This window comes from Paenibacillus koleovorans NBRC 103111, from assembly GCF_004000845.1.
In the GTDB taxonomy this organism is placed as follows: domain Bacteria; phylum Bacillota; class Bacilli; order Paenibacillales; family NBRC-103111; genus Paenibacillus_AA; species Paenibacillus_AA koleovorans.
The window spans coordinates 1-54,929 of the sequence record NZ_BIMA01000044.1; the positions used below are offsets into that span (position 1 = coordinate 1).

General features: G+C 55.8%; 50 protein-coding genes and 1 pseudogene. 44 read left to right on the top strand and 7 right to left on the bottom strand.

Going from position 1 to position 54,929, the window contains the following annotated elements:
• Positions 1-331: 331 nt before the first annotated feature.
• From PKO02S_RS15975 to PKO02S_RS16005, 7 genes are all read left to right on the top strand, one after another.
• Complete coding sequence (locus PKO02S_RS15975) at positions 332-1,072, top strand: creatininase family protein (RefSeq protein WP_164821482.1); 741 nt, start codon at positions 332-334, stop codon at positions 1,070-1,072.
• A gap of 212 nt (positions 1,073-1,284) precedes the next feature.
• Positions 1,285-3,114 carry an oligoendopeptidase F gene (gene pepF / locus PKO02S_RS15980; protein WP_127584670.1) on the top strand — a complete coding sequence of 610 codons (1,830 nt, stop codon included), beginning with the start codon at positions 1,285-1,287 and terminating at the stop codon, positions 3,112-3,114.
• 6 nt (positions 3,115-3,120) lie between these two features.
• A complete protein-coding gene (locus tag PKO02S_RS15985) occupies positions 3,121-4,008 on the top strand; it encodes a sugar phosphate isomerase/epimerase family protein (RefSeq protein WP_127584585.1) in 888 nt (295 codons plus the stop codon).
• On the top strand, positions 4,005-5,099 hold the full coding sequence (locus tag PKO02S_RS15990; RefSeq protein ID WP_127584587.1) for a Gfo/Idh/MocA family protein: 1,095 nt from the start codon (positions 4,005-4,007) through the stop codon (positions 5,097-5,099). Before PKO02S_RS15985 ends, PKO02S_RS15990 begins: the two co-directional genes overlap by 4 nt.
• Before the next feature lie 193 nt (positions 5,100-5,292).
• Positions 5,293-6,255, top strand: a complete 963-nt coding sequence (locus tag PKO02S_RS15995; RefSeq protein ID WP_246067055.1) for an ABC transporter permease — start codon at positions 5,293-5,295, stop codon at positions 6,253-6,255.
• Positions 6,256-6,279: 24 nt separating this feature from the next.
• Positions 6,280-7,161 (top strand): carbohydrate ABC transporter permease, encoded by an 882-nt coding sequence (locus PKO02S_RS16000; protein ID WP_127584589.1) that lies wholly within the window; start codon positions 6,280-6,282, stop codon positions 7,159-7,161.
• Between the two features lie 74 nt (positions 7,162-7,235).
• Positions 7,236-8,912, top strand: coding sequence for an extracellular solute-binding protein (locus tag PKO02S_RS16005; RefSeq protein WP_127584591.1), 1,677 nt, complete (start codon positions 7,236-7,238; stop codon positions 8,910-8,912).
• A 56-nt stretch (positions 8,913-8,968) separates the two neighbouring features.
• Here PKO02S_RS16005 and PKO02S_RS16010 read toward each other — a convergent pair whose 3' ends face one another.
• Positions 8,969-10,207, bottom strand: a complete 1,239-nt coding sequence (locus PKO02S_RS16010) for a right-handed parallel beta-helix repeat-containing protein (RefSeq protein ID WP_164821483.1) — start codon at positions 10,205-10,207, stop codon at positions 8,969-8,971.
• Positions 10,208-10,466: 259 nt separating this feature from the next.
• Here PKO02S_RS16010 and PKO02S_RS16015 point away from each other — a divergent pair, with 259 nt between their 5' ends.
• The 5 genes and pseudogenes from PKO02S_RS16015 (at position 10,467) to PKO02S_RS33290 (ending at position 15,171) form a co-directional block, all read left to right on the top strand.
• The gene (locus tag PKO02S_RS16015; protein WP_127584595.1) at positions 10,467-12,257 is read left to right on the top strand and encodes a glycoside hydrolase domain-containing protein; all 1,791 of its coding nucleotides are present in this window, start codon (positions 10,467-10,469) and stop codon (positions 12,255-12,257) included.
• Positions 12,258-12,270: 13 nt separating this feature from the next.
• A complete protein-coding gene (locus tag PKO02S_RS16020) occupies positions 12,271-12,726 on the top strand; it encodes a hypothetical protein (protein WP_127584597.1) in 456 nt (151 codons plus the stop codon).
• A gap of 46 nt (positions 12,727-12,772) precedes the next feature.
• Positions 12,773-13,948 carry a M20 metallopeptidase family protein gene (locus PKO02S_RS16025; RefSeq protein WP_127584599.1) on the top strand — a complete coding sequence of 392 codons (1,176 nt, stop codon included), beginning with the start codon at positions 12,773-12,775 and terminating at the stop codon, positions 13,946-13,948.
• Positions 13,949-14,070: 122 nt separating this feature from the next.
• Positions 14,071-14,586, top strand: a pseudogene (locus tag PKO02S_RS33285) (thiamine pyrophosphate-binding protein); the annotation flags it as partial.
• A gap of 105 nt (positions 14,587-14,691) precedes the next feature.
• Positions 14,692-15,171, top strand: coding sequence for a thiamine pyrophosphate-dependent enzyme (locus PKO02S_RS33290; RefSeq protein WP_246067067.1), 480 nt, complete (start codon positions 14,692-14,694; stop codon positions 15,169-15,171).
• On the opposite strand, the gene PKO02S_RS16035 is transcribed toward PKO02S_RS33290, so the two are convergent.
• Entirely contained in the window at positions 15,172-16,071 is a 900-nt protein-coding gene (locus PKO02S_RS16035; RefSeq protein WP_127584603.1) for an alpha/beta hydrolase family protein, read from the bottom strand.
• A 114-nt stretch (positions 16,072-16,185) separates the two neighbouring features.
• Here PKO02S_RS16035 and PKO02S_RS16040 point away from each other — a divergent pair, with 114 nt between their 5' ends.
• The gene (locus PKO02S_RS16040) at positions 16,186-19,659 is read left to right on the top strand and encodes an S-layer homology domain-containing protein (protein WP_127584605.1); all 3,474 of its coding nucleotides are present in this window, start codon (positions 16,186-16,188) and stop codon (positions 19,657-19,659) included.
• Between the two features lie 198 nt (positions 19,660-19,857).
• Here the strand turns inward: PKO02S_RS16040 and PKO02S_RS16045 are convergent, their stop codons facing one another.
• From PKO02S_RS16045 to PKO02S_RS33670, 4 genes are all read right to left on the bottom strand, one after another.
• The gene (locus tag PKO02S_RS16045; RefSeq protein WP_127584607.1) at positions 19,858-20,217 is read right to left on the bottom strand and encodes a YciI family protein; all 360 of its coding nucleotides are present in this window, start codon (positions 20,215-20,217) and stop codon (positions 19,858-19,860) included.
• Between the two features lie 1,023 nt (positions 20,218-21,240).
• Positions 21,241-21,819 carry a DoxX family membrane protein gene (locus PKO02S_RS16050; protein ID WP_127584610.1) on the bottom strand — a complete coding sequence of 193 codons (579 nt, stop codon included), beginning with the start codon at positions 21,817-21,819 and terminating at the stop codon, positions 21,241-21,243.
• A 135-nt stretch (positions 21,820-21,954) separates the two neighbouring features.
• Positions 21,955-23,844 carry a PAS domain S-box protein gene (locus tag PKO02S_RS16055; RefSeq protein ID WP_127584612.1) on the bottom strand — a complete coding sequence of 630 codons (1,890 nt, stop codon included), beginning with the start codon at positions 23,842-23,844 and terminating at the stop codon, positions 21,955-21,957.
• Between the two features lie 130 nt (positions 23,845-23,974).
• The gene (locus tag PKO02S_RS33670; RefSeq protein ID WP_127584614.1) at positions 23,975-24,457 is read right to left on the bottom strand and encodes a CBO0543 family protein; all 483 of its coding nucleotides are present in this window, start codon (positions 24,455-24,457) and stop codon (positions 23,975-23,977) included.
• A gap of 235 nt (positions 24,458-24,692) precedes the next feature.
• Here PKO02S_RS33670 and PKO02S_RS32410 point away from each other — a divergent pair, with 235 nt between their 5' ends.
• The 11 genes from PKO02S_RS32410 (at position 24,693) to PKO02S_RS16110 (ending at position 36,504) form a co-directional block, all read left to right on the top strand.
• Positions 24,693-24,848 carry a hypothetical protein gene (locus PKO02S_RS32410; protein ID WP_164821484.1) on the top strand — a complete coding sequence of 52 codons (156 nt, stop codon included), beginning with the start codon at positions 24,693-24,695 and terminating at the stop codon, positions 24,846-24,848.
• A 459-nt stretch (positions 24,849-25,307) separates the two neighbouring features.
• A complete protein-coding gene (locus PKO02S_RS16065; RefSeq protein ID WP_127584616.1) occupies positions 25,308-26,180 on the top strand; it encodes a cation diffusion facilitator family transporter in 873 nt (290 codons plus the stop codon).
• A gap of 284 nt (positions 26,181-26,464) precedes the next feature.
• Positions 26,465-27,283, top strand: a complete 819-nt coding sequence (locus PKO02S_RS16070) for an HAD family hydrolase (protein WP_164821485.1) — start codon at positions 26,465-26,467, stop codon at positions 27,281-27,283.
• Positions 27,284-27,299: 16 nt separating this feature from the next.
• Positions 27,300-30,125 carry a winged helix-turn-helix domain-containing protein gene (locus PKO02S_RS16075; RefSeq protein WP_127584620.1) on the top strand — a complete coding sequence of 942 codons (2,826 nt, stop codon included), beginning with the start codon at positions 27,300-27,302 and terminating at the stop codon, positions 30,123-30,125.
• A gap of 965 nt (positions 30,126-31,090) precedes the next feature.
• Positions 31,091-31,375 carry a DUF8691 family protein gene (locus tag PKO02S_RS16080; protein ID WP_127584622.1) on the top strand — a complete coding sequence of 95 codons (285 nt, stop codon included), beginning with the start codon at positions 31,091-31,093 and terminating at the stop codon, positions 31,373-31,375.
• Positions 31,372-32,082: a hypothetical protein gene (locus PKO02S_RS16085; RefSeq protein WP_246067057.1), complete on the top strand. Its 711-nt coding sequence runs from the start codon at positions 31,372-31,374 to the stop codon at positions 32,080-32,082. Before PKO02S_RS16080 ends, PKO02S_RS16085 begins: the two co-directional genes overlap by 4 nt.
• Positions 32,034-32,768 (top strand): DUF2306 domain-containing protein, encoded by a 735-nt coding sequence (locus tag PKO02S_RS16090; RefSeq protein ID WP_218033936.1) that lies wholly within the window; start codon positions 32,034-32,036, stop codon positions 32,766-32,768. Before PKO02S_RS16085 ends, PKO02S_RS16090 begins: the two co-directional genes overlap by 49 nt.
• A complete protein-coding gene (locus tag PKO02S_RS16095; protein WP_127584624.1) occupies positions 32,749-33,774 on the top strand; it encodes an NAD(P)-dependent alcohol dehydrogenase in 1,026 nt (341 codons plus the stop codon). The genes PKO02S_RS16090 and PKO02S_RS16095 overlap by 20 nt, the downstream gene beginning before the upstream one ends.
• Before the next feature lie 108 nt (positions 33,775-33,882).
• Entirely contained in the window at positions 33,883-34,548 is a 666-nt protein-coding gene (locus PKO02S_RS16100; protein WP_127584626.1) for a GntR family transcriptional regulator, read from the top strand.
• Positions 34,549-34,605: 57 nt separating this feature from the next.
• Positions 34,606-35,367 (top strand): SDR family NAD(P)-dependent oxidoreductase, encoded by a 762-nt coding sequence (locus PKO02S_RS16105; protein ID WP_127584628.1) that lies wholly within the window; start codon positions 34,606-34,608, stop codon positions 35,365-35,367.
• A 39-nt stretch (positions 35,368-35,406) separates the two neighbouring features.
• The gene (locus PKO02S_RS16110; protein WP_127584630.1) at positions 35,407-36,504 is read left to right on the top strand and encodes a mandelate racemase/muconate lactonizing enzyme family protein; all 1,098 of its coding nucleotides are present in this window, start codon (positions 35,407-35,409) and stop codon (positions 36,502-36,504) included.
• Positions 36,505-36,544: 40 nt separating this feature from the next.
• Here PKO02S_RS16110 and PKO02S_RS16115 read toward each other — a convergent pair whose 3' ends face one another.
• The gene (locus PKO02S_RS16115; protein ID WP_127584632.1) at positions 36,545-37,159 is read right to left on the bottom strand and encodes a TetR/AcrR family transcriptional regulator; all 615 of its coding nucleotides are present in this window, start codon (positions 37,157-37,159) and stop codon (positions 36,545-36,547) included.
• A 145-nt stretch (positions 37,160-37,304) separates the two neighbouring features.
• Between PKO02S_RS16115 and PKO02S_RS16120 the strand changes: the two genes are divergently transcribed.
• The 20 genes from PKO02S_RS16120 (at position 37,305) to PKO02S_RS16210 (ending at position 54,603) form a co-directional block, all read left to right on the top strand.
• Positions 37,305-38,000, top strand: a complete 696-nt coding sequence (locus PKO02S_RS16120) for a DUF4386 domain-containing protein (protein ID WP_127584635.1) — start codon at positions 37,305-37,307, stop codon at positions 37,998-38,000.
• A gap of 4 nt (positions 38,001-38,004) precedes the next feature.
• Positions 38,005-38,949 carry an NAD(P)-dependent alcohol dehydrogenase gene (locus PKO02S_RS16125; protein ID WP_127584637.1) on the top strand — a complete coding sequence of 315 codons (945 nt, stop codon included), beginning with the start codon at positions 38,005-38,007 and terminating at the stop codon, positions 38,947-38,949.
• A 145-nt stretch (positions 38,950-39,094) separates the two neighbouring features.
• On the top strand, positions 39,095-39,742 hold the full coding sequence (locus PKO02S_RS16130) for a GntR family transcriptional regulator (RefSeq protein ID WP_164821486.1): 648 nt from the start codon (positions 39,095-39,097) through the stop codon (positions 39,740-39,742).
• A gap of 45 nt (positions 39,743-39,787) precedes the next feature.
• Positions 39,788-40,807, top strand: coding sequence for a Gfo/Idh/MocA family protein (locus tag PKO02S_RS16135; protein WP_127584641.1), 1,020 nt, complete (start codon positions 39,788-39,790; stop codon positions 40,805-40,807).
• A 39-nt stretch (positions 40,808-40,846) separates the two neighbouring features.
• Positions 40,847-41,884, top strand: a complete 1,038-nt coding sequence (locus tag PKO02S_RS16140) for a hypothetical protein (protein ID WP_127584643.1) — start codon at positions 40,847-40,849, stop codon at positions 41,882-41,884.
• A 13-nt stretch (positions 41,885-41,897) separates the two neighbouring features.
• Positions 41,898-42,812, top strand: a complete 915-nt coding sequence (locus PKO02S_RS16145) for an ABC transporter permease (protein ID WP_246067062.1) — start codon at positions 41,898-41,900, stop codon at positions 42,810-42,812.
• Between the two features lie 18 nt (positions 42,813-42,830).
• On the top strand, positions 42,831-43,709 hold the full coding sequence (locus PKO02S_RS16150) for a carbohydrate ABC transporter permease (RefSeq protein ID WP_127584645.1): 879 nt from the start codon (positions 42,831-42,833) through the stop codon (positions 43,707-43,709).
• A gap of 61 nt (positions 43,710-43,770) precedes the next feature.
• A complete protein-coding gene (locus PKO02S_RS16155; protein WP_164821487.1) occupies positions 43,771-45,312 on the top strand; it encodes an extracellular solute-binding protein in 1,542 nt (513 codons plus the stop codon).
• A 27-nt stretch (positions 45,313-45,339) separates the two neighbouring features.
• Entirely contained in the window at positions 45,340-45,966 is a 627-nt protein-coding gene (locus PKO02S_RS16160) for a histidine phosphatase family protein (RefSeq protein WP_127584649.1), read from the top strand.
• A gap of 422 nt (positions 45,967-46,388) precedes the next feature.
• On the top strand, positions 46,389-47,012 hold the full coding sequence (locus tag PKO02S_RS16165) for an amidohydrolase family protein (protein ID WP_281280438.1): 624 nt from the start codon (positions 46,389-46,391) through the stop codon (positions 47,010-47,012).
• A gap of 23 nt (positions 47,013-47,035) precedes the next feature.
• Complete coding sequence (locus PKO02S_RS16170) at positions 47,036-48,148, top strand: isocitrate/isopropylmalate dehydrogenase family protein (protein ID WP_127584653.1); 1,113 nt, start codon at positions 47,036-47,038, stop codon at positions 48,146-48,148.
• A complete protein-coding gene (locus PKO02S_RS16175; RefSeq protein WP_127584655.1) occupies positions 48,148-49,548 on the top strand; it encodes a four-carbon acid sugar kinase family protein in 1,401 nt (466 codons plus the stop codon). The genes PKO02S_RS16170 and PKO02S_RS16175 overlap by 1 nt, the downstream gene beginning before the upstream one ends.
• Positions 49,549-49,591: 43 nt before the next feature.
• Positions 49,592-50,344 carry a fumarylacetoacetate hydrolase family protein gene (locus PKO02S_RS16180; protein WP_127584657.1) on the top strand — a complete coding sequence of 251 codons (753 nt, stop codon included), beginning with the start codon at positions 49,592-49,594 and terminating at the stop codon, positions 50,342-50,344.
• A gap of 72 nt (positions 50,345-50,416) precedes the next feature.
• The gene (locus PKO02S_RS32415; protein ID WP_164821488.1) at positions 50,417-50,647 is read left to right on the top strand and encodes a hypothetical protein; all 231 of its coding nucleotides are present in this window, start codon (positions 50,417-50,419) and stop codon (positions 50,645-50,647) included.
• Positions 50,563-50,814, top strand: coding sequence for an ATP-binding protein (locus PKO02S_RS33895; protein ID WP_373865213.1), 252 nt, complete (start codon positions 50,563-50,565; stop codon positions 50,812-50,814). Before PKO02S_RS32415 ends, PKO02S_RS33895 begins: the two co-directional genes overlap by 85 nt.
• A gap of 103 nt (positions 50,815-50,917) precedes the next feature.
• A complete protein-coding gene (locus PKO02S_RS16190) occupies positions 50,918-51,286 on the top strand; it encodes a hypothetical protein (RefSeq protein ID WP_127584661.1) in 369 nt (122 codons plus the stop codon).
• Positions 51,287-51,506: 220 nt separating this feature from the next.
• Positions 51,507-52,004, top strand: coding sequence for a cation:proton antiporter regulatory subunit (locus tag PKO02S_RS16195; RefSeq protein WP_127584663.1), 498 nt, complete (start codon positions 51,507-51,509; stop codon positions 52,002-52,004).
• Between the two features lie 4 nt (positions 52,005-52,008).
• Complete coding sequence (locus tag PKO02S_RS16200) at positions 52,009-53,244, top strand: cation:proton antiporter (protein WP_127584664.1); 1,236 nt, start codon at positions 52,009-52,011, stop codon at positions 53,242-53,244.
• 23 nt (positions 53,245-53,267) lie between these two features.
• Positions 53,268-53,594: a hypothetical protein gene (locus PKO02S_RS16205; protein ID WP_127584666.1), complete on the top strand. Its 327-nt coding sequence runs from the start codon at positions 53,268-53,270 to the stop codon at positions 53,592-53,594.
• Between the two features lie 88 nt (positions 53,595-53,682).
• Entirely contained in the window at positions 53,683-54,603 is a 921-nt protein-coding gene (locus tag PKO02S_RS16210; protein ID WP_127584668.1) for an acetylxylan esterase, read from the top strand.
• The last annotated feature ends 326 nt before the right edge of the window (positions 54,604-54,929 follow it).

Sequence of the window (54,929 nt, forward strand, 5' to 3'; positions counted from 1 at the left end):
GGGGGGCAGGGGCAGGGGCGGGCAGAGCAGGGGGCAGGGCAGGGAGTGTGGGGGACTTGGCAGAAAAGCATGGTTACTGGCTGGGTACACCGTAACCGAATCCAACCGAGGCACAAGTTTTCAGCGATCTGAACCCAGCTGGCCGCCCTCCCCTCGCACAAACTGGGCTCAACGACCAAGGACCATCAGGGTGATCTTCCCTGATGGTTTTTCTTTCATGGCGCAGAACGCCAAGAATGGCCCGTCTAACATCTACACTGTCCCCTTACGAAGCCTTTTTCGAGCACGTACTATAAAAAAGAAAGTCTTCCATTGGAAAGGAGGAACATCCATGTTAACCATGAGCCATACTTGGCGGGACTTCGAGCAAACACGGCCGCAGATCGCCGTACTGCCCGTCGGCGCCGTCGAACAGCATGGGAGCCATCTGCCGGTAGGCACAGACTGCTTCATCGCGGCCGAATTCGCCGAACGGTTGGCCCTGCACCTGGACGCCTATTTGCTGCCGACTTTGGCTATCACCTGCTCGATTGAGCATCGCAAAGCATTGGGGACCGTCTACCTCAGGGCAGACACCTTGGCGCTGGTCATCCGCGATATTGCCGACTCGCTCTGCGAATCGGGTTTCAAGCAGCTGTTGATCGTCAACGGTCACGGAGGCAATTACATTCTCAAGCCGGCGATCCGTGAGTTCAACCGGGATTACGAGGATCGGCAGGCGGAGATGGAGGTTGTGCTGTTGGCGGGGGCGATTGTGGGGGCTAATGCCGGCGGGCCGAATCAGCATCCCGCCTCGAGCGATGTGCATGCCGGCGAGAAGGAAACGTCGCTGATGCTGCACCTGCATCCGGAGCTTGTCCGCGAATCGGTGCCGGGCGGCAGCGTGCTGCCCGAGGTGGACCAGAGCATGCTGGATTATTTGGACATGACCGAGACCTGCGCGGATGGCTACTGGGGGTATCCCGAATCCGCATCGCCGGAGAAAGGACGGCTATTCGCCGAGCATTTCGTTGCGTGCGCCTTGGACTATCTGGATAAGCTGAAGCGGCTGAAGGCGAAGCTTCGGAATTAAGGGGATCGGGACCTCGCTGCCTGCCCTTCCCCACGCACACTGTACACCTACGCTAGAGCCGTCGCCCGTCTCTGAACGCTCGTGGGGGAGCCTGTGTTTTGCCCAATCATCCATTGGCCAGGTGGGGACCGTTTGACGACGGCTTATGCGGCAATTGAGTATTGGTGCAAATAGCGAATGGGATTCGGGAACAAGGAGGGACGAAGGTGCGGATGACGAGGGAGTCGGCTCCAGAGGAGCTGACGTGGAACCTGCAGGACTTGTATGCGGATCAAACGGCTTGGGAAGCGGCACGGGTCGAAATCGAGGGATTGCTGCCCGCACTGGAAGCCTTTCGCGGGAAGTTAGCAATGGAGTCGCGTACGCTTGCCGAATGTCTCCAGGCCCAGGAAACGCTGCAAGTCAAGCTGGTTCGGGTATCCACGTACGCCAGGCTTCAGCTGGCGCAGGACGGGACCGATTCGGAATTCCAAGCGAATTCCGCGCGAATGGGGGATTTGATCTCCCGCGTTAATTCCGCGCTGGCTTTTATTCGCTCGGAGCTGCTGAGTTTGCCGGACGGCTTGCTGGAGCGCTTTCTGGAGGAGGAGCCGGAGCTCGGCGTGTTTCGTAGAAGCTTGCTGAACCTGCTTCGAACGAAGCCGCACGCGTTATCCCCGGATACCGAAGCGGCGCTGGCAGCGCTCGGCGACGTTCTCGGCTCGCCGTATACGGTCTACCAGAGGAGCAAGCTGTCGGATATGACTTTCGCCTCGGTTAAGGACGGCACCGGAGCGGATAAGCCCGTATCGTTCGCCTTATTCGAGGCGGACTATGAGCAGTCTCCGGACCCCGTGCTTCGCCGGGCATCCTTTGAATCGTTTACGAACACGCTAACGACTTACCGTCATACGATTGCGGCTGCTTACGCAACGGAAGTGAAGAAGCAGATCGTATTGTCCCGACTGCGGGGGTATCCCTCGGTCACTCGTATGCTGCTGGAGCCGCAGGAGGTCGAGCAGGAGATTTACGAGAACGTCATTCATACGATTCGAATCGAGCTTGCTCCGGCGATGCGGCGATTTGTCAAGCTGAAGGAACGCGTCCTCGGGCTGGACCGAATCCGGTTTTGCGATTTGAAGGCTCCGCTTGATCCCGACTTCAGTCCCTCCGTCACCATAGAGGAAGCCGGCCGCTTGCTGAAGGAAGCCTTGGCTGTAATGGGCACGGAATATTCGGCCATCATCCATGCGGCGCTTACGGAGCGGTGGGTCGATTATGCGGACAATATCGGCAAATCGACAGGGGCGTTCTGTTCTAGCCCTTACGGCGCGCATGCCTACATTATGCTGACTTGGGCGAACACGATGCGAAGCGCCTTCTTCCTTGCGCATGAGCTGGGGCACGCGGGGCATCTGATGCTGGCGGCTCGGACGCAGCGCTACGTCAATTTCTTGCCTTCGATGTTTTTCATCGAGGCCCCGTCGACCTTAAACGAGCTGCTGCTGGCGCGCCACATCGTCAGGCAATCCGAGGAGCCGCGTCTGAAGCGCTGGGTGCTGCTTGAGCTGATGAATACATACTCCCACAACTTCGTGACCCACCTGCTGGAGGCGGATATGCAGCGCCGGGCATACGAGGCGGCCGAGCTCGGCACGCCGCTGACGGCGGCCAAGCTGACCGCCTTGAAGGAAGCGGTGCTGCGGGAGTTCTGGGGCGACGCCGTGGAGCTGGACACAGGCGCGGGATTGACCTGGATGCGGCAGCCCCATTACTACATGGGGCTGTACCCGTATACGTACGCAGCAGGCCTGACGATGTCCACGCAGGTTGCGGCGATGATTGAAGCGGAAGGCCAGCCGGCCGTGGACCGCTGGCTGCGCGTCCTCCAGGCGGGCGGCACGCTCGCCCCGCTGCAGCTGGCGAAGCTGGCCGGCGTCGACATGAGCAGCCCTGCGCCGATCCGGGCCGCGGTCCAGTATGTAAGCTCCATTGTGGAGGAGCTGGAGCGGATGTTTACAATGGTGACAGAAGTGAGAGAAAACATGGAGACGGAGGAATAACACACAATGAACGTACCCCCGAATGTTGACATCAGCATTTGCTCGTTCAGCTTTCACCGCCTGCTCGCGGCAGGCAAACAGGATATATTCCAATATATCCACGATTGCAAGTCGCTCGGCTGCACGCAGCTGGACCCGTGGAACGCGCACCTCTCTCAGCTGGAGAGCGGAAGCGAGGTGCTCCATGCGGGCAAAAACCCGGGCGAGTCTCATCACCTGACGGCTGCGGACGACGTCTATCTCGAGCGCGTCAAAGCCGAGGCGGACAAAGTCGGCCTGCCTTTCGGCTGCATCGCGGTCGACGGCGCGCACATCTATGAGGAGCAGGAGGATGCCCGCCGCACGAACCGCGAGAAAGCGTACCGCTGGATCGGTGTGGCCGCGAAGCTCGGCGCCAAGCAGATCCGCATCGATGCGGGCGGCCCGGCGGTGCTGACGGATGAGGTGCTCGCCGTCATCGCCGATGGCTACCGCGATCTAGTTGCCCGTGCGGAGGCCGTAGGCGTAGAAGTGCTGATGGAGAACCACTGGGGCCCTAGCCGCAATCCCGATCAGGTTGTCCGGATTATGGAAGCGGTACCGAGGCTTGGACTTCTTTTCGACTCGTACAACTGGGAGCCGGGCAAACAGGCGGAAGGCTGGATGAAATGCGCCAAGTACGCGAGACTCAGCCACATCAAGACCTTCGTCTTCAACGACGAAGGCGAAGAGCTGACCCAGAACATCGCCTCCTTCTGCCGGTTGCTGTTGAAGATTAACTACACCGGCAGCTGGGGTGTGGAAAGCGTCCCGCGCGACGGTGACGAGTTTGCGGCGGCACGCCGGACGGTCGAGCTGATCACGCGCTCAATCCGCTCCGCTGCTCCAAGCCGTGTAGGGGGTGGAATCCAATGACCCGATTGAGAGTAGGCATCATCGGCTGCGGCGGCATTGCAACGATCAAGCACTTGCCAAGCCTGGCCAAGCAGCCCCAAGTGGATATCGTCGCTTTCTGCGATCAGTCCCAGCGGAGCGCAGAGACGGCAGCTGAGAAATTCGGCGCCGCCGGCCGCCAAGTGTATACCGATTATCGCGAGCTCCTGAAGGATGAGTCCATCGATGTCATCCATGTGTGTACGCCGAACGATTCGCATGCCGAAATTTCCATCGCCGCGCTGGAAGCCGGCAAGCATGTCATGTGCGAGAAGCCTATGGCCAAGACGGCCGCCGACGCGAGACGCATGCTGGAGACGTCCAAACGTACAGGCAAAAAGCTGACGATCGGCTACAACGTTCGTTTCCGCGCGGATAGCCAGCAGCTATATAAGCTGTGCCGCAACGGCGACCTCGGCGAGATCTATTACGCCAAGGCGCATGCGATCCGAAGACGGGCCGTACCGACATGGGGCGTCTTCCTAGATGAGGAGAAGCAGGGTGGCGGACCGCTCGTCGACATCGGTACCCATGCGCTCGATCTAACGCTGTGGGTGATGGACAACTACAAACCAAAGGTTGTGCTAGGTACCTCCTACCACAAGCTGTCGCAGCGCGAGAACGCCGCCAACGCCTTCGGTTCTTGGGATCCTAAGAAGTTTACGGTAGAGGATTCGGCGTTCGGCATGGTCGTCATGGAGAACGGAGCCACGATCATCCTGGAATCCAGTTGGGCGCTCAATACGCTCGACGTGATCGACGGACGATGCACGCTGCACGGCACGGAAGGCGGTGCCGACATGCGCGACGGACTCCGGGTGAACGGCGAACATCTGGGACGGCTATACGAGACGAAGATCGATTTGAACGCCGACTCCGTGCCGTTAGCGTTTGGAGATACGGCGGAAAAGGCGACCGATAAAGAAATGCGCCTCTGGGTAGATGCCATCTTGAATGAAAAAGATCCGGTTGTACGGCCGGAGCAAGCGCTAGTCGTTTCCGAAATTTTGGAGGCGATCTATGAATCTTCGCGTACGGGGAAAGCCGTATATTTCGATAACACCACCTCGTAAACAACCTATATAGCCGCTGCATTTCGACTTACTGAATGACACGACCCAAGACCATCAAGGGTTATTCCCTGGTGGTTTTTCTTTTATTCATAAAGCCGATTAATTCTATCCCAGCAAACATCAACTTTGCTAGATACAAGCCGATAGGAGCGGCCCTGTATACTGGAACAAAGACGAGTGGAGGAGATCAGACTTGAAAAAACAAACCGTCTTAGAGGCCGGAGCGGCCTTAAAATCGGCATCGACAGGCGCTCGCTTTTGGAAGCGCTTGAAACGTCAGCACATTCTATTATGGATGTCGGTACCGCTCATCCTGCACTTGATTTTGTTCCAATTCGTGCCGCTGTGGGGCTGGCTGATGGCCTTCAAGGACTATCGCGTCGGACAGAGCCTGCTCGCCGCCGATTGGGTCGGCTTCAAGCATTTCGAGACGTTGTTCAGCAACAGCGACTTTCGCAATGCGCTGCGCAACAATCTCGCGATGAACGTCATGTCGCTGACATTAGGCACCGTGTGCGCCGTCGGACTGGCCGTAGTGCTTAGCGAGCTGAGGAGCAAGGTATTCGTCCGCACAGTCCAGACACTAACGTATTTGCCTCATTTCGTCTCGATGGTCGTCATCGCCACCATCGCCGTGATGCTGCTGTCGCCGGACAAGGGGTTGATCAACGTGATGCTGGTGAAGCTGGGCATCATCGACAAGGAAATCTTTTTCTTCAGCAAAGGCAAATGGTTCTGGGTCATTCACACGCTGATCGTCACATGGAAAGGCTTCGGCTGGAGCGCGATCATCTATCTGGCCGCAATCGCCGGCATCGATCCGAGCTTGTACGATGCAGCCAAGGTCGACGGTGCCGGCCGGTGGGCGAGAATCAAGTACATCATCTTGCCTTCGATCGTACCCACCATTATTTTGCTGACGATTTTGGCTATCGGCAATTTGGTGACAGGCGGCTTTGAATCCCAGTTTTTGTTAGGCAACGCGCTCGTGCAGGAGTATTCGGAGGTCCTATCCATCCTGGCGCTGCGTCTGGGGATCAATCAGGGGAATTTCTCGTTCGGGACAGCCGTTGGCGTATTCAACTCGGTGGTAAGCGTATCCATGCTGCTCGTCGTGAATGCCATCGCCCGCCGCTACAAGAGCAACATTTTCTAAGTTCAAGAAGAGGGGGTGCACAACTTGGTTCATAGGAGAAGCATAGGCGAGACCATTACAGATGCCGGGTTGTATGTTGCTCTTGTAATCGTCTCGTTCACGACGGTCTATCCGTTTATTTACTTGCTCGTGCTGTCGCTCAATGAAACGAATGATGCCGTTCGAGGCGGGCTTTACTTTTTCCCGCGGGTGTTTACGCTTGAGAACTACGCTTATGTATTCGAGAATCCGTCCTTACTGCGCGCGTCCTACAACTCGGTGCTGAGAACCGTGCTGCAGACCGTGATCTCGGTCTTCCTGTCGGGGATGCTGGCTTATACGCTGAGCCGCAGAGACTTCATCTTCCGTCCCCATTTCAGCTTCCTGCTCGTGCTGACCATGTATGTGAGCGGCGGGCTGATCCCGACTTACCTGCTGATCAAAAGCTTAGGCTTGATCAATTCCTTCTGGGTGTACATCATTCCTTCCCTTGTCGGAGCGTTTAACGTATTCGTCATGCGGACGTTTTTCGAGCAACTGCCCGATGGTCTCGTGGAGTCCGCTTATATCGACGGCGCCAACGATTTCCGCATCTATACGCGCATTATCCTGCCCATCAGCTTGCCGGTGGTGGCGACCATCGCCTTGTTCATTTCCGTGAGCGAGTGGAACGCCTGGTTTGACAACTACTTGTACAACAGTCGAAATCCCGACCTGAACGTCCTTCAGTACGAGCTGCAGAAAATGATCCAAGTGGCGGAGCAGCAGGTCAACCAAGAGACTGGGGAGGAAACCCAGCGGATTATTTCGCCTGCGACCATCAAGGCTACGCTCACGATTATCGTTACCGTACCGATCCTGCTCGTCTACCCGTTCCTGCAGAGATACTTCGTGCAAGGCATGACGCTAGGCGCCATGAAGGATTGATTTCCCATCGCTTGGCGGCATTGTGGCGTCAGGCGATTTGAAATAATATAAAGCTAACAGGAGGTCACGAATCAATGATTAACAAAAAATTCAAGCTTAAAGCGGTAGGTGCTTTAGCCATGACCGGCATCTTCGCGCTGACGGCTTGCAGCAGCGGAGGCACATCCAGCTCGTCCAGCTCGCCTTCGCCATCCGGCTCGTCCAGCCCGACTGCATCCGCCACCCCCGTCAAAACGCCGATTACATTCACCATGAACACGACGGTCCCTACGATGAATTGGGATAACGACATTGCCAAAGAAATCACCAAGCGGACCGGCGGGACGATCAAGTGGGACGTGCTGACCGGCGACGAGAGACAGAAGATGAACGTATGGCTGGCGGCAGGCGATTATCCCGACGTCGTCACCATGTGGGACGATACGTACAAAGCCTACGCAGACGCCAAGGCGCTCGTGGATTTGACGGATCTCATTCCCAAACATGCGCCGAATATTATGAAAGCGTTCAACAACGATCTCAGCTCGCTTAAGCAGCCGGACGGAAAAATATGGGCGCTGCGCGGGCCGACGACGACTAAAGTCGAGAATCTTGCGGATAAGGGCTGGGTGCATATCCAGGCGGCCGTGCTTAAGGAATTCAACTATCCGCAAATCAAAACGCTTGAGGATGTGCACAAGCTCGTCAGCGATTATATCAAGAAATACCCGGAGATCGGCGGAGGCAAAACGATCGGCTTCTCCAACTATGGCGCTACGAATCAACTCTATAACATCTTCGACACTGCGGCACGTCTATATGCGGGTATGCCTGCGACGGCGCACGTGTATATCCCTGACAACGAAAAACCGGTTCTACGTGCCTTCGGTCCGGGCTATACGGATGTGTTCAAGTTCTTCAACCAGATGAACGTGGCCGGCTTGTTCGATCAGGAATCGCTTGTACAGACGCCAGAGCAGTTTACCGCCAAATGTGCGCAGGGACGGGTGCTCGTCGTATTTGCCGGCGGAGGGTGCACGACCAATTTGGTCAATGCGAAGATGGAGGACCGTTCGTATATTTCCTTCGACATCGTCGCGCCGGGCCGCACCAAAGTGGTCCCCACCCCTTCGGCTGCTACACTGCGCGGTGCCGATCAGTGGTTAGGCATTACGAAAAATGCCAAAGACCCCGTTCGAATCTTGCAATTCTACGACGAAATGTACAAACTGGAAAATCAAATTCTCGTCGGCTGGGGCATCGAAGGCAAATATTACACGATTGAAAACGGCAAGCGGGTTGTTACCGATTACGTCGTGACGGAAATACAGAAGGGCGGAGACGCATGGGACCGTCTGGGCTTCTCCTACCCGCGTCCGTTGATGCAGATGATGCAGTCAGGAGCCTATTTGTCGGACGGCGATTTCGCCAAATACAGCTTTTCGGTCAGCTGGAATCAGAAGACAATGAACGCTACGGTTCGCGACACGCTAGCGAAGTACAACGCCAAAACATTCGTGGATATGATGGTCAAACCGGTCCAGAAAGACCTGCCGTTCTCGACGACCTACTACAATGACGACATGAAGAAATTCACAACCGATGCCATCGCGGAATGGAGCAAAGTCGTACCGAAGATGATCCTGGAGAGCGAATCCAAGATGGAAGCGAACTGGGCCGCTTTGGAGAAGACGCTGAAGGACAAAGGGATGGATAAATTCAATGCCGATGCCGAGGCAGCCTACAAGAAGCAAAAAGCGGAAGTGAAATAAAGAAGAAAACGCCAGCGTCTGCCTAGGAATAGGCGACGCTGGCGTTTGTTTTGTTGTTATTCCTCGAGCAGCCAATGGGAGTGCGTCTCCCGCCTGCAGTTCTCGAAGGTGTTGCCGGATAAGCGAATGTCGCTTACATGTTCCTCCAGGCAAATGCCGATCGTCCCCCGGGAGCCTGCCGGGAAGGTGATGCGATTGCCGCTGATCTCGACATCCCGCGTGAAGCCGCGCAGCCGTATGCCGACGAATCCCATCGTCTCGCTGCCGTTGTCTTCGATGACATTGTCCTTCACGACCGTATGGTTGGCGGCCATTGGGTCCGGCTCGTTGCGGAAGAAGAGGCCGTAGAACCGGTTGCCGCTGAATTGGTTGTTCGAGATGACATTGCCTGTATCTTTATGGCCGATCGAGAAGCCGCTCATGCGGTTGCCAGAGGAGTCGCAGTGCTCGACGATGCCGTCGCGAGCCCGCCAGCAGAAGAAGATGCCGTCCATGCCATTGTTGCGGAACTGGCTGTGGGAGATGCGAGTGCGGGACGTTCCGCTCCCCGGGTGTATGCCCTTGCCGGCATTGCCGCTGCACTCGCAGTGCCTCACGACGATGTCGGAGCCGCCTTGATAGCTGATGCCGTCCCCGTTGAAGCGGCTCACATGGCAATGCTCCAGCAACGCGTCGTGGCACTGGAACAAGTAGATGCCTCCATGCCGGCAGCCATCGGCCAGGGAGTTCAGCTCCAGATTGCCGTCGATTCGGAGATGCCGCAGCGCGATGTCGCGGCAATGGTAAGCGCTGACGACCGGACTCATCGTCGTGACGATTCCGCCGTCCTTCATCAGAACGGTCGCGTACAGCTCGCGGTCGAGGTAGAGCACATTGCCGCGTTTGCCGATGACCGTCGCCGTCGTGTCGAGGAAGCCTTTGCTGACATCGGCACGTCTGACCGTGATCGACTGGCCGATCGGGAACAGCTCCGGCTCGCGTACCGTCACCTCGCGCTCGTGTTGATCGGCATCGGCGAGCAGAGGCGACACGCGTTCCGCGCCGCGGCGCAGGATCGTCTGCCCCTCGCCCTTGCCATCACCGCCATCACCGGCGCCGCACAGCTCGACGCCGGACGCCAAATGGACCGCGCAGTCGAGCTCATAGACGCCGGCATCCAGCCGGACGACGCCTCCGCCGAGCCGGGCGACATAGTCGATGGCCGCTTGGATGGCGATGTGAGTGCTTCCGGTCAGGTCGCCGGACTCGGGGCCGACGGTGACGATGATTTTCTCCATATTCGGTTCCGCATTCATTCGTGGATAGGCCTCCATTCGCTAGGGATTAAGCCCAAGTCTACAGAGCGCGCTTGCGCCCGGCGACGGGGGAGAATCAATTTATACTGAGAGATTCTTGTTCATTGATTTTAACACACAGGAGTGTTGCGGTAGACTGCATTCGCGACAATAATGTCGGAATAAACGTTATAATTATCTTATAGGGCTTCTCGATACCGGATGGTACGATAAAGGCGGGTTTGGACATTTCCAACAGGAACAGGATGGGGGAGCGTCAATGAGTCATAGCTGGTTGGTCACGGACATGATCCGCGTCTGTCCGCAGAACGGACAAACACTGGAAACAGAAGGAGACTTGCAGGACAGGCCGATTCTCACGGACCGGCATTTGCAAGCGGTATCGCCGCGCAACGCCTACTTGTCTTTTCAAATCGTCTTGCGTACGAGTGGAGATTTCGACTTAGACGATTTGGACATCTCGCCGGAATCGTTGCAAGGAGTGGGCGGAGCAGAAATACCGGCAGAGGAATACGAGCTTTATGTAGAGTGGTACCATCGAATTGGCGACCGTTACATCCCTGATGCGCTCATTCCGTGTAAGCAGGCCTCTGTGTCAGGGAACTCCATAGCGAGCATATCCCGACAAAACGCGATCCCGGGCCAGCAGTACGCAGCCGTATGGGTTGACTTGTTCGTACCGGCCGATGCGACTCCTGGCGAATATACGGGTACGATCGCAATCCGTCGCGGATCGAACGTCGAGCGGCAGGAGTGGCAGTTGACCGTACTGGAAACCCGTATCCCGAACGAATCGACGATTACCGCCAGTCTTAACAACTATGCGGATTCGATCTCCAACAAGTTCGCGCATTTGGAGGGACGCACTGAACGATACACGGACGGTACGTATTTCGAGGTGGAGAAACAATTTTACCGGATGTCGCACGAGCACAGAACGGTCTTTCACAATTTGCCTTATTCGCATGACGGACGTATTCCTAAGAGCTTTGCCCCGGAGCTGGAGGGTGCGGGCAAGTCGATGCGCGTCAAGGATTGGTCTTTGTTTGACGAGCATTTCTCCGGTTACCTGGACGGCTCGGTCTTCCGCGGGACGAAAAGGGGAGAGATTCCGATTCCTCATTTTTATTTGCCGCAAAATTTCCACTGGCCGGCCGATTACACGAAGTTCGGGCTGAAGGGGTATGCGACCGAATTTGCGTCCGTCTTTCGCGAGTTCTACGAGCATTTCACCGAACGCGGCTGGTTGTCCACCAAGTTCGAGCTGTTCTTCAATCATAAGAAGCGGTACAAATTGTTCCCGTATGACGGCGATGAAACCCGATTCGTCTGGGATGAGAAAATCAACGACATCTATTACGGCATCGTCTCGGATGTGCTGGAGCGCAAGGATGGGGCGAACTTCATCTTCCGCACGGACTCCAGCTGGAACTATGGCTTGCATTACAAGAAATACGCGGACATTATCAAGCATTGGGTAGTGAACCGGAACATTATGAAGTGGTATCCGGAGGGAGCCTCGTATCTTCAGAGTCGCGGCTGCGTCTTCTGGTTCTATCTCGGCGCGCAGCCGATCGATCACAACCTGCTCGGCTCCATGATTGCGCCGCTTGCCAGCGTCGCCCAAAGGATGAACGGATTCGTGCTGTGGAATACGGTCGATTGGGGAAGCGACTGGCACTTGACGCCGGCAAGCAACGGCAAGACAGCCGTGTTCTATCCCGGCGATCGGCTGTTCGGCATTCGAGGGCCAATTCCGTCCATTCGGCTCAAATCGCTGCGCAGCTCGATGCAGATCGCGGAGTGCATGGAGGAGTGGATTCGCCAGAACGGGGAGCACCGAAGAGGCGAGATGACCCGGCTCATCGGCTCCATCCTGAATGGCGACAGCACGTTTGATCCACCTCCGCCGCCGAGCCTCCTGGATCAGCCGCCGTACGAATGGACGAACCAGCTGCTGAGCGATGCGTCGCCGGTGGACCTGCATATCGGACGGTCGCCGCTCCAGTTCGAGGCGCTGAAGGATCAATTGTGGCGGAAGATGGGCTAAGGGAGGGAATGGCATGAAACATACTTATGAATTGATGGAAATCGCCAGAATCGGCACCTTGTTCCTATGCGGAGATTGGGTGGAGCAGGCGATGACGCCGGAAAGGCGCGCTTATACAAGCGGAGACGATATCGATTTCGAGGAGCATAGTTATAATGCGCTAAAGCGGATTCTGCTGCTCACGGAACGGATCGATCGGAGCCGCAAGGAAGTGTCATGCTGTGTCTGGGTACTGCGGCCGGATAAGCCGAATTACGGTGAACCGTTGTTGGCTGGTCGGACCTTGCCGGCTGAAGGGCACTCCATTATTCCGCTCGGACCGGAGCTGGCACGCGCGTTTGCGGGTACTCCTACAACACGATTCCGTCCGGCGGGCGAAGAGACCGTATACTACCCCCTGCGCAATTCCGACGAGGACATTGTCGCCGTGCTGGAAGTGTCGGAGTATCGCGATCCGTACTTTATTTGACGGACCCGGGCCGCGAGGAAAGGAAAGGGAAGGGAGGATACCTAGCATGATTGAGCCATTGTCACAGGATCCTATGTTTGCCGAGGAGCTCGTCCGCTGGAGGCGAGAGCTGCACCGCCATCCGGAGCTCGGCTTGGAAGAGTGGCGCACCTCAGCCTTCCTGGAGGAGCGGCTGAGGGAAATCGGCGTGGACGAAATCGCCACGCTGGCGGGAACGGGCAAGGTCGCGCTGCTGCGAGGAGCTGCGGAAGGGCCGACGGTCATGCTGCGGGCGGATATGGACGGGCTGCCGATCGGAGACGGCAAATCGGTCGAATACGCCTCGTCGATCCCGAACCGGGGGCATCTCTGCGGCCACGACGCCCACATGACGATGCTGCTCGGAGCCGCCAGGCTGCTCAAGCGGCGGGGCATCCCGCGAGGCAACGTCAAGCTGGTGTTCCAACCGGCGGAGGAAATTCTGAAAGGCGCCAAGGCGATGATCGAGGACGGGGTGCTGGAGCGGCCGAAGGTGGATGCCGCCTATGGCCTGCATGTCGTTCCGGCTCGGCCGATCGGTCAGATCGCCGTATGTCCAGGACAGGCGTATGCATACACCGACGGGATGATCATCACGATCGACGGAAAAGCAGCCCACGCCGCGTATCCTAATCTGGGGATCGATACGATCGCCATCGCCGCGCAGGTCATCACGGGACTGCAGCAGGTGGTCAGCCGCATGACGAGCCCGCTCGTCTCGGCCGTCGTGACGATCGGCAAAATCAACGGGGGGGTTGCGCGCAACGTGATTGCGCCGCAGGTCGTGCTGGAGGGGACCGTCCGCACGCTCGACGCGACCGTTCGCGAGCAGGTTCACGCCGCAATCGAGCAGATCGTCGCAGGCATCTGCGAGGCGTATGGGGCTCGCTCACAGGTGGAGATCATCGGCGGCAGTCCCCCGGTGCACAATGACGAAGCGCTGCTTCCCTATTTGCGGGCTGCCGTAGACTCCGCTCCGAGCAAGCCGGCGCTGAATCTTGTCGGGCCGACTATGGGAGGCGAAGACTTTGCGTTTTATTCGCAACAAGTGCCTTCCTTATTTTTCTGGCTAGGTGTCGGGAATGAGCGGAAGGGGATCGTGCACGGCCTTCATCATCCCTTGTTCGATCTGGATGAAGACGCTTTGCCTCTCGGGGCCGGGCTGCTGGCGGATACGGCTTTGAATTACTTGCAAGGATGCTAGAATGGGGGCTGCCGGCGATGGCAGCCCTTTCTGTTAGGCGACAGAAGGAGATGATTACCATGCCTATCCACTCAACCACATTAGCGGATTTGAAGGCGCAATTCCTGCAAGAGGAGAAGGAGATGACCTGCTCGGAAGCGTTGCTGCGCTCCTTGGTGCTGGAGGACGTGGAATGCGTCTTCGGCTACCCCGGCGGCGCGGTTCTCTATATCTACGATGCGCTGCACGGGTTCGAGGGCTTCTCCCATATCCTGGCTCGGCATGAGCAAGGCGCCATTCATGCGGCCGACGGCTATGCCAGAGCATCGGGAAAACCCGGAGTCGTCTTCGCGACCTCCGGGCCTGGCGCAACCAATTTGATAACCGGGATCGCGACCAGTTATGCCGATCAGGTGCCGCTCGTTATTTTTACCGGCAATGTAGCGCTCCCTATGAAGGGGACCGATGCTTTTCAGGAAGCGGACATTATCGGCATGACCTACTCCATAACGAAGCATAGCTACTACATAGAACGTCCGGAGGAGCTTCCATCCGCTATCCGCCGAGCTTTCGACATCGCCCAGACGGAGCCGAGAGGGCCGGTGCTGATCGATATCCCCAAGGATGTGTCGGCTCAATTCCTGCACTATAAGCCACTGGAGCGAAGGGCAACGTACTCCCAAGCGCCATTCCAGGTTAACAAGGAAAGCGTCATTCAAGCGTGTGCGGAGCTGGACCTGCAAGACCCCACTTGGTTCGAGTGTATGCTTCCTGGTGAAGTGCTGCAATTTTTGAGCGAGAGATCGCCCCGGGACGCCTTATTCACGGTCGATGGGGGATTGTCCGCCTTGCATGCGCAGACGAACCTCTCCCTACATCCGCAGCGCCGCCTGCTTACCACCATACGCTGGATTACTCCGGGCTATGCCTTGCCGGCCGCCATCGGCGCCGCCATGGCAGGGCCGGACCGTTCGATCCTTTGTCTGACCTCCGGTCGCAGCCTGCTGATGAATGCTCAAGAGCTCGCGGTGTGCGCGCTTCGGCAGCTGCCGATCGTCCTATTCGTGGCCGGACATCCGGAGGATCGGAGCCGACCGGATTTTCCCCGGCTTGCCGAAGCGTATGGGCTGCAAGGAGCTTCCTGCAGCAACTTGGAGGAACTGAATGTCGCTTGGGGGCAAGCGGAAGCAGCCCGCACTACATTCTTGATCGAATGTAAGGCGGGCTGGGGGGCGCAGAGCTAGCTAGATCCACTTTTGCAGGAAATCATAGCTTTCATCAAGGGCTTCCATCGGCGGGTGATGCCCGCTAGCATGATTGAGGAAAAAATAGTGCGAAGGATCGGAATAGCCGGCTCGCTGAATGTACTCCAGTGCCTCGTCGCTGTCGTAAAGTCCTGCGAGCAGCACGAAGGGCTTGCATCCGCCGCTGCGAAGGAGCTCCGCATGATCCATATGGGCGGCTTTCAGCTGATGGAGCTTCTCCCCCCAATACCACGGATCCGACCAATTCGAGCGCTCCCAGTCCATCCCGAAATCGCTGCATAGGATGGCTTTGATCCGGGGGTCCAGACAGCCCGTGTATAACGCCATTTTCCCTCCAAGCGAATGTCCGGCTATCCCAATCCGACTGGCATCGACGCGAGGATCGGCGCACAGCAGGTCCACCAGCAACTGGGTATCGGCAACTAGCTTGCCCATGCCGGTCCACGTTGGATGGTCCCGTAGCAGAGCTTCGGCGGATAATACCCATTTTGAAAAATCTGCGTGTTCCTGCTCGAGGTTTAGGTAGGTCAGGTAGAAGGCGTCCGCTATAACCGCCGCATACCCGCGGCGCACCAGATGCAAAGCCATCGCCAAGTTAGGTTCATGGGTCGGCTCGAGCGTGTCGAGGTTGTATCCAGCCATCCGGACGGGAGTGTAAAACGGGACGACTACAGCCGGCATGCTGGGGGTGCTCGTTTTGGGTAGCATCAGCAGCGTCCTTTGCACGGTCCCGGGCCCGTTCGCTTGCTCGTACACCTCTCCATAGAAATCAGCCGTCTCGAATTGGCGAATAAGCCGGAGTTGAGGCTCGTATTCGTAGTTATCCGGTTGGCCTAGTAGTTGAAGCCATTGTTGAATCTTGTCATTTTGTAGGTTCATTTTGCTTCCCCCTCATAGTCCTATAAGCCTATTATATGGTAAGATTCATAGTAATGAATATCTATTATCGCCATCAAGGCAAATAGAATTATTGCGAGGGGATTACTAGTGAAAATGAATGGGCGGAACTTCAAACACGTGATTGGAAAATGGATGATACTGAGCTTGACCTTGCTTGCCGTCATGGCTGGTATCCAGGTGGATCCGGCGCGAGCAGAGACTGTCGAGCATTGGAGCCAGTATGGCAGGATGGGGATCGTTCAGGGAACGGAAGTAGGAGCGTTTAATGGAGCGTATGGCGTTGCGGTCGATCATGACGGGAATGTGTATGTCGCGGATCGGCAGAATCATCGCGTCCAGAAGTGGACGGCCGCTACGAATACATGGAGCATACTGGGGTCAAGTGGAGGTGGCGGTCCGGGAGAGCTTTCTTTTCCGACAGGGGTCGCCGTTGATAACGACGGAAATGTCTATGTGGCGGATGGCGGCAACCAGCGTATTCAGAAGCTGTCGGTAGATACCGGTACATGGACCGTCTGGTCGAGGAATGGCGGGGGGAGCGGGACCGGCTTAGGGGAGTTTAGCGCACCGGCAGGAGTAGCGGTTGACAGTGCCGGGAACATTTATGTAGCGGATTCGAACAACAACCGGATTCAGAAATGGACGATTGCGACCCAAACATGGAGTGAATGGAAAAAGAGCGGCGGGGGTAGCGGCAGCGGGCTTGGGGAATTCAATAATCCTACGAGTGTAGTTGGGGATGCTGCAGGGAACATGTACGTCGCGGATTCAAATAATAATCGTGTGCAAAAGTGGACGGCCGACACTTCAACTTGGAGTGAAATAGGAAGCGTCACCTCCCCCAGAGGGGTTTTTTTAGATGAAGATGGAAACTTATATATTGCGGGCAACGATCTCATTGCCAAGTTGACAGCTAGTACGAATACTTGGAGCGAATGGAAGAAAGCTGGCGGTGGAGCCGGAAGCGGGTTAGGTGAGTTCAATGGTGTATATAATGTGGCCATAGACACCCATGGCAACGTATACGCTGCAGATGCAAGCAATAATCGCATTCAGAAATGGACGGCGGCAACGGATCAATGGAGCGAAATGGGGCTGAAGGGATTTATTTCCGGCAGTGGGTGGGGAGAGTTCAGCAGTCCGTCAGGCGTAGCAATAGATCACAACGCGAATGTTTACATAGCCGATACGCAGAACCATCGGATTCAGAAGCTTGCGTCTGCAACAAATGCTTGGAGCGAATGGAAGAAAAGCGGCGGCGGGAGCGGCAGCGGTCTGGGCGAGTTTAATGCTCCGACAGGGGTTGCCGTCGATTCTGTGGGGAACCTGTATGTAGCCGATCGAGGCAACCAGCGGGTCCAGAAGTGGACGGCCGCAACGGATACTTGGAGCGAATGGAAGAAAAGCGGTGGAGGTAGCGGCACCGGCCTAGGGGAATTTAATTTACCGGTCGCCATCGCCGTAGATAGCCTTGGCAATCTCTATGTGGTGGACACGCTGAATCATCGCGTCCAGAAATGGACGGCCGCTACAGAAACTTGGAGCGAGTGGAAGAAAAACGGAGGAGGCAGCGGCAGCGGTCTTGGCGAATTTACTAATCCGTCTGGAGTAACGGTTGATAGCTTAGGTAACGTGTATGTAACGGACCGGTGGCACCGCATCCAGAAGTGGACAGCCGCTACGGAACAATGGACCGAATGGAAAAAGAGCGGCGGCGGAAGCGGCAGCGAACTCGGGGAGTTCAATAGTGCGACCGGTGTATTCGTTGACCGTGCCGGGAACTTATACGTTGCCGATCGAAGCAACCATCGCATTCAGAAGTGGACGGCGACTACGGATACATGGAGCGAATGGAAGAGAAGCGGTGGCGGAATCGGCAGCGGGTTGGGCGAGTTTAATCTCCCCAATAGTGTAGCTGCAGACGGTGCCGGGAATTTGTATGTGTTGGATACGAATCGCCTGCAGAAGCTCACGGTCGTGCCTTCAGAAGCGGCCAGCCTTACTGCTACGGCAGGGGATCGTCAAGTTACCTTGAACTGGAACACCGTTACGAATGCCACTTATTATGAGATTTACAGAGGAACGAGTTCACAGTCTTACGACGTCGGGCCTGTTGCTACCGTTACAGGAATCACTTACCAGGTAACCGGACTGACGAACGGGACGACCTATTACTTTGCGCTCAAGGCAGGCAATCTGGCAGGGACTGGACTGACTTACTCGAATGAAGCCATTGCAACGCCGCAGGACCCTTTGCCTCCAGTGCAGCCGGCGGATCCGGCGGATCCGCCAATCCAGCAGCCGGTTGCCGAGGATAAGAGCGTGCAGGTGCTGATCAATGGCAAGGTTGAAAATGCAGGCACCGCGGCGACTACAACCGTGAACAACCAAACCGTAACGACCATTACCGTCGATCCGAAGAAACTGGCGGACAAGCTGGCCGCGGAAGGGGACGGCGTCGTCATCACGATTCCGGTAAATACGGGATCGGATGTTGTCGTAGGTGAGCTGAACGGCCAAATGGTGAACAGCATGGAGCAGAAAAAAGCGGTCGTCGAGATCAAAACCGCTAACGCCTCCTATACGCTGCCTGCCGGACAGATTAATATTGGCGCCATCTCGCAACAGGTTGGGGCGGGTGTAGCGCTTCAAGATATTAAGGTGCGAATTGAAATTGCCGAGCCGACAGCCGACTCGATCCGACTCGTTGAAAGTACGGCGAGGGCTGGGAACTTCGAGATTGTGGCCCCTCCGCTTGAGTTCAAGGTGAGTGCCGTTCACGGAGATCGAACGATCGAAGTCTCGAAGTTCAATGCTTATGTAGAGCGAATGATCTCCATCCCGACCGGCATGGATCCGAGCAAAATCACGACAGGCGTCGTCGTCGAAGCGGACGGAACCGTTCGCCACGTACCGACTCAGATCGTTCAGATCGAGGGCAAGTACTATGCTAAAATCAACAGCCTGACCAATAGTATCTACTCGGTTGTATGGCATCCGCTCGCATTCGGCGATATGACGGGCCACTGGGCGGAAGCGCCCGTTAATGATATGGGCTCGCGGATGGTCATCAACGGTATGAGCAACGGGGTGTTCGCTCCCGATCAGACGATCACCCGCGCGGAGTTTGCCGCGATAATCGTTCGGGGCCTGGGGCTGAAGCTGGAAAAAGCCGGGGGATCCTTTGCGGATGTGCGCCCGACTGACTGGCACAGCAACGCGATTCAAACCGCGTATGCCTACAAGCTGATCGACGGATTCGAAGACGGCACCTTCCGCCCGATGGATCAGATTACGCGCGAGCAGGCTATGACGATCATGGCCCATGCAATGCAAGTGACCGGGCTCGAAGCGAAGCTTTCCGTGGCTGAAGCAGCCGCTTTGCTGGGTTCGTTTCGCGATGCGGGCAGCGCGTCGGCGTGGGCGTTGGACGGGATTGCCGCTTGCTTGCAAGCTGGGCTCGTGTCCGGCCGCGGGGAGGATCAGCTTGCTCCGCAAGCACCCATCTCGCGAGCGGAAGCGGCAGTGATCGTTCAGCGGTTGCTGCAGAAGTCCGATCTGATCTAGGCTGAGGTTTAGCCCGTCCCGCTCCCGTCTGCGTCCGGTATTTGGGGCGAGATACGCGTCGTTGTCGAAGGTCCAAGTGTTACACCTAATATTAAATTATTTTAATACCAGCAGCGGCAGCCGGCATTCAGCCAACTGCCGTTGCTGGTTTGTTTGGCTAGGGAGAAAGAGAGAAGGGCGCTTCTACGATCCAGATTCCTAAGGGCTCTCGAACACTTGCCGCAATTCAATCTGGCCTTCCCCATACCCTTGCGGATCCGGCATCCGCATGGCCCACTCGATCGCTTCTTCCCGCGACTTCACATCAATCAGAATGAACCCAGCAATCAATTCTTTCGTTTCCGTAAAGGGGCCATCCGTGACCACAGGTTTTCCACCTGGTTCCGGGAACGAAAGGCGGATCCCATTTGAGCTGGGATGCAGTCCTTTCGCCATAACCCGCACGCCTGCTTTAATGAGTTCCTCATTGTACTTGGACATGGCTTCCCTGAGCTCTGGATTCGGGAGATTGGTGCCTTCCGAATTGTTCGAAGCTTTGACAATCAGCATGAACAACATGACTTTTCCTCCTACGATTGGAGTAAAAACCTTATTAGAAGACCACCCCTACTCAGCCTCTGTATGAATACGACGAACAAGTGCAACCAAAATTGACAAGATGAAGAAAATGTATGGGCAGGAGAGTCCTTTTCGATACATAATAGTTTAACGGCATCCTAGTTTCATTTTCAACGGTTGTATGTAAGTCCCGCCCAGGTGTATAAGATTTATACAACTAAGTACCAAAATCGGCTTTTTCCCGGGTCAGAAGTACAAGATTTGTACATCTGACCTTGATTTTTGCCGTCCAGATGTCCATTTTTATACTTTGACTGCGAAAATAGCCTGCTGTTGCGTGTAGATGTACAAATCGTCTACATCTGCAGCCGATATTGGGGTATTTTGAGCTTCAGATGTAGAAACGCTGTACATCTGATCCGGGACGGGGAGCGTACACCCACCAGACCTGGCATTCAAGGAGCGAGGTTTGGTTCTTGAGGTTCGGGGCAGAGCCGGTATCGCTTGGCGATCATGTTTTGGAAAAATAAGTTTGTCGAGGATTGGTCGCTTCTTTCTACATTAGATCACATTAAATTCATAGGCTACTTTCATAATCAGAGAATAACTCGAATGTGGGATATGAGCCAGAACAACGCATTAGAAGGGCTTTATATTAGCGATTTTTAGAGGCACTCACCATGACCCCAACCATCGCAGCTGTCGCAGCCCGCGCTCCATTTCTGATCGAATACAAGGCGGGCTGGCGGACATAGGGTTGGTGAACTAGAGACACTTTTGCAAAAAATCATACCCTTCATCAAGAGACTGGCATGATTGAGAAAGAGATAGTGCGAAGGATTGGAATAGCCGGCTCGCTGTATGTACTCCAATGCCTCGTAGCTGTCGTAAAGTCCTGCTAGCAGCACGAAGGGCTTGCATCCGCCGCTGCGAAGGAGCTCCGCATGGTCCATATGGGCGGCTTTCAGTTGATGGAGCCTCTCTCCCCATTTGTTGCGTTCATTTGATTCATGCTGGTTCTCCTTAGGCCGATCGATCGTTTGTTTTGCTGCGGGAGATAGTCCAAGGCGTTCCTAAATAGGCGAGGGCCCAGCGGTCAAGACCGTACCACCCAGCGACTTTCCAGCCTAGCACGATCCAGGTGGCCAGGATGAATAGCAGAGGATTCGTGCTCAAAGTGCCGGCAAACAGGAAGCTGGCATTCATGAAAGCCCCGAAGAAGGCCGCAATCCCGGTCAATAATCCAAGAATAAGGCCAAGACCAACGAGCAGCTCGCCGAATGAAACGAAGTAGGAAAAAAGTTTGACGTGGGGAAGAACCATGTTCTCTAAAAAGTTTGCGTACCAGCCGGTTACGTCTTTGCCGCTTTCCGCCTTGGCCAAGGCATTTTTGACGAAGCCTGTCAAGGCCGCTCCTGCATCGGTTCCTACCCATTTCTCGCTATTGACTTTGCCCCATCCGGATTTTAACCAGGCGTAGCCTAGATACAATCGGATCAGGAGCCAGATCAGTCCGGATCTCGTGTTGTTGAACAAGAAATTCGAAACCGGGTTTTCAGGAATGTTAATGTTTTTTCCGCGCAATTCTTCTTTAATAGTCAACGTAATCCTCTCCTTATAAGGAAGTGTTTTTATTATTTTACACCTCCGAAGGCAAGGTCTGCTGTGACTTTTCTAACACTTGTTCAGATTTTTGTCGGCCGCTCGGGTAATTGCTTCAGCACCGCAGTAGACCGATCAGCTCACGAACTGCTGCAAAATCTTCTGGATGATCTCACGCTGCACCGGCTTGCTGACATACTCGTCCATCCCGGCAGCGATGCACGTCTCCCGATCCCCCTTCAGGGCATTGGCGGTGACGGCGACGATGCGCGGACAATGCTCCTTCAACTCGGCCTTGATCGTCTTCGCTGCATCCAAGCCGTTCACGATCGGCATGTGCAGATCCATGAAGATGAGGTCAAACGACCCTTTGCGCGCGGCTTCAACCACATCGATGCCGTTGTTGACGTTGGTGACCCGGTGACCCATTTTTTCAAGCATCTTGGTCATGACCAGCTGGTTAATGACATTGTCTTCCGCGATCAGAATGTTTGCCTTGCGTGACGATTGCTGCACAGACGGACGAGCCTCTTCCCGCTGGGGGAGCGAGGACTGCTTGAGCGGAATCGTGAAGGTAAACTTCGAGCCGCATCTCCCATCGCTTTCCGCGTAGATCTCTCCGCCCATCATGTCGACGAGCTTGCGGCTGATGGCAAGACCAAGGCCGGTACCTTCATGACTGCGCGACAAAGAGCTGTCCAACTGGGCGAACGGTTCAAAAATATCGGTGAGCCGCTCCGGATCCATCCCGATGCCGGTGTCCGTTATGATAAAGGCCAAATGGGAGGGGGTTTCCTTCATTTTCATCACCTTCACCGAGATGCTGCCCTTGAGCGTAAATTTGACGGCATTGCCGAGCAAGTTGAGCAGCACCTGCTTCAAACGTTCGGCGTCGCAATAGACTAGATCCGGAATATCGTGATTGATCGTGTAGGAGAGCTCCAGCTGCTTTTCGTCGGCTTGGGTGGAAACGATGTCCAAGCTCTCGTTGATAATATCGCGCAGATCAACGCTATCCTCTTGCAGCTCGCTTCGACCCGCCTCAATTTTGGAAAGGTCGAGAATGTCGTTGATAATGTTGAGCAGGCTATCCCCGCATTTCCGAATGATCTCCAAGTAGCTTCGTTGCTCTTCGGTGAGATCAGTGGAGTCCAGCAACAGATCGGTCATGCCCACCACCCCGTTCATGGGGGTCCGAATTTCGTGGCTCATCATCGCCAGAAACTCGCTTTTGGCTTTGTTCGTGGACTCGGCCGTCTCCTTGGCCAGCATCAATTGCTTCATCTCAGAGATGTCCTTGCAGATGAGGTAAAACCCGATATTCTCCTCATTCACGAAAATCGGAGCCAAACTCGTAAGCACATCGACGGTTTCATCATCTTTGGTGACGATCGTGTTGATCTGCTGTTCAATCGTCTCGTCGTTCAGCGCCTTTTCCAGGATGAGGTTCACGTTCGCCTGTCCGATCAAATTCGAAAGCTTCATCCCGATGAGTTCCTTGTGCACTTGGTACCCGGTCAGCTTCTCCGCCATCGTGTTGGCGTTTATGATGATGCCATTGAGGCCGAAGGAGATCACGGCGTCATGGTTGTATTTTTTGAGAGAGGTATAGCGCTCGACGGATTCCTGCAGCCGCCGCTCGGATTCTTTCTGCTTGGTAATGTCGATTAGTTGGGCAATGTAATATAAAGGCTCGTTCGCCGCGTCGCCGAACAATTGGAAGGTAAGCAGTCCCCACAGCACATAGCCGTTCTTTTTCATAAACTGTGTTTCGAGCTGGACCTCCGTAGTGTCGTCCTTCATCCGCGCTCTAAGATCTTGAATGCTTCTGATCTCCTCGTCGGGGTGCAGGAGGTCGTTAAACCGCTTGCCATCAAACTCCTCCTGGGTATGGCCGAACATGTGCTCAAAGGCAGGGTTGACTGTCAAAATTAGACCGTCCGGCGCAACAAGAGCGATCCCGAAGGAAGCGTGCTCAAACACTTGTTGATTGAAAGATTCCTGATTCAGGTTTACGCGTTGCATGACTGACCCCCGATAATCAAAAAAGAATAGGTTACAAAGTGGGTTACCCTTCTATTAGTTTACTGAAACAGGCCGCGCGCGGCTACCCTGTCAATAGACCCGGATGGGCGATGCCGAGCCTTGCTACAGCCTATTGGTGTTGACTTTGTAAGGTCCATTTTCTCATAAACCACTTGTAATAGGCATGGGTCACCAGGAAGCCTAACAGAAGCGAGGACCAAGTGTAAAACCAGTTCCAATTCAGAAACTTGATCAAATTCGTATGTCGCTCAATCAAGACTTCTACCACGGTCATCCATGTAGGCCAGAAGAGATACCAACCAATTACCTTAGAGATGCTCTTATGACGTGGAAGCCGAAGCACGAAAATGACGCAAGTGGCCGGGAGAATAAAATATTCGAACGAGAAGCTGGTCTGAGTGGCAATGGTGAACTCACGGACAGGATACTCCAGAAGCTGAAATTCCACAGCAAGTAGACCGAGGACCCAGGTGATAAATTGTACAAATAGAAATACGATCTGAGCTTCATGGATTTTGTTCCGAGGGGTGAAGAGGAGTAGTAGAAGCGCCGCTGTTACCAAGCTCAAAGCCAGAACCAACCGGTCTATCATTTGTTCACCTACGCTGTTTTTAATACTTTCTAGTGTGGCCCCGTATACACAGCGGCAAACGTGTTCTCATAGGAGGTGCCCGCGGAGGAACGGATTTCTATGCAAAAAAAAGACCGGAGCAAAACTGTGAAAACGACAGTGAAAATGATTCTTGCGTGAGAGAAGAAGGAATTGAAGCCGATGTCGAGAAGATCCTGTAGAGGGTGACCTGAAGGAAACGGGAGGGTGGCGGAGAGTGGCCAAAAAGCGCCGGAAGAGCTTCGTGATGGATTACGTCCGTTCAGGCAAAGTGCTGATTCCCTTGTGCTTGATGTCGCATGAAGATTTTATGTCGTTTATGGAGGCTTACGCGGAGGGGAAAATCGAGCTGATTACAAGGTTTTTCACTTAGTGGCTCTGGAAGGTTGAATACGGAAAATTTCGGAACCAGCTGCGGCTGGTTTTCTTTTTGACAGATAAGGGGGACGCCTGCTAGTCGCGATGGCTGGAACGGTGATTTTCCGGTCAAGGTTTCCGGTGGAGCGCATGAAGCGGGTCTAAACGCTCTAGTCCGATTTTTTCGGACTGTGTGGCAGGCGCGAAGCGTTCTCTAGTCCGACTTATTCGGACTAGGGAGCAAGGGTACGGGCGCCACGCCGCTCGAGAATGCATTTCGCCTCGACTTCTGGCTCGCACCGGCGAGTGATCCAACAAGATTTGGAATAGAACCACGGAAACCTTGTTGGGCGTTGGAAACATTATTTGCCGTGACTTATTTTTTCACCCTAGTGAAAAAACGTTTCTCTAGACCCACATTCCCTTCGGTTGATATGATAAACGGGCATATCGAAAGCCGGAGGGAGTAAGGACATTGGAGCAGCAGCAGCGATACGATAATTTAAAACTGGGCGAACGGGGAGCCTACATCAGCATCGTGGCCTATATGTGCCTCTCCGCCCTGAAATTGATCGTCGGCTTCTACTCGGGCTCGGAGGCGTTGAAAGCCGACGGTCTCAACAATGCAACCGATATCGCCGCTTCCGTCGCGGTGTTGGTTGGGCTCAAGCTGGCCCAGAAACCAGCCGACGATAATCATCCGTATGGACATTGGAAATCCGAGACGATCGCTTCCTTGGTCGCTTCGTTTATCATGATGGCCGTGGGGCTTGAGGTGCTGATCGCCGCCGTGCTCTCGATCTTCCGGGGAAACGGGGAAGCCCCGGATCTCATTTCGGTATGGACGGGCCTGTTCTGCGCCATCGTCATGTTCCTAGTGTATCGCTATAATAGAGCGCTAGCTCAGCAAATCAACAGCCAAGCCGTTATGGCAGCGGCGAAGGACAACTTTTCCGATACGCTTGTAAGCTTGGGTACCGTGGTCGGGATCTTGGGTCCGCAGCTTCATCTGCCTTGGCTGGATCCGGTCACGGCGGTTGTTGTAGGAATGATTATCTGCAAGACGGCATGGGACATTTTCCGCGAGGCTTCCCACCACTTGTCGGACGGATTCGACGAAACCACGATTCAGGTCTACAGAGACACCGTGCTTAGGGTCGACGGGGTCGAGGAAGTGAAGGAAATCCGTGCAAGAAATTATGGCAGCAATGCGGTAGTCGACGTGGTGCTGTCCATTAGTGCCGACTTGGAATTTCAAGAGGCTCATGCGATTGCTACGCGTGTGGAGAATGAACTGAAGAAGACGTCGGAAGTGATCGAAGTCCATGTCCACTATGAGCCTGCTTGATGGGGGAGGGGGAGTTTCACAAAGTTAGGGGAGGGCCAAAAGAAGCTTTCCAGAATCCTTACCATTTCCGCCGATATTCCGGCTTGCTCCTCTTGGGACATCCTCCCGATACTGGCATTTCCCTCATCGACTGAGCAGTCTCCCCATCATACCTCCCAAACCGAGTATAGAGTACTACGCAGCGTTAGAGTCAGCCCTCAGAGTGAAACTACCATCAGAAAGAGTCTACCATCTCAACTAGTCTTAGGTTATTATAGGAGGAATACTCATTTGGGGGGATACGGGTGTCTACCATACAGGCCATTGTATTGGACTTGGACGGAACCTTGCTCGGCAGCGACAAAACCATTTCTCCACGGAACTATCAGGCGGTGAAAACCTGTTATGATTCGGGGATCCCGATTATCGTAGCAACGGCGCGGCCTCCCAGAGCGGCCAATCGATTCGCCGAGCGGTTTCCTTTTGCAGATTATATGGTGTACTACAATGGGGCTCTGGTCACGTGCGAATCCAAGAAAATGAAGCGACACATTAGCATTCCTGCGGAGATTAGCCGGCAAATGAATGCATTTATCGAGCTCCAAGCGCCTCAATCGAGCCTTTCCTACGAGGTCGATGACTCCTGGTATACGTGCAGACCCGTACCGGACGAGCAATGCGCCAGCCTGGGTATACGCCCGAACGATCCGAAGCCACAAGTGGTGGACCCGGATTTCTTTAGCTCACTTTCCCCGACCAAAATATTGCTTCTAGGTTGTAGGACATGGAAGGCTATTGTGGAGCAGTTCGGCGACCACGTGAACGTAATGGCAACCGACGGCGGAGTATTGGTACAAATCATGCCCAAAACCGCCTCCAAGGAAGAAGCTGTGCGATGGGTGCTGGATGAGATCGGGGTGAAGCCTGAGCAGGTGATGGTATTCGGGGATGATTATAATGACTTGGGACTATTCCGAATGTGCGGATTTCCGGTCGCCATGGGGAACGCGATTATGGAGTTGAAGGATTGTGCGGCGCATGTGACGGATACGAATGATCGCGATGGGGTTGCGGCGGCGATTGAGCGGTTTATGAAATCAGAAGAACAGAACGTAATCCAATAGGGCGGGCCATCCATCCATGAATCCTTCCATTCTAGCAACCAAGCTATATATCCCCGCGTCGCGGACTCAGGTTGTCCCCAGGCAGCGCCTGATCGACCGGCTGAACGAAAATCCGAACCGCAAGCTGACATTGATTTCGGCCTCTGCCGGGTTTGGCAAAACTACTCTGGTGAGCGAATGGGCCGCTAGCTGCGGTATGCCTGTCGCATGGCTGTCGCTTGACGAAGGGGATCAGGACTCGTCGCGTTTCCTGGCTCACCTTGTCGCTGCTCTGCAGACGGTTGCCCCGCCGATAGGAGCAGGTGCGATCCAGGCAATCCAATCTCCACAACCTCCAACAACCGAGTCGATGCTAACGTCCTTGCTCAATGAGCTTTCCGCTCTCCCTTACCGAATGCTCCTCGTGCTGGACGACTACCATGTGCTCGAAGCCAACTGGATCGACCATGCGATCGGCTTCCTGCTCGAGCATCTCCCCCCGCAGCTGCACCTGGCTATTGCCACCCGTGAAAATCCGCAGCTGCCTTTGGGCCGTTTGCGCGCGATGGGCCAGTTGACCGAATTGCGAGACGCCGACTTGCGTTTTACGCCCGAAGAAGCGGCTGCTTTCCTGAATGAAGCGATGGGACTGAATCTTGCGCCGGGCGAAATGAAAGCTCTGGAAACGCGCACGGAGGGTTGGATTGCGGGGCTTCAGCTGGCGGCGCTCTCAATGAAGGGACGCAAGGATATCCCCGCGTTCATCAGGGAATTCGCCGGAGACAACCGGTATATCATGGACTACTTGGTTGAAGAGGTGCTGCAGCGCCAGCCCGAATCGATCCGGAGCTTCTTGCTGCAGACCTCCATTCTCGACCGGCTGCACGGCCCCTTGTGCGACGCCATTACCGGCCAGGAGGATGGTTTTGCGCGGCTCCAGTCGTTGGAGCAGGGCAGCTTTTTTATCGTGCCGCTGGATGACCGTCGCCAATGGTACCGGTACCATCATCTCTTTGCCGAGGTTCTCTCCGCTCACCTAAGGTCGGATCAGCCGGATCAAGCAGCGGCGCTTCATCGACGGGCCAGTCTGTGGTATGAGCAGCAAGGTTTGGCGGAAGAGGCGATCCGTCATGCGCTGACCGCCGAGGATTTCGCGCGAGCGGCGAGCCTGATCGAGCAGGCGATACCGGCCCTGCGCAGAAGCAGGCGGGAGTCCGCGATGCTGGGGTGGCTGCAGCCGCTCCCCGACGCGCTGATCCGCGACCGGCCGGTGCTCTGCGTATGGTATGCCGGGGCGTTGCTCGCCGGCGGGAAGCTGGACGCGGTGGAGGCCCGCTTAAGAGACGCCGAACGGTGGTTGGAGCCCGAGGCGATGGGAACGGCGAGGGGGTTGCAGATGCCCGTGCCGCCTCCATCGACATCGCCGCTGATGTCGATGTCGAGGGAGGCAGCGAATCACGAGCGGGAGCAGGCCCCTCCATCCTCCGTGTCCGGAACGTCCGGGATGGTGGTCGTGGACGAAGAGGAGTTTCGCCGTCTCCCGGGTTTGGTCGCCGTGTATCGGGCTGGGCTGGCCCTTATCCTGGGCGATGTGCCTGCCGTGATGAAACACGCGCAACGGGTGCTGGACCTCGTACCTGCAGACGATCATCTGCCGCGCGGAGCGGCAACGGCGCTCATGGGACTGGCATACTGGAGGAGCGGCGAGCTTGAACGAGCCCACCGGATGTTTGCCGACGGCATAGCGCATGTGCAGCTCGCCGGGGCGATCTCCGACGCCATCAATGGAGCGATCGCGATAGCCGAGATCCATACGGCGCAAGGCCGGCTCCGCGAGGCGAAACGTGCTTATGAGCGAGGATTGCAGCTGGCGGCGGATCATGGCGAGCCCGACCTGCGAGGGACGGCGGATATTTATGTAGGGTTGAGCGAGCTGTATCGAGAGCGGGATGATCTGGATGCCGCCGCCAAGTATTTGTTGAAAAGCAAGGAACAAGGCGAGCACACCGGCTTCCCGCAATACCGCTATCGTTGGCACGTCGCCATGGCTCGAATACAGGCTACTCAAGGAAATGGAGACAGTGCCCTAAACCTGCTCCACGAGGCGGAGCGGCTGTACGTGCATGACTTTTTCCTGGATGCACGACCTGCAGCGGCTTTGAAAGCTCGAGTGTGGATAGCGCAAGGGAGGTTGAGCGAAGCTCTGGACTGGGCGCGGGAACAAAGCTTGTCCGCCTCGGACGAGCCGAGCTACTTGCGCGAATTCGAGTATATTACTTTGGTAAGGGTGCTTTTGGCCCAGTACAAAAGCAACCGTGCGGACCGCTTGATGCATGAAGCGACAGCTCTGCTGGAGCGCCTGCTCCGGGCGGCGGAGGAAGGCGGAAGAGCGGGGAGCGCGATCGAAATCCGCATCGTACTGGCACTGACTCACCAGGTGAGAGGCGACATCCCGACTGCGCTGGTGCAGCTGGAGCATGCGCTGACTGTGGCGGAGCCGGAAGGTTATGTGCGCGTTTTTGCGGACGAAGGCAGACCCATGGCGGCTTTGTTGGAAGAGGCAGCGAAGCGGTCAACCCCCGCGAGCCCCTATGCCCGGCGCCTCCTGACAGCCATCGGCAGAGCGGAAATCAGCGTACCCCAACCGACGTCTATAGCTGCAACGCTTCCCGAGCCGCTAAGCGAACGCGAGCTCGACGTGCTTCGGCTGCTCAAGACTGACTTGAGCGGCCCGGACATCGCCCGCGAGCTGATGGTGTCCTTGAACACCCTGCGGACCCACACCAAACATATTTACGACAAGCTTCAAGTGAACAGCCGCCGAACCGCCGTCCGCCGTGCGGAGGAGCTTGGCTTGATCTAGGCGGAGAAGACAGTTTGGCGGACAATAGATGCTTTATTTGCAGTCAAACATTTTCGATAGGCCCGTCTTCCCAGCACACAAACCCAACAGCCACCCTTACAAACCTGATCGGTGATCCATCGCCGTCAGGTTTTTTTGTTGTATAGGATGCTATAGACATGCAGAGTTGTGGATAAAGTGCGGCTAGTGCTTTCTTGATCTGTGACCTTGTTGCGTATGGTCTTCTATTCCCGGTTCTGTGCTGTAGTGGCGAGCGCATGAAAAGGTCTGTACGCCTAGTCCGATTTTTGCGGACTGCGTGACAGAAGAGAAACGTGACGCGTGCTCTAGTCCGACTTCTCCCACTTGCGGAGCCGTTTCCGCACCCCCCTCTCTGAAAACGTTGCTCCAATTCGGCCAATTCGGACTAGAGAGCATATCCGATATGCGGGTGCTTCTGTAGTCCGACTATTTCGGACTGCGAAGCAAGGTTACTTGGCGATCGGCCGGCTTGGGCTTGGGTTGCAGCTATAGGGACATTCCGCTCAAACCCAACATACATGCCAACGAAACCAAAATGCCAACGAAACACCCCGGTCCTGGTTCGTATCCTTCCACTAAGAAACCCTCCACCGCTTGTCCTCGGCTAGCCTTAAGGCTGAATATAGGCCCTAGTTGTACAGATCTTGTACATCTGGGTGGAACGTTCGCTCGATAGCGATAGACACAGCAGTATTAACTAAACTTCGCCGTTTGAGACCCATTGCCGTGTGGGGAACGACTCGGCGAACAGGTGAGTAGTGGTTGCCGTCTGCGTACAGTCGAGAGTTTGTTATTAGCAACAGATAAAGTTAGTTTTATTTTTCGTCGTTTCCGCTGAAAATCACCACCACAATCACCACATGTGGTGATGCTGCCTCCCCACGTTCACCTGTATCTTTAGCTATGTAAGCAACACAACACGACAACTAGAAAGGAGGCCAAGAATGAAGGCAACACAAGGACTCGCTAACGAGCATCACGACGAGCTTGAACAATATGAATTCAGACTCAAGGGGCACCTGGATGCCCGGTGGATCACATGGCTGGAGGGGCAAAGCCTTTTCCACGAAAGCGACGGAACGACCACAATCATTGCTCATGTAGTCGACCAGCCGGCCTTACACGGAGTGCTGCGGAAAATTCGAGATCTCGGCGTGCCTTTGGTCGCGGTCAACCAACTCGTCGCAAACGAACACAACCACGCGAAAAAAGAGGAGACGAATCCATGAACACCAACCAACAAACCGCCGTTTTAAAAGGCAGCGAGCAGCAGCATACGACGAAACGAAGCGCCGCCCTGGTCTCGGCCCCATCACTCATCCGCAGCGCGGGATTAGCAGCTGTGGCGACCGGCATCCTATTCATTCTCATCCAGTTGATCCATCCAACCGACGTGCTGTCTTCGGTACACACCGCCAGATGGACTACCGTTCACTGCTTAGGCATCGCGATGTGTCTGCTCGGGCTGCTCGGCATTACGGGGATTTACGCCAGGCAAGTGAAAGAGACAGGTTGGCTGGGGCTGGCCGGCTATATTCTGCTAGGCTTGTTCTATACGCTTACCATGAGCTACCAGTTTATCGAAGCATTCGTGTTGCCCCCGCTCGTGGCCGAAGCGCCGCAGTTCACGCAAGGCTTTCTGGGTATCGCCGGCGGAACAGTCGGAGCGATGGATGTCGGAGCGCTCGAATCGATCTATATGGCGACCGGGGGGCTGTACTTGCTCGGCGGGCTGATGCTCGGCATCGCCACGTTCCGCGCCGGCATCTTGTCTCGCGGGGCGTCCGGCCTGCTGGCCCTCGGTACGATTTTACCGCTTCTCCTGTCCTCGCTTGTCCACCATCCCTACGATCGGCTGTTGGCCGTGCCGGTAGGAGTAAGCTTGGCTTGGCTGGGATACTCGCTCTGGACCGAGCGGCGAGAGAATGCCCGATGAACGGCACGAAGGTGAACACGCGGAACATCCACCCGACGACGGCAAAAGAGGGCTCCTCGGCCAAGCGGCTTATCGCAGCGCTGCTCCTGCTCAGCTTCATCCCGCTTGCCGCCGGCATGTTCCGCTTGATCTCATTAGCCGGCGGCGCGGAAATCACGCCGGCTAACGAGCGGTTCTTCAGCTCGCCACTACCGGTGGTGCTGCATATCCTGAGCGCCGGCATATACGCCGTCTTGGGCACGTTCCAATTCGCCCCGCGTTTCCGGAGGCGCAAGCCGGGTTGGCACCGCGTGGCCGGGCGGATCCTTGTAGGCTGCGGTCTGCTGGTCGGGCTTTCCGCGCTGTGGATGACTTTGTTTTATCCGATCCCGTACGGCGGCAACCTGCTTTATGTTTTGCGGCTGCTGTTCGGGTCGGCCATGGTTGCGTGCATCCTCCTCGGCTTCGCCGCGATTCGACGAGGAGATGTGGCCCGCCACCGGGCCTGGATGATACGCGGCTTCGCGATCGGGGTAGGCGCAGGTACGCAGGCGCTGACCTTGATGGCCGGGGAACTGATAGCCGGGCCGCCCAATGAACTCGGCAAAGCGCTGCTGAACGGCGCGGGATGGGCGATCAATCTAGCGGTGGCGGAATGGGCGATTCGCAGAAGAGGGGGACGATGTTATGAATGCAATCGTATTTGAGCGGTATGGACCGCCGGATGTGCTTCAGATGAGGGAGATCACCAAGCCGGAACCGCAAATAGGCGAAATCTTGATTCAAATCCAGGCGACAACGGTGACAGCAGGGGACTGGCGGATGCGCAAGGCGGACCCGTTCCTGGCGCGGCTGTTCAATGGGCTGTGGAGGCCGAAACGAGTCCGCATTCTGGGCTTCGAGCTGGCCGGTGTCGTCGAAGCGACGGGCCGAGGCGTTACTCGGTTCAAACCCGGGGATGCCGTATTTGCGGCATGCGGGACCGAATTCGGCGCTTACGCCGACTACAAATGCATGCCCGAGACCAACTGCGTCGCGCTCAAGCCGGAGAACATGACGTTCGAGGAAGCGGCTGCGGTACCGGTCGGCGCTCTGACGGCTTTGCAATTTCTGCGGAAAGGCAACATCCGGCGCGGCAGCCGCGTGCTCATCTATGGCGCATCCGGCAGCGTCGGCACCTATGCCGTTCAGCTGGCCCGTTTTTTTGGCGCGGAAGTAACCGGGGTGTGCAGCACGTCGAATGTGGAGCTAGTGAGGTCGCTCGGTGCCGAGCGGGTTATCGATTATTCGAAGGAGCGGCTCGAGGCGGACGGTCCGGCTTATGATCTCATTTTCGATACAGTTGGCAAAAGTCCCTTCCATGCTTGCGTCAAGCGATTGGCGCCTAATGGCTTCTACTTGCAAGCGTATCAAGTGAGCCCCTTATCGATTATTCGCGGGAAATGGGTGACTTGGACCAGTAACAAGAAGGTACTCGGCGGCTCCGTCATAGAAAACGTGGAAGACTTGAGCTATCTGAAGGAAATAATCGAGTCCGGTGCGCTGCGTTCGGTCATCGACCGCCGCTATCCGCTTGAGCAAGCGGCAGAGGCCCACCGTTTCGTGGAGCAAGGGCATAAGAAGGGGAATGTGGTGCTGAGCGTTAAGGCATGCCCCAAGGGAGGTGATGGCGCAGCGTTATTTGGCGGAAATCCGGAGGTTGGACAAAAATAAGGTGATGGCGGATCGTTATGGGTCGCTCAGGTTCCCCTTGCCCAACCGCCCAGATTCACCTATAATAAATCGTGTACGATTTATTATTACCTTGGAGTGGTGGTTTTTTTGAAAAAGAGCTTGAGTCGTTATGTGTTAACCGATGAAATTTATGCTTTGCTGAAGGAACAGCTGCTCAACCATCATATTGCGCCGGGCGAGAAGATCAATATCGATCAGCTGGGACGCGAGCTGGAGGTCAGCAACATCCCCATCCGGGAAGCCTTGTCCAGACTTACGGCCGAGGGTTTGGTGAGCATGGTGCCCTTCAAGGGCATGTACGCTACGGAGATTTCGCTGCAGGAGCTGGACGAGATTTTCGAGATTCGTATGGAGCTGGAAGGATTGGCGATCCGCAACGCCGCTGGCCAAATCCCGGCAGAGCTCCTGCACAAGCTGGAGCGGGACATGCAAGCTTGGTCCGGTCAACAGCCGAGCGGCAGCGAAGCCAGTGTGAAGCTCATCGCGGAGATGAACGACGGCCTGCATGGTTTGATCCTCGAGCACTGCAGCAACCAGACGCTAAGAAATTTGATCACCGTCTATATAGAGAGAATTCAGCGGTACTTGGCGTTTATTCATCAGGAGCTGAACCAGCACATAGTGAACGAGGAATGGGCCGAGCATATGGAGGTTGTAAAAGCTTTGTCCGCCGGCAAGGTGGGGGAGGCCGAACACGCTTTGCTGCAGCATCTCGCGAACTCCCATCAACGGACTCGGAATTTCTTTCACTAAATTTTTTTCGATTGAATCATACACGATTTACGATACATACAGAAAGAGGGCGATCTAGTGGCTTTATCCGGAAAAACCGCCATCGTAACCGGAGGCGCATCCGGCATCGGCGAGGCGATTGTGCGACTATTTGCTGCGCAGGGTGCGAATGTGGTAGTTGCAGATTGGAATGAGGAGCAAGCCGGCCTATTGGCCGAACAGCTGCAAGAAGATGGTTACCAGGCAACGGCAATCCGAACCGACGTGTCGAAATCCGACGATGTGAAGGGACTGATCCAACAAACGATACACCGCTTCGGTCAACTGGACGTGCTGGTGAATAACGCAGCGGTTATTCTGCCTAAGTTCCTGGAGGATATGGAGGACGAGGAGTTCGACCGGCTGGTCGGCGTTAATCTCAAGAGCGTGTACTTGACGATCAAACATGCGATCGGAGAGCTGCGGAAGACGCGAGGGTCGATCGTCAACATGGCTTCGCTTAACGGCTTGATCGGCCAGATAAGGAATCCGCTTTATGCGGCGACCAAAGGCGGGGTCATCGCGATGACCAAATCGCTGGCCCTGGATTACGCGGCAGACGGAGTGCGGGTCAACTGCATTTGCCCGGCCGGCGTATCGACCCCGCTCCTCGGCTTATGGATTCTGCAGCAGGACGACCCGGCCGCGACGATCCAGGCTTTGAATGAGATGCATCCGCTCGGCCGTCCGGCTACTCCGGAGGAGATTGCGCAAGCGGCGCTTTTTTTGGCAGGCCCTCAAGCCGGTTTCGTGACAGGTGTTGCGCTTCCCGTCGACGGAGGAGCCTCGCTTGGCTATTAATACATTTCACATCCCATACAAGTTGAGGAGAGGACGCAAATGAAAATTACCAAAGTCGAAAGCTTCATCCTGCACGTCCCGATTACGCCGCCGATTACGGATGCGATTAATGTGGCTACACACTGGGGATTGGCCGGCGTCCGCATTTATACCGATGAAGGCTTCGTGGGATACGGCTACACGGGCACTTGCGCGCATGGCGACGATATGATCGTGGATACGATCGATAAATACTACGCTCCTCTGCTGGTCGGCAAAGATCCGTTCATGGTGAGAGAGCTGTGGGACGAGATGCGGTTCGGCAAAATGCACTGGATCGGCCGCGCCGGCGTTACGCACATGGCGCTGGCCGCCGTCGACATCGCGCTGTGGGACATTATGGCGAAGGCGTCGAATAAGCCGCTCTGGCAATATCTCGGCGGGGCGAAGTCGAAGCGGATCAAAGCCTACAATACGAACGGCGGCTGGCTGAACTGGTCGAAGGAGCGTCTGATCCAGGATGTGACCGAGATCGTGGAGTCCGGCTTCACCGGCGTGAAGATCAAAGTCGGCAAGCAGGATCCCCGCGAGGACTATGACCGTTGCAAGGCGGTGCGCAAGGCGATCGGCGACGAGGTGATTTTCATGATCGACGTCAATCAGCAGTGGAACATCAATACGGCTATGACCTGGGGGAGGAAGCTGGAGGAGTTTGATCTGTTCTGGCTGGAGGAGCCGCTCAATCCGGACGACATCATGGGGCATAAGAAGCTTGCCGACGAGCTGAACGTGCCAATCGCGCTAGGGGAGCATGTGTACAACAAATATGCCTTCCGCGACTACATTCACCAGGGGGCCGTGGAATACTGCCAGGTAGACGTTACCCGTGTAGCCGGCATCACCGAATGGCTGCAGGTTGCCGGATTGGCGGCGTCCTATGATGTGCCGATTTGCCCGCATGTCGGGGATATGGGCCAGATTCATCAGCACTTAGTAGCGTCGACGCAAAATGCAATCATGCTCGAGTACATCCCCTGGATTCGTCACATCTTCGAGGAGCCTGCGACCGTAGTGGACGGGTACTATGTACTGCCGCAGCTGCCGGGAGCTTCCACGACCATCCTGCCTAACTGTTTTGAACAATATCGCGTGAGGTAGTTTAGCATAGGGAGCTGGCCACTACGGCAGCTCCTTTTTCTTATGAGCGATACCTGGTCAGAAACGTCCCGATCAGCTCATCCAGCAGCGGCTTGACCGCTTCCGTGTCGATGCCGTGCTGGAACAAAGCCGGCCAAGTCAAGGCGCCTTCGATCATCGCGTAGAACACCCTTGCGGCAAGGAGGGGATTGTCGATGCGGAGCTTGTTGTCCTCGTGTGCAGCCTGGAGCCACCGGATAAACGGTTCATGAGGAGAAGCGTATTTCGCCGTCGTCATTCTCGCATAGTCGATATCCCGAATAAAAACCGACGTAAGGACTCGCGATAAGCCAAGTCTTGAAGGATGGTTGATCAGATAGAGCTCGGCGTTGGCGAATGCCAATAGCTGCTCCTCTAAGGAGGCCGCAGAAGTATACTCGATTTGCTTCAGGAGAAGCTGATCCCTCAGGAAACCGGCCACTACCTCTTGAAACAGATTCTCTTTCGTCAAAAAGTGATTGTAAACGGTGCGTTTGGAAACCCCGGCCAGTTCGGCGATCCGGTCCATGCTTGCATTGTCGTAACCCATTTCCGTAAAAGCTTGCATGGCTCCCTGGAGGATCAATTCGTGCTTCTTGTTCGTATTTCTTTTGGAGGCAGCAGGTTTGACGTCCATTTGTCAGGAAATCCTCTCAAAATGTTAAATTAGTTAATTACACCGAATAGTGTAATTAAGCATTGACGATTTGTTATTTACACTGTAAAGTGTAACTAATGAAGAAGGAAATGACAACCCCTTGTCTTGGGTCCGGGAGGTCCGTATGGTTCAGACGCAGACGCATAGCAGAAACCATTTGTCACGATTGTTAGGAGCGGCTTTTTTAATCCAAGCCTTTACCTCGCTGATCAGTGGAGCGTTGTTCTTGAACCCGCTTGTCGATCCGGAGAATATTAAGGCGACGATGCTTGAAGTAGGCAGCCATGCGGGTCTCGTCCATGCCAGCCTACTTGGCGACACCGTAACAGCCATTGGGATTGTTTGGTTAGCGGCTATGCTCTACACGGTTGCCGGGCAGGCGAACAAAGGCTGGGCGCTTACCGCGCTAGGGCTCTACATCCTGGAGGCGGGCATCCTGATCGTCAGTAAGATCGCTGCTTTCGTCCTGCTGGAGATCAGCCAAGAGTATGCGGCTACCGGAGACCCGACCCTCGAGAGGCTGGCCGCTCTGGCGCTGGCGGCAAAAGATTTTGCGTACAGGCTGCATATTATTCCCTTCGGAATCGGCGCAATAATCTTCTATTATTTGTTGCTAAAGTCAAATGTAGTGCCAAGATGGTTATCCCTGTGGGGACTCACGACCGTCCCGCTCGTTTTATTCGGCGCGATCTGGATCACATCCGGCGCGTTTTTGCCCCCGGCCCTCCTTGCCTTAGCTCTCCCGTACGTCCCCTTCGAGTTTTTCGCCGGTATTTATTTGCTAGTCAAGGGCTTCCAACTACAACCCGGGAGGGATTGATCCGATGAAAGCGGTCGTATGCACCCAATATGGACCACCGGAGGTTCTTCAGCTGAAGGAGGTAATCAAACCGTCCCCCAGGCACGACGAAGTGTGCATCAAAATCCATGCTTCGGCAGTAACTGCGAGCGATATTTACATTCGGGGCTCGCAATTGCCGCTCCGGTTCCGGCTGCCGATGCGTCTGGCTTTGGGGATTACCAAACCGAGAAAAATATTGGGCATGGTGCTCGCCGGTGAAATCGAAGCCGTGGGCAAGGATATCAGTCGGTTCAAGCCGGGCGACCAAGTGTATGGGGTTACCGGATTTGGGCTCGGCGCTTATGCGCAGTACAAATGCATGAAAGAAACGGACTCCATGCACGGCTGTCTGGCTCAAAAGCCCGCAACGATCAGCTATGAAGAGGCAACTACTGCCGCCTATGGCGGACTGCTGGCGCTGCAACGTCTGGAGGAAGGGAATGTTCAGCCGGGACAGCGCGTGCTCATCTACGGGGCTTCGGGGACTTCCGGGACGATGGCCGTTCAGCTGGCTCGTTATTTCGGCGCTGAGGTGACGGGGGTATGCAGCACTCGGAATATGGATTTTGTCCGATCTCTGGGGGCGCATCAAGTGATCGACTACACCAAGGACGAATCTGCCCATCTCCTTACTTCTTATGACCTGATGCTCGATACGGCGGGAAAAGCCAAAACTTCCAAGCTCAAAGCGTTGTGCAGAGCATCGCTTGGCTCGATAGGGAAGTATATTTCCATCGATGACGGCAAATTGGAATTGAAGGCCGCTCGGCTCGAGACCATCAGAGAGGTGATCGATGCCGGCGCTATCAGACCGGTTGTCGACAGGACCTTTTCGCTGGATCAAATTGTAGAGGCGCATCAATATGTGGAACAGGGGCGCAAACGAGGCGGAGTAGCGATTACGATCGAGCATGAATCTCTTGGTTGACAGCCAAACCGATTTCGGGTTAAAATTTGAATACATTGTATACAGTGTATTCTATCATTTATCCATATAGAGCAATTGTGCCGATAGGGGAATCCGAAGTATCATAGTGGTGTAATCGCTGAAAGCATTGGAGAGGATGATCGGCATGCTGCTGCAATCGAAATCGACGCTGGATTCCACGGTGTACAATACCATTAAGGAAATGATCCTGGATCAGAAGCTGAAGCCCGGCGAGGCGATCGTCCAGAATCAGCTGTCCCAGTCGCTTGGCGTAAGCCGCACTCCGCTCCGCAAAGCGCTTGGCGAGCTGGAGAAGGAGGGGCTGCTGGAGAGCTCTCCGGTCGGCTGGTTTGTAAAAGAGTTTACAGTGAAGGATATGGTGTCGGTATTCGAAATCCGTGCCGTGCTGGAAGGTCTCGCATGCCGCCTGGCTGCCGGCAAGCTGCAGGCGCCGGACTTGATCTACTGGCGCACAATGTTCACGCAGGCTTATGAGGCCTATCGAACCGGGGAGACCGAGTCGTATTACAAGGCTGACGTGAAGTTCCACAATGCTATCATTGAGGCGGCCGGCGATCCGCTGCTGGCCAGGACGATCAGCGGGACGAGAATTATCGCTACCAGTCAGGTGCAAGGTTTGTACCGAGATCCTCACGAGACGTTCCACGAGCATCTGGCGATTCTGGATGCCCTGGAGGCCAAGGACGGGCTTCAGGCGGAAACGTTGATGAGAACTCATATTCAGAAGGCTGTGCCGTTCCTGCAATCCGGGGAATACCAAATCTACAAGTAACGATGCGGCGGTCGCAAGCGAGGACTGCTTGTGCGGAGGGAAGCCATGTCGTCATCGGCATTGAACGGATTGTTGATCGGAGCCGGGCATTTCGCCTCGATCCAGCTGGAGGCTTGGCAATCGGTGAACGGCGGTTCGATAGGCGGGATATTCAGCCTTGACCTGGAGGAGGCGGAGAAGCTCGCGAGGCGCTATGGGATCCGGGCGTACGCGAGCTGGGACGAGGCGATCGAGCGGCTGAAGCCTGATTTTATCGATATTTGCACACCGCCGGACTCGCACTATGCTTATGCCAAGCTTGCCGCCGATCTGGGTTTGCCGATTCTGTGCCAGAAGCCGATCGCCCCGACTATGGAGGAGAGCGAAGCCTTGGTAGCGTATTGCGCCGCCCGCCATGTTCCGCTCATGATCAATGAGAATTGGAGGTGGCAAGGCTGGTATCGGGAGATGAAGCGAATGATAGGTGTTGGCATGCTCGGCATTGTATACCATGTATACTTTGCGATGCGACCCGGAGACGGATGGGGCGACGCTCCTTATTCCGCCCAACCCTATTTTCGCCGAATGAACCCGTTCCTGATCTACGAAACCGGCATCCATTGGATCGATACGTTTCGCTTCTTGTTGGGCGACATCCACAGTGTGTACAGCCAAGTTCGGACGATCAATCCTGCCATTGCCGGCGAAGACTTGGCGGTCGTTCATTTTAACTTCAAGAGCGGGGCTATCGGGATTTATGATGCGAACCGAACCAGCTATATGGAGCAGGAGCGCTGCGATACATACGGCTATATGACGATGGAGGGGACGGAAGGCAAGCTCCGGTTGGATGAGAATGGCCGCATCCGTTACACGCCTCGCAACGGGACGGAATCTGAGCATGTATACCCGATCCCGGCTGGATGGAAGGGCGGTGGTGCGATCGGAGCCCAGCAGCATTTCATTGACGGACTGACGAGGGGCGAGCCGTTCGAATCGTCGGGCGAAGAATATATGAAGACCGTGCGCGTTGTGTACGCTTGCTATGAGTCCGCTGCCAAGCAACGAATCGTAACGATCCCATAAAAGGAAGCAACCATTTAAGAGGAGCGAGGGGGAAGAAGCTTGAGACAAACGGCAGTGACGTCGGTCGAAGATCGGTTTGCCATCAACGGAGAGCTTACGTACAAGGGAAGGTATTGGAACGGGATCCGCATCGAAGGCCTGTTGATGAACAGCAGGATGGTTCAGGGCATCTTCGACGACTGCAATCCTCTAACGGCGGGCAAATGGGCCTACCCTGATACAGGGATGTGGGACGCGGAGCGGAATACGGCCGAATTTCTGGAGCAGATGCCCGTATGGAGGGAGCACGGCTTATTGGCCTTTACGCTCAATCTGCAAGGGGGCAGCCCGGAGGGCTACTCGCAGACGCAGCCTTGGCACAATTCGGCGTTCGGTCCGGACGGCAGCTTGAAGGAGGCCTATATGGCGAGGCTGGAACGCATTCTGGATCGTGCGGATCAGCTTGGGATGATCGTTATTCTCGGTTACTTCTATTTTGGTCAAGACAGCCGATTCAATGGCGAACGGGCCATCAAGCAGGCGGCGGCGAATGCAACGGCTTGGCTCGCCCACAGAGGCTATACGAATGTAATCATCGAAGTCGCCAACGAATGCGACTACCCGGCCTACACGCAACCCATTCTGCGAGCGGACCGCATCCACGAGCTGATCGAGCTTGCACGCCTCGTATCTTCCGCGATTCGCCCGGGATACCGCCAGCTCATCGGCACCAGCTTCCGCGGAGCAACGATTCCCACGGACAATGTCATGGCTGTCGCGGATGTGCTGCTCATCCACGGCAACGCCGCTCCGATGGCATGGATCCCGGAACAGATCGAGATCATCCGGAGCAGGGCGGCGTATCGAGGCCAGCCGATCGTGAACAATGAGGACGATCATTTTGACTTCGATCAGGAGACGAACCATCTGATCCTCTCTATTACGGCTGGTGTTTCCTGGGGCTATTTTGACCCGGGTGTAAGCGATTACAGCCAAGGGTATCAATGTCCGCCTGTCCAATGGGGGATCAACACGGAGCGCAAGCGGCAGTTTTTCAACAAGCTGAAGGAAATAACCGGCATGGACGGAGTCGACTAGGAGGACCGGATGTATGGACTCGAATGATACGCTATGGCGCTACATAAGCAGGAATTCCGCCTTTTATGTCATGCTGATCCCAGGCGTGCTGTACTTTCTCGTGTTTAAGTACGCCCCTCTGCTGGGCAGCATCATAGCTTTCCAAGACTACGATATTTACAAAGGCTTCGCCCACAGCGAGTGGGTGGGGTTCCGATGGTTCTGGGAGTTCTTCACCTTCCCTCAGTTCCAGAGACTGCTCTGGAATACGATCGTGATCAGCTTTTATCAGCTTATTTTTGCCTTTCCCGCCCCAATTGTGATCGCCTTGCTGCTGAATGAGCTGCGCCATGTCGTCTTCAAACGCACCGTGCAGACCATTGTCTATTTACCGCATTTCTTATCCTGGGTCATCGTGGGCGGGTTCGCCTATATGCTGCTGTCGCCGCGAATCGGACTCGTGAATCAATGGATCATGGGGTTCGGCCAAGAGCCGGTACTGTTCCTGCAGGACCCGGCCTACACCCGCGGCCTTATCGTAGCCTCCGGCATCTGGAAGGAGATGGGCTGGAGCGCGATCGTGTTCCTCGCCGCCTTGAGCGGGATCAGTCCTTCCCTGTATGAAGCGGCCAAGATCGATGGAGCCGGACGATGGAAACAGCTGCTGCACATTACGCTCCCTGGACTGCTTCCCGTCATTATGCTGCTCCTGCTGCTCAAAATCGGGCATATCCTCGATCTCGGCTTCGAGCAAATCTATGTATTCCTGAATCCCATGACTTTCGAAACCGCCGATGTCATCGATACTTATACCGTGCGGATCGGCCTGACGAAAAATCAATACAGCTTGACGACAGCGATCGGGTTGTTCAAATCGGTAGTAGGCTTTCTATTGCTGATTGTCGCCAACCGGCTCAGCCGCTCCGCCACCGGGGAAGGACTTTATTAGACCGTTAGGAGGCTCAAGATGCGCATCAAAACATCCGCCGGCGAGAAGGCGTTCGATACATTCAACGTCTTGCTGCTGCTAGCCCTATGCGCCACCATTCTGATTCCTTTCCTCTTCGTCCTGGCCAGCTCGTTAAGCTCCACAACGGCGCTGATCCAGGGACGCGTAAGGCTGTGGCCGGTCGAGTTCAATCTGGACAATTACGCCATGGTCATGACCAACGCCGTTTTCTGGCGATCCTTTGGCATCTCGGTGCTGGTCGTAACGATCGGGACGCTGCTCAATATGTTCATGACGGTGGTGACCGCCTATCCGCTGTCCAGGCCGAAGCTGAAGGGGAAGAAGGCGGTGCTCCTCGGCATCGTATTCACGATGATCTTCCAGGCGCCGATCGTGCCGACCTACATCCTGGTCAAACAGCTGGGACTGCTGAATTCGATATGGGCGCTGATCATCCCGGCCGCTTTGAGCGCTTTCAATTTGCTCATTTGCCTCACATCGTTCCGCTCTTTGCCTGAAGAGCTGCTGGAGGCGGCACGCGTCGACGGCATGAACGAGTACCGCATTTTGTACCGAATTGTTGTGCCGTTGTCGATCCCGATTCTGGTCACGCTCATCCTGTTCTACGCCGTAGGCCATTGGAACAACTATTTCGCTCCTCTCTTATATATCACCAAGTCCAGCATCCGGCCGCTGCAGCTGTACCTCTACAACATCATCGCCCAGTTCAACATGAGCGACACATTCCCGGAGGCGCTCGACGCGGCGCAGAAAGTATCGCCCCAAGGCTTGCAGATGACGGTCATCATCGTCTCCTCCTTGCCGATTCTGCTCATCTATCCGTTCATCCAGAAGCATTTCATCAAGGGGGCCCTGTTGGGCTCGATTAAAGAGTGAGATGTCTTGCCGTACCAGCGGCAATTCTTCTAAAAACACAATTAGGGGAGGTTCTAGCAAGATGAAACAGTCTTATGGAAAATGGGTTGGGGCGGCGACGATTGTCGCCATGCTGACGGTCACCGGATGTTCAGGGAAGGGGGAGCCGAGTGGTTCCGCAACACCGGCTGGCGGCACGAATGCGTCAGTTCAGCCGACCGCATCCGCAAGTAAGGAACCGGCTGCGATTAAGATGTTCATTTCGGACTTCGGGAAGGAGACGCCGGCCAAGGACAATCCGTTCCTGAAGCACATGCAGGACAAGACGAACACCAAGCTGGACATTACGTTTCTCCCCCATGGGCAATACGCGGATCAGCTCAAGCTGAAATTCGCGGCAGGCGAATTTCCCGACGTGTATATGAATTTCTCGGGACCGGAGGCGGACTTGATCGGCAGCGGCAAAGTGCTGGAATTAAACGAGCTGATCGACAAATTCGGCCCGAACCTGAAGAAGCACATCCCCAAGTCGGCTTGGGACGCGGTGACGCAGAACGGCAAAATACTAGCGATTCCTCAACCGAACACAACCTCCGGCAATGTCATGTTCGTGCGCAAGGATTGGCTCGACAAGCTGAATTTGAAGGTGCCGACGACATCCGACGAATTGCTGAACGTCCTGCGCGCATTCCGGGACGGCGATCCGAACGGCAACGGCAAGAAGGATGAAATTCCGTTCTCGAGTCGGGAAAAGTTTTCTTGGTCGGAAAATATTTTCGGTATGTGGGGAGTCAGCTCCACCTGGCATGAAACGTACTTCAATAATGAAGTGCTCTTCGCCAACCTGACGCCGAATATGGCCAAGGGCGTCGACTTCATGCGCACGATGTACAAGGAGAAGCTGCTGGACGCCGAATTCCTGTCGAACACCAAGGCGATCTGGGAGCAGAAGGTCAAGTCGGGCCTTGTAGGCATGTGGAGTCACGTGCCGGATCAGGCATGGCAATGGCAGCTCGACGTGACGGCGGGAGCGACCGGGCAGAAGCCGGACATTATCGCCTTTCCGACGCCGCATGGAACCGGCTATACCGGACCGGTCGGCTCGCGCTGGAACCCGGTTACGAAGACGTACATTTTGTTCAAATCGACTAAAAATCCTGAAGCCATCATCAAATATTTCGACTGGCTGGTCAGCGATGATGGCCAAATTTTCACATCGCTCGGAATCGAAGGGACAACGTTCAAAAAAGAGGGCGACAAGCTCATATTCGATACGGCTAAGCTGAAGGACGTGGAGTTCCTGACCAACATGTTCCAGATGAACGGCTACAACGAGAAGGTGCTCCAGGCGAAAAATCCGGAAGCGGCAGCATTCGGCAAAATCAAGACGGCGCTGGATATCGTCAGCAAGGAAGGCTTCGTCAACGAAGCGGTGGGGATGCCTCCCATTGCGAACGACTACAATATGCACACCATGTTCCAGGAGAAAGCGGCCAAGATTGTGGTGGGCAACGATCCGATCGAGTCGTTCAACGAATTCGTCTCGACGTGGCGGAAGCAGAACGGCGACAAGCTGATCAAGGAAAGAACCGACTGGTACAACCAATTCCGCAAAGCAAAATAAAGCGGGCGGCAGCCAGGAGACACGACCATGGTCCACACCATATGGCTGGTCCGGCACGGCATGCGGTTGAACTTCGAGAATCCCGATTGGGAGAAAACAGCCGAACGCCCGTATGATTCGCCGCTCTCGGCGACCGGTCACCGGCAGGCGGCGGAGACAGCCTTTTATTTGAAGAATAGAGCAGTTCGGCATGTATTCGCTTCTCCCTTTTACCGGACGCTGCAAACCGCTCATGCCATCGCGGAGGAGCTGGAGCTGCCCCTGCTTGTCGAACACGGGTTTTATGAATGGTTGAATCCCGCTTGGATACCCGAATTGCCGGAGATCGTCACCCGTGAGGAGGCGCTGGCCGAGTTTCCGCGAATCGATTCTGCTTACCGTTCCTACTCCGGTCCAGGATACCCCGAGGAGGAGGAGGATGTGCATGTATATCGACGGGTCAAACCGGCCATCGAGCGAATCATTGAAGACTATGAAGGCTCGATCGCCATTGTGGGACATGGAGCCTCCATGCATCAGACAGCGAGAGCGCTTGTCCAACCGTTGAACGGGTTCAACCGCAAGATGTGCGCCTTGAATCGGTTGGAGAGGCAGCGTGACGGCTGGCGGCTAGTGTATGCTTCGACGGCTCATTTGAGCGTCAGCGAGATGTGAGAAAGGTTACATTTTCCGTTCGGACGCGCTTAATGTTGTATACAATGTGTACATTGAGGCGAGGCAGAAGCAAGGGATCCAGCACCGATTTGAGCGGGTACGGTATGACCTGCGGCTTCGAGCGGGATTCCCGTCCCGAACGGGGCGGCGTTAGGTAAAGGCGCTTACGAGTACTGATTTGCACGGCTAGTCGGGAGAGGACAGCGAGCTGGGGCTGTCCTCTTATTCTGTTAAAAATACTTGTTGCATACATTGTATACAATGTGTACAATTTAGCTAGATGTTTTTGAGAGGGGCCGATCGCCATTCGCATCATTGATACCCATGTTCATTTAGGCAGTTCCAAGTTCTCAGGGGTGTGCGCTTCCGAAGAGGCCATTCTGCAAGCGATGGATCGTTATGGAATTGAAGCCTCGCTCGTTATGCCTCAGCCCACCTTGGAGGATATCCCTTCCGTGCATCGACGCATTGCCGCATTATCTCAGCGCTGCCGAGGACGTATCCATGGAATGGCGAGTTTGGACCCCTGGCTGGAAGAAGCTGCCTACATCAGGCAGGCCGACGTTTGTTTCCGGGAATACGGCTTTGTAGCGTTGAAGCTGCATCCGCTCGGTCATAACATTTCTCCGCTGTCGCCCTTGTGCGAGAAGGTGTATGAAACGGCGAGAGCCTATCGCGTTCCGGTTCTGGTCCATACCGGAGTGGGAGCTCCGAATGCGCTGCCGTCCCTGATGATCGACCCGGCCAAGCGCTACCCGGATGTGGAGTTTGTTCTCTGCCATGCCGGCTTCGCCGTGTATTCGGATGAGGCGATTGTGGCGGCCAAGTACTGCGACAATATCGTCCTGGAGCCATCCTGGTGCCAGACGTACATGATCAAGAAGATGGTCGATACGATCGGGGCGGCACGCGTGCTTCTCGGCTCCGATCATCTGACCAATTTGCCGGTTGAGCTGGTGAAGTACCAGTCGATCGGCCTGTCCGAAGCGGAATTGGAAGCTATCTTTTTTCACAATGCAAACCGGATATTCAACCTTCAATTATAACGAGCGGCGGGGAGTGGGAGCAGGTGGCGGTATACAAAATAGCGTTATTGCCCGGAGACGGGATCGGACCTGAGGTGACGGGCGAAGCGGTGCGCGTGCTCGGGGAAATCGAGAGGCGATATGCCGACTTGACCTTTGCGTTGGAGAGCTTCGACGCCGGAGCGGAACGGTTCATGCGTACGGGTGTGGCGATGCCGGAGGAGACGTTCCGGCATTGTCGGCAGGCGGATGCGATGCTGATGGGAGCGGTTGGCCTTCCGGAGGCGCGGCATCCGGACGGCCGGGAGGTGAATGGGGACGTGATTTTCCGGCTGCGCTTCGATCTCGATCTGTATGCCGGGGTACGGCCGGTCAAGCTGTATAAGGGAGTTCCCAGTCCGCTGCGGGATGTATCCGGGGGCATCGATTATGTAATCGTTCGTGAAAATGTCGAAGGGCTCTACGCATCCAGGACAGGGGGCTGCAACGTTCGGGGGGAAGTGGCGACGGATACGATCATCATGACGCGGACGGGCATTCAGAAGGTGTCGCACTTTGCTTTTAGGCTGGCGCAGAAGCGATTCGGAAAGGGAAGGCCGTTGGATGGGAAATCGATGGTGACGTGTGTGGACAAGGCGAATGTGCTAAGCTCTTATGCGTTTTTTCGCAGCGTGTATGACGAAGTCGCCTCCATGTACCCTCGTGTCGACCGGGATTACGCCTATGTAGATGCGATGACGCTATATCAGGTGATGCAGCCGCATCATTACGATGTTGTTGTGGCGGAGAACATGTTCGCCGACATTATCTCCGACCTGGCATCCGCTACGGTAGGCGGGTTGGGGATGGCGCCTTCCGGCGATATCGGCGACCGACACGGGCTGTTCCAGCCCTCGCATGGAACGGCCCCTTCCTTGGCAGGGCGCGGAGTCGCCAACCCGCTCGCCACTATTTTATCGGCGGGGATGATGCTCGATTGGCTGGGGGAGCGCCACGGGGATGAGCGGCTGACCGATGCGGCCGTGCGCATCGAACAAGCGGTGATGAAGGTGCTGGAGGAAGGCGTAGCCGCCACTTCGGATATCGGGGGAGCGTCACGAACTTCGGATGTCGGGGATGCGGTCGTGCGTTGCCTGCAGGAGCTGACGGTCCGCTAATGGAAGAGGGCGATACGATGGCGATGGGACGGATGGAGCGAGGGGACCACGAGCAAGGGCAATGGGATCACGAGCAAGGGCAAGAGGAGAACAACCAACTGCAAGGAGATCGCGACCAACTGCAAGGGGACCACGACCGGCGGCTTGTCGTTATTCTGGATGATGATCCGACGGGGACGCAGACTGTCTCCGATGTGCAGGTTATCCTAACGCCTGACCGGGAGGCTTATCGCGCCTTCATCCGCAGAGGCGTGCGGGCGGTGTATGTGCTCACCAACACGAGAGCGATGCCTGAGGACGAAGCTCGCCGGTTGGTCGGCACAATTCGCTCGGAGATGGAGGAGGAGGCTGCGGAAGCTGGAGTACGGGTCACCTTCGTGTTAAGAGGGGATTCCACATTGCGCGGGCATGTGTTTGCCGAGATCGACGAGCTGGCAGGGGCGAATTCGGTTGCCTTATTCGTACCGGCCTTTCCGGAGGGAGGAAGGACGACCGTTGGCGGCGTTCATTACTTGCAGCAGGAAGGCGTGAAGGTGCCGGTCTGTCGGACGGAATTTGCCAGGGACGCGGTGTTCGGGTACCGGAGCGAACGGCTGGCCGACTGGTCGATGGAGATCCGGCATGGGCGACCCGCCGTGACGATCCCGTTGGAGCGGCTTCGGGCGGATGGCGCGATAGCCGTGGCGAGGGTGCTGTTGGACGCGCCGCACGGGTTCGTCGTCATTCCCGATGCGGAGACGAGCGAGGATCTGGAACGGGTCGCCGCCGGCCTGCAGCTGGCGGAAACGGCGAGGCGCCATGTGGTCGTGCGCTCCGCCTCGTCCTTTGCCGCTATACGGGCGGGGCTGCGCGGCAGGGATGCGGTGCTCCCGGCGCGAGCCGAGCAGCTGCTGATCGTCTGCGGCTCCCATACGGCCGCGAGTACGAAGCAGCTGAATCGTCTGGCGGAGGCATGGTCGCTCGCGCCGGTCGTTCTGCCGACGGCGGGGATCGTCGGCTCTGATAGGGAAACGGCGCTCGCCGCTGCCGAGGCAGCCTTGCGCGACCAACTAGGGAATCGGGGGGTGGCGGTCCTGGCGACGGAGCGAATTCGGCAAGAGGGGGATCAGTCCTTGGAGACCGGGAAGCTCGTGATGAGTGCGCTAACAGATGTGGTCCGGCGTGTAGCGCGCGAGGCGGATGCCATTGTCAGCAAGGGCGGGATCACATCCGCTCAAATCGCAACCGACGGCCTTGGCGCGCGAACGGCGTTCGTGCTGGGACAGCTGGAGGCGGGCGTGTCTCTGTGGGAGTTGGACGTTCCCGGGCGAGGAGCCTTTCCTTATGCCGTAATTCCAGGTAATGTAGGCGATGAGGGGACTTTGTTGCGGATTGTGGAGCGATTTCGAAGAAGGACCTGAACGGACGAGGTGGTCCGGCAAAATGAGGAGGGAGTGTTTCAAAATGAAATTTGTGCGATTCCGGGATGAAGCGGGTTGGATCAGGCAGGCTTGGGACGATGGAGGAACGCTTAGAGAAACGGAAGGGGATTGGTTCGGGAGCTGGCAGGAAACCGGCCGGACCTTCCGCCTGGACGAGGTGAAGCTTATGGCGCCGCTCGTGCCGGGTTCCATCATCGGCATCGCTTACAATTATGCCCCGAACGGACAAGTGAAGCCGGACCGTCCCGAGATGCCGGTGTTTTTCCTGAAGCCCGGATCGACGGTTATCGGTCCGGAGGAGCCGATTCATATTCCGTCCGTTCTGGAGGAAGTGAAGTTCGAATCGGAGCTTGTCGCGGTGATCGGAAAAACGGCGCACAACGTGGACGAGTCGGAAGCGCTCGAGTATGTGTTCGGATATACGATCGGCAACGATGTTACGGCTCAGCAGCTATTCCACCCATCAGGGCCTTGGTTGCTGGGCAAATGCAGCGATACGTTTATGCCGCTGGGCCCGGCGATTGTGACCGATCTCCAGCTGGAGCAGGTCAGGGTCCAGTCTCGGTTGGACGGTCAACTCAAGCAGGACGCACCGCTGGAACGAATGATCCTGGACATTGCCGGTCAGATTGCTTATTTATCTCGACTGATGACGCTCAGGCCAGGCGATATCCTGCTGACCGGAGCTCCGGACGGCGCGGGGATGATGAGACGCGGAAGCACGCTGGAATGTTCGATCGAAGCCATCGGGCGGCTTAACAATCCGGTTCGATAACAGACGAACAATCAGCGTCAATGTTTCCGCGCGGTGGCGGTCGCGTTCGGGTCGAACTGACGGTTATCCCCAATGTCGGCGAAGTTTGCCGGGGCCGGCTCCTTTAACTTCAGACGAGCCGCTCGGGCAATGATGACCGCCAATTGCAGCGCGGGTCAATCGGGCGCCGGAGCGGAACGTCTGATCCTCGAAGCCGCCGAGCAAGCCCGCGGCGCGCCGTGCTTGTATCGCCGTTTGACCGAAGCGACGAAGCGAATCGCTCAAGCGTCATCGGGCAAGAGGCGCGGCATCTGGCCGCCCTGAGCCGGCAGCAGCAGCTCCTGGGGATAACGCCAGGCAGGGGATCGGGCAGCATCGGCCTGGGTCTGTCGATTATGCAGAAGATTGACCATCTCCACGAGGAGACTATCGAAGTGGAGAGCGGTCCGAATAGAAAAACGGAGTTTCGGTTGCGGATCCCGGACGCATGAATTCCAAACATTAGGTGATGCTATATTTGATGATACGCATTCAAAAAACGCGCATTTTATGGTATAATTTAATTAAATACTGTGGAAAAGGAGGTGAATAGGGATGATGACTCGTCATAACTCTTTCAATCGCTTCTTTTCGCTGATTATATCCGTGGTGATGTTGTTGTTCGCGACGCCTACCCCGAGTATCGAAGGCAGTCTCGCCGAATCCAGCCGTGCCGGTTCGTGGGTTATTCAAGGCATGGAGTTTCTGAGCCACAAGTCGACGGCGCGCAAGCAAACTTCTACCAACGATCACGTCCGGCTTCCAGCTTATTTGGTTGTGTTGTCGGCGCTGTTAGCCTCTCAGCTGCTGGCCATCCGCCGACTGCGTTCCGCGGTTCCCCCTGCCGTACATCCTCTGATCGCACGCCGCATGGCGCGCAGCAGTTTTTTAACCTCGATTGCGTTTCAATCCCAGTACGTTTAACCTCCCTCTGAGCAAATTCTGCCTTTCTGCCCTTTTGCCCTTTTTAACCAAATGAACTTCTGCTTTTCTGTCCTTTTGCTTTTTTTCTGCTAACTAAAATTCTGTCTCTCTGCCCATTTTCCTAAATTCCCTGTTCCTTACCCTTGTTCAAAAAAAAACGAGGAGCCGAGGCTTATTTGCTGCTGCCAGAAATCGCTCCTCGATCAGGAGGACCTACTGTATGAATATTCGTGAAATCGATTTGCCGGGAATCGGAAAAAAATATCAGCTGCTCGTGCGGGACGGAAGCAAGCTCGTGCTTGTGGTTCATGACGACGGCCGGCGGGAATGCTACCACTTCGAATCCCCTGAGGCGCAGGAAAGCTTGTCCAGCGTCACCCTGGATGATGACGAGGCGCGGCTTGTAGCCGGCATTCTCGGGGGCATGACGTATAAGCCGAAGGCGCTGTTGCCGATTGAGATGGCGCTCGACGAGCTCGTTCTCGAATGGTACCGGGTCGAGCCGGATTCCGCCTGCGTCGGCCGCACGATCGGCGAATTGAACGTTCGGCAACGATGCGGAGCGACAATTCTTGCTTTGCTGGAGAAGAACAACGGGACCAGACAAATCAATCCGGGTCCGGAAGTCGTGCTGACGGCGGATTGTACGCTTGTAGCGGCCGGCGAGAGGAGGCAGCTACTGCTGTTCAAGTCCATTCTCAAGAATGGAGTTGAATGAGCCTATGGACCATCTTGTATTCGAAATCGGAGTGGCCATCGCCCTGATCGCCATGGCAGGGTTGTTGTCGGCCAAATTGCGGTTTTCGGTCATCCCGTTCTACATCCTGATCGGCATGGCCGTAGGCCCGCATTCGTTCGAGTGGTGGCACATCGACCTGCGGTTCATCTCCAGCGGTCCGTTTATTGAGTTTTTGGGCCGCATAGGCGTGCTGTTTCTGTTGTTCTACTTGGGCCTCGAATTTTCGGTTGGCCGGCTTGTCAAGTCGGGGCGATCGATCGTAGTCGGGGGCACGATTTACATTCTGATCAATTTCACGCTGGGGCTGGTGTTCGGCTACGCGGCTGGACTGCCGCTGCTCGAAATATTGGTCGTGGCCGGCATCACGACGATCTCCTCAAGCGCGATAGCGGCCAAGGTGCTCGTCGACTTGAAGCGGACGGCGAATCCGGAGACCGAGATGATTCTAGGGATTATTATGTTCGAGGATGTGTTTCTCGCCATCTACATCTCGATCTTGTCCGGGCTCGTACTGAGCGGCTCGACCTCGCTCGGCGGGATTCTGTTGTCCGCGAGTATCGCTCTCGGCTTCATGCTGCTGGTCCTGATCGTCGGCCGGCGGGCCGTTCCGCTGCTCAATCGGCTACTGAACATCCGGTCCAACGAGCTGTTCATGCTCGTCATCTTTGCGCTCCTGTTCATCATCGCCGGCTTCTCGGAGACGATCCATGTTGCCGAAGCAATCGGCGCCCTGCTCGTAGGGTTAGTATTAGCGGAGACGGAGCATATGAAACGGATCGAGCATCTCATCCTGCCGTTCCGTGATTTCTTTGGGGCGATTTTCTTTTTCAGCTTCGGACTCACCATCGATCCTTTATCTCTCGGCGGGGCGGTTGGTTTGTCCATTGTCGCTGTGGTCCTGACTTTAATCGGAAACTTCGCCGCAGGGATGTGGGCCGGCAAGAGTGTGGGGCTCTCTTCGAAAGCATCGGTCAACATCGGGATGACCATCGTAGCTCGAGGAGAGTTCTCGATCATCATGGCCGGTCTTGCCAAAACCGGCGGCCTGCTCCCGATCTTGCAGCCGTTCACCGCCCTCTATGTGCTCATTCTGGCGGTAATCGGTCCGTTGCTGACGAAGGAAACGAAGTATATCTATAAGGGTATGAATCGTTTGACGAATTGGATAGGTCGGCGCTCTCCCAAACGCGGATCGGAGCGGTCGACCTCCGGAGATTGATTCCAACCGAAGGAGGAATCGAGATGAAGCGAGCCCACGATGATTCTACGTGGAAGAGGAGGCTGCGCATTCAGACGGAGCAGCCGGAAGCGGTAACGGCCATCCTGCGCAGTAGAACCGGTACAACCGTTCACAACATAGCCGGTTTACGCGGGAGGCATTCACTGGAAGTTGTGTTATATCGGCTGGAGGTACAGGAATGGATCGAGCGCATTTTGCGAACGGATCCGGTTGCCGTCCTCGATGTGCTGCCATACCAGTCAATGGAAGATTTCGCGAGGCCGGGAAGTAAGCGGCACCCGCATGAGCATGTTAAGGATGTTTCCAAGTATGGGAACGAGCTGCGGTAGCGACAGACTTCATCGTCCGAGCTGCTACAAAATGTGATATTGTTGTACTACTGGCAATTACAATCCGGTAGTACAGGAGCGTGTTAGAGTGGAAAAACCAAGGGGATCTTATCCAAGTGTGAAGGAAATCGAAAATTGGGTACAATCGATCTGGGCGTTGGCGGACGCAACCGAATGTCAGACGGAGGTCATACACCTGGAGGATACGCCAAGCCGGCTGGGGGTTCATCATTACGATCATGAATTCCAATTCGTGAAGCTGACCCCACCGTCCGGACTCGATCCGTTCTACATCTATTGGCAGCCCTGCTCGGATCGGCAGGCGCCATTGCTGGTGCATGTGCCGGGATACGGCGCGGAGATGAGCACCCATCCGGAGTTTGTATCGCAAGGCTTTCATGTGCTGCATATCTCACCGCTTGGATATACCACCCCATGGGGGAGGGACGAAAGCAAGCGCCGCAACGCCGATTGGCCGGTTTTACCCGATACGGTGAGCAGCGGTGCAGAGGGCGGCTATCGAGTTTGGCTGGCTAATTGCCTTATGGCAGTCCGCTGGGCGCAAAGCTTGCCGGTTGTGCTCCCGGATCGGGTCTCCTTCTTCGGCTCGAGTCAGGGAGGCGGAGGAGCGCTGCTGCTGGGATCGTTGTATCAAGGCCGGGGTGTGCAATGCGTGGCGGCGGACGTGCCGTTTCTGACCAACTATCCTCTTGCTGACGGGCGCGGAGCGTATCGGAGAGCCGTACAAGGGTTGGAGGAATCGGCCAACAGGGAGGAAGGGTGGAAAGCGCTCGGGTACATCGATACGCTGTCCCATGCTCATCGGCTCGATATTCCGGTGCTCCTCACCTCCGGAGAGGCCGATACGGCTTGCCCGCCCGACACGATCGAGACGCTGTATGAACGGCTGCCGGGCACGCGATCCATCACCTTTCTCAAGGGTGGAGTGCATCGGTATACCAAGGAGTTCGTGGCGCTCGCGTCCGCCTGGTTCCGATTGTATGCTTAATTGTATGCTTAGCACGAATGCTTGGTTCAAATGACCCGCAAGAAGGGCACTTTTACAGTGTCTATCTTGAGAATATAGAAAGTTTAAGTGCTTTACAGTACTAAAGCGTGAGGGGGAGGCTTGCCAAGCGTGGTTGGGGGTATCTGCATCCATGGTGCCACCTCGCGGCATCGTTGTCTCTAGTCCGATTTTTTCGGACTGCATCCCGCGTTCGGGGGAGGGGACAGGTTGACAAGGAAACCGTCTTCAAGGCGAAAGATTGGTGGAAACGGGGACAGAGAATGAAAGTTGGCTAATAGTAAACGAAAGTTTTACAGCGTTTTTCA

What these genes read in the sequence shown, in the direction of transcription:
- PKO02S_RS15975 (WP_164821482.1), top strand. Translation starts at nt 332, where the DNA reads ATGTTAACCATGAGCCATACTTGGCGGGACTTCGAGCAAACACGGCCG.
- pepF (WP_127584670.1), top strand. Translation starts at nt 1,285, where the DNA reads ATGACGAGGGAGTCGGCTCCAGAGGAGCTGACGTGGAACCTGCAGGAC.
- PKO02S_RS15985 (WP_127584585.1), top strand. Translation starts at nt 3,121, where the DNA reads ATGAACGTACCCCCGAATGTTGACATCAGCATTTGCTCGTTCAGCTTT.
- PKO02S_RS15990 (WP_127584587.1), top strand. Translation starts at nt 4,005, where the DNA reads ATGACCCGATTGAGAGTAGGCATCATCGGCTGCGGCGGCATTGCAACG.
- PKO02S_RS16005 (WP_127584591.1), top strand. Translation starts at nt 7,236, where the DNA reads ATGATTAACAAAAAATTCAAGCTTAAAGCGGTAGGTGCTTTAGCCATG.
- PKO02S_RS16010 (WP_164821483.1), bottom strand. Translation starts at nt 10,207, where the DNA reads ATGAATGCGGAACCGAATATGGAGAAAATCATCGTCACCGTCGGCCCC.
- PKO02S_RS16015 (WP_127584595.1), top strand. Translation starts at nt 10,467, where the DNA reads ATGAGTCATAGCTGGTTGGTCACGGACATGATCCGCGTCTGTCCGCAG.
- PKO02S_RS16020 (WP_127584597.1), top strand. Translation starts at nt 12,271, where the DNA reads ATGAAACATACTTATGAATTGATGGAAATCGCCAGAATCGGCACCTTG.
- PKO02S_RS16025 (WP_127584599.1), top strand. Translation starts at nt 12,773, where the DNA reads ATGATTGAGCCATTGTCACAGGATCCTATGTTTGCCGAGGAGCTCGTC.
- PKO02S_RS33290 (WP_246067067.1), top strand. Translation starts at nt 14,692, where the DNA reads ATGCTTCCTGGTGAAGTGCTGCAATTTTTGAGCGAGAGATCGCCCCGG.
- PKO02S_RS16035 (WP_127584603.1), bottom strand. Translation starts at nt 16,071, where the DNA reads ATGAACCTACAAAATGACAAGATTCAACAATGGCTTCAACTACTAGGC.
- PKO02S_RS16040 (WP_127584605.1), top strand. Translation starts at nt 16,186, where the DNA reads ATGAATGGGCGGAACTTCAAACACGTGATTGGAAAATGGATGATACTG.
- PKO02S_RS16045 (WP_127584607.1), bottom strand. Translation starts at nt 20,217, where the DNA reads ATGTTGTTCATGCTGATTGTCAAAGCTTCGAACAATTCGGAAGGCACC.
- PKO02S_RS16055 (WP_127584612.1), bottom strand. Translation starts at nt 23,844, where the DNA reads ATGCAACGCGTAAACCTGAATCAGGAATCTTTCAATCAACAAGTGTTT.
- PKO02S_RS33670 (WP_127584614.1), bottom strand. Translation starts at nt 24,457, where the DNA reads ATGATAGACCGGTTGGTTCTGGCTTTGAGCTTGGTAACAGCGGCGCTT.
- PKO02S_RS16075 (WP_127584620.1), top strand. Translation starts at nt 27,300, where the DNA reads ATGAATCCTTCCATTCTAGCAACCAAGCTATATATCCCCGCGTCGCGG.
- PKO02S_RS16080 (WP_127584622.1), top strand. Translation starts at nt 31,091, where the DNA reads ATGAAGGCAACACAAGGACTCGCTAACGAGCATCACGACGAGCTTGAA.
- PKO02S_RS16085 (WP_246067057.1), top strand. Translation starts at nt 31,372, where the DNA reads ATGAACACCAACCAACAAACCGCCGTTTTAAAAGGCAGCGAGCAGCAG.
- PKO02S_RS16095 (WP_127584624.1), top strand. Translation starts at nt 32,749, where the DNA reads ATGAATGCAATCGTATTTGAGCGGTATGGACCGCCGGATGTGCTTCAG.
- PKO02S_RS16110 (WP_127584630.1), top strand. Translation starts at nt 35,407, where the DNA reads ATGAAAATTACCAAAGTCGAAAGCTTCATCCTGCACGTCCCGATTACG.
- PKO02S_RS16115 (WP_127584632.1), bottom strand. Translation starts at nt 37,159, where the DNA reads ATGGACGTCAAACCTGCTGCCTCCAAAAGAAATACGAACAAGAAGCAC.
- PKO02S_RS16120 (WP_127584635.1), top strand. Translation starts at nt 37,305, where the DNA reads ATGGTTCAGACGCAGACGCATAGCAGAAACCATTTGTCACGATTGTTA.
- PKO02S_RS16125 (WP_127584637.1), top strand. Translation starts at nt 38,005, where the DNA reads ATGAAAGCGGTCGTATGCACCCAATATGGACCACCGGAGGTTCTTCAG.
- PKO02S_RS16130 (WP_164821486.1), top strand. Translation starts at nt 39,095, where the DNA reads ATGCTGCTGCAATCGAAATCGACGCTGGATTCCACGGTGTACAATACC.
- PKO02S_RS16135 (WP_127584641.1), top strand. Translation starts at nt 39,788, where the DNA reads ATGTCGTCATCGGCATTGAACGGATTGTTGATCGGAGCCGGGCATTTC.
- PKO02S_RS16145 (WP_246067062.1), top strand. Translation starts at nt 41,898, where the DNA reads ATGGACTCGAATGATACGCTATGGCGCTACATAAGCAGGAATTCCGCC.
- PKO02S_RS16150 (WP_127584645.1), top strand. Translation starts at nt 42,831, where the DNA reads ATGCGCATCAAAACATCCGCCGGCGAGAAGGCGTTCGATACATTCAAC.
- PKO02S_RS16155 (WP_164821487.1), top strand. Translation starts at nt 43,771, where the DNA reads ATGAAACAGTCTTATGGAAAATGGGTTGGGGCGGCGACGATTGTCGCC.
- PKO02S_RS16160 (WP_127584649.1), top strand. Translation starts at nt 45,340, where the DNA reads ATGGTCCACACCATATGGCTGGTCCGGCACGGCATGCGGTTGAACTTC.
- PKO02S_RS16165 (WP_281280438.1), top strand. Translation starts at nt 46,389, where the DNA reads ATGCCTCAGCCCACCTTGGAGGATATCCCTTCCGTGCATCGACGCATT.
- PKO02S_RS16175 (WP_127584655.1), top strand. Translation starts at nt 48,148, where the DNA reads ATGGAAGAGGGCGATACGATGGCGATGGGACGGATGGAGCGAGGGGAC.
- PKO02S_RS16180 (WP_127584657.1), top strand. Translation starts at nt 49,592, where the DNA reads ATGAAATTTGTGCGATTCCGGGATGAAGCGGGTTGGATCAGGCAGGCT.
- PKO02S_RS32415 (WP_164821488.1), top strand. Translation starts at nt 50,417, where the DNA reads ATGTCGGCGAAGTTTGCCGGGGCCGGCTCCTTTAACTTCAGACGAGCC.
- PKO02S_RS16190 (WP_127584661.1), top strand. Translation starts at nt 50,918, where the DNA reads ATGATGACTCGTCATAACTCTTTCAATCGCTTCTTTTCGCTGATTATA.
- PKO02S_RS16195 (WP_127584663.1), top strand. Translation starts at nt 51,507, where the DNA reads ATGAATATTCGTGAAATCGATTTGCCGGGAATCGGAAAAAAATATCAG.
- PKO02S_RS16200 (WP_127584664.1), top strand. Translation starts at nt 52,009, where the DNA reads ATGGACCATCTTGTATTCGAAATCGGAGTGGCCATCGCCCTGATCGCC.
- PKO02S_RS16205 (WP_127584666.1), top strand. Translation starts at nt 53,268, where the DNA reads ATGAAGCGAGCCCACGATGATTCTACGTGGAAGAGGAGGCTGCGCATT.